We start from the raw sequence: 57671 nt of genomic DNA, 5'->3' as shown, positions 1-57671 counted from the left end.
GTCGCAGCGTGCGCACCTGCCTCATGCTGGCGGTGCAGATCGACGGGATGCGGGTGACGACGGTCGAGGGTCTGGAGGAGTTCGAGGAGACCAGAAGGCTGCGCCAGGCGTTTTCGGAGCGAGGGGGCCTGCAGTGCGGGTTCTGTACCCCGGGATTCCTCGTCACTGCCGTCGAGCTGTTGCGTGATCCCGATACCGAGAAGCCGCTGACCGAGGATTCAGTGCGAGAGGCGTTGTCAGGCAATATCTGCCGTTGCACCGGCTACCAAGGCATTGTGCAGGCGGTGTTGGACGCCGCCGGCGAATCCGGGTGATGGCGTCGCGCACGGGGCCTGCCGACAGCCTTGTGAACGGAGGCCGGGGCCGCACTCCGGAGCTGCTGCGTCCGGTGGGCGGCAGCCGGTGGGGGATGGCTGCTGCCCTGGCCGTCGGGCTGGGGGTGATCCTGTGTGGCACAGTACTGTCGGGCCGGGCCGAGTGGGGGTCGGCGATCGGGCTGGGCTTCGTGCTGACCGCCGTCCCCGAGATACCCACCGCGTGGCGGCCGGCCCTGCACACCATGGCTGTGCGGGCCGCGACGGTGATGGCCGTCGGAGCGCTCGTCGTCGGCATGCACAACGCCGTGGCACTCGCGGCGCTCACCGTCGCGGCGTCGATCGCGGGCGCACTCGTGCCCGGGGTCGGTGCCACCGCGGGCCTGGCGGTGGTCCTGATATCGATCGACCTGGATCGAGGCGCCGCGGGTCCGACCGCGCTGTGCCCCTATCTCGTCGGCATCGTCATCGTGTTCGTCGGCTGGATGGTGTGGTTCGCGGTTTCCCGGCTGCGGCACCGCGGCGAGGATGAGCCGACCTCGGCGAGCGGGCCGGCCGGGGCGGCTCATGCGGTTCGGGTAGGGGTCGCCGTGGGGCTGGCCGTCTTGCTGGCGACACTGCTGCCCGCCGGCATGGTGGGCGGCCATTGGTTGGTCACCAGCGTGCTGCTGACCATTCAGCCGACCCAGTCCCGGACCGGCCAGCGCTTGGCGCAGCGGCTTTCGGGCAACGCAGTCGGTGCGGTGATCGCCGCAGCTCTGCTGGGGGCACATCCACCGGCGCCGGTGATGATCGGACTGACCGTGCTGCTGTTCCTGCTCGCGATGGCGCTGCGGCCCGTCAACTACACGTGGTGGGCGATCACCGGTCCTCCCGTGCTGCTGGTGATCAGTGAATACCCGGAATTGTTCCCCTGGTACGAGGGCGCGGTGCGGCTGGCGATGAATATCGCGGGTGCGGTGATCGTGTTGCTGGTCGTGTTCGTCGCGCCGTTGATGGCACCGATGTGGTTGCGGCAGCGGTGAATACCTACAGGGGTGCATCGGCGGGCGCCGCAACCGTGTCGCCGTCGGTTGCGCTATGCCGATCACGCAACATCGGATAGTGTATACAAAATCCAACCGTGGGAGGACCTGTGACCACACTGCTCGTCGAGGACATCGGCCTGCTGGTGTCCGGCGATGCCTCGTCGCCACTCCAGCGTGACACCACGCTGCTGATCGAGGACGGATACGTCGCAGGCATCGGGGTCGACCACCACGATCCCGACCACGTGCTGTCCGCCGGCGGATTGACCGTCATACCCGGACTCGTCGACGGGCACGTGCATCCGACGTTCGGCGAGTGGACGCCGGCGCAGAACTCGGTCGGCTGGATCGGCAACTATCTCCAGGGCGGGACCACCTCGATGGTGTCCGCGGGCGAACTGCACATCCCCGGCTTGGATTTCGGCGCGCTGACACCGGAACTCGTACTGAGCATCGCGATCACGTCCAAGCACACCACCGGGCGTGTGCGCCCTTCGGGGGTGAAGGTCAACGCGGGCACGGTGCTGCTGGTGCCGGGCATGACCGAGGAGCACTTCGACCGGGCGCATCGCGAAGGCATCGAGCAGCTCAAGTTCATCTTCTACGACTGGAGCCGGCTGGGGGACGGCGAAGCGCAGCGCTACGTCCAATGGGCCCACGAGCGCGGCATGACGGTCAAGATGCACTCCGGCGGGGTGTCGCGGTCCGGGTCGAGCCGGGTGGCCGGACGTGACGTCGTGGTGGCGGTCAAGCCGGACATCGTGGGTCATATCTCGGGTGGCCCGATCCCACCGCCTGACGAGGACATCGCGGCGATCATCGCCGATCTGCCCGCTGCCCACGTCGAGGTGTGCAGTTCCATGAACTACCGCGCGACCAAACTGGTCGTGGACCACCTGGCCGCGCGCGACGAACTCGGCAGGCTCACGCTCGGCACCGACACTCCCGGTGGCACCGGCGTCATCCCTCGGGGAATGCTGCGCAACATCTGCTTCCTGGCCTCGATCTGCGGCGTCGACCCGGCGCGCGCGGTCGCGGCGGCCACCGGCCAGACCGCGCGGGCGCACGGCCTGGACACCGGGGTGCTCGCGGAAGGGCGACCTGCCGACCTGCTGGTCCTCGGGCCGGTCACCGGATCGTCCGCCGACGACGCCCTGGAGTGCTTTGCCTTCGGTGACCTACCGGGCATCGCGACCGTGCTGGTCGACGGTATGCCGCTGGTGAAGACACGCAGTGAACAGACCCCGCCTCCGAGCCGCGCGGTCACCTGGCGCGGCGATCCGGCGCCTGCCGCGCAATCCACGGCGCGCCGCATCGGGTGTTGCTGAACCGACCACCAACCACCAGGAGTCCAGAAATATGGTTGAAGCTGCTGTGGCCCCACGCAGTTCCGGAACCGTCGACGCCGACCCGATGTTCGGTATCGATGCGCTGCTCTCGGCCGAAGAACGCGAAATTCGCGACACCGTGCGATCGGTCGTCCAGCGGAGTATCAGCCCGCACGTCGCGGGCTGGTACGAGAGCGGCGAGCTCCCGGCCCGGGAGTTGGCGCGCGAGCTCGGCGAACTGGGGCTGCTCGGCATGCACCTGCAGGGTTACGGATGCGCCGGCACCAGCGCGGTGGCCTACGGGTTGGCCTGTCTGGAGCTGGAAGCCGGTGACTCCGGGATCCGGTCGCTGGTCAGCGTGCAGGGATCGCTGGCCATGTTCGCCATTCACGCCTTCGGCAGCGAGGAGCAGAAGCAGCGGTGGCTCCCTGCGATGGCCGCCGGTCGCGCCATCGGGTGCTTCGGCCTCACCGAACCCGACCACGGGTCCAACCCGGCCGGGATGCGAACGCGGGCGGTCCGGTCCGGCGACGACTGGGTGTTGACCGGCACCAAGATGTGGATCACCAACGGATCGGTGGCCGACGTGGCCGTCATCTGGGCGCGCACCGACGAGGGCGTCCGCGGCTTCGTCGTACCCACGGACACAACGGGTTTCACCGCCAGCACGATCAAGTCGAAGATGTCTCTTCGGGCGTCGGTGACCAGCGAGTTGGTACTCGACGGTGTTCGGCTGCCCGACAGCGCACGGCTCCCCGGAGCGACCAGCCTCGGCGCGCCGCTGCGCTGTCTGAACGAAGCGCGGTTCGGCATCGTGTTCGGTGCCCTCGGCGCGGCGCGGGACTGCCTACAGACCGCACTGGAGTATGCGCGGTCACGCGAACAGTTCGGCCGGCCGATCGGCGGCTTCCAGCTCACGCAGCAGAAGCTCGCGGACATGACGCTGGAGTACGGAAAAGGTGTGTTGCTCGCACTGCACCTCGGCAGGCGCAAGGACAGCGGCGATCTGGTTCCGGATCAAGTCAGCCTCGGCAAGCTCAACAATGTCCGGGAAGCGTTGGAGATCGCCCGCACCGCGCGCACCATCCTGGGCGCCAGCGGCATCTCAGCCGAATATCCGGTGATGCGGCACGCCAACAACCTGGAATCGGTGTTGACCTACGAAGGCACCAGCGAAATGCATAGTCTGATCATCGGGCAGGCGCTCACCGGAATTCCGGCGTTCCGCTGACGAGTCGGCGTTGCGCTCATCGTCCGCCCACCGCGAGCTCAGGAGGCCAGGTGGCCAGTTCTCACCACGAAGCCATCGACGACTACTTCTGCACCACCGTTTCGGAGTTCACCGGACCCGGCGACCAACCGTGGCCCGACGGATCGGCGTTGACCGAACGGAATGCGTTGGCCCTCTTCGACGCCCAGCTGGGCAGTCGCCACCTCGACCTGGCCGCGCGCTGGCTGCGGGCACGGGGCAAGGGCTTCTACACGATCGGGTCATCCGGACACGAGGGCAACGCGGCGGTCGCCGCGGCGCTGCGCGCAGACGATCCGGCGCTGCTGCATTACCGTTCCGGTGGTTTCTACCTGGCCCGTGCTGCTCAGGTCGCCGGCAGCGACCCTGTGCGCGATGTGCTGCTGGGCCTGGTCGCTGCCACTGACGAACCGATTTCCGGCGGGCGGCACAAGGTGTTCGGCCGCCATGACCTGAACATCATTCCGCAGACGTCGACGATCGCCTCGCACCTACCGCGGGCGGTGGGAGTCGCCTTTTCGATCGCCCGGGCCCGCAAGCTCGATGTCGCCTGTCCGTGGCCCGACGATGCGGTCACGGTGTGCAGCTTCGGTGACGCGTCGGCCAACCACTCGACGGCCGTTGGCGCCATCAACGCCGCACTGCACGCCTCCTACCAGGGGCTGCCCATGCCGCTGCTGTTCGTCTGTGAAGACAACGGCATCGGGATCAGCACCAAGACACCGCGCGGCTGGGTGGCCCGGACCTATGCCCACCGCGACGGACTCCGGTATTTCGCCGCCGACGGCTGCGATCTGTTCGCGGCGTTCGACACCGCACTGGCCGCCGCACAGTGGGTGCGCAACCATCGCAAACCCGCCTTCCTGCATCTCGGCACGGTTCGGCTGATGGGCCATGCCGGCTCCGACTACGAGCCGGCCTATCGCAGGCCCGATGAAATCCTGGCCGACTACGACCGAGATCCGGTGCTCAGTACCGCGAGAATCCTTGTGGCTCACGGTGTGCTGACCGCCGGCGACGCCATCGAGCGATACGAGGCCAAACGGACCGAGGTGATCGCGCTGGCAGGGGAGCTCAGCGCCTGCGCACAGCTCGACAGCGCGCCGGCGGTGATGAAACCGCTGCGCGATACGTTCGACGAGGCCCGGGCGGTCTCGGTGGCCGGCCCGGCAGAACCGGGGGGCGCGCCGCTGACCTTGGCGCTGGCCATCAACCGGGCCCTCAAAGACGTGCTGCGGGCGCACCCGGAGGCGATCGCATTCGGAGAGGACATCGCCCGCAAAGGCGGCGTGTACGGCGTCACCCGGGGCCTGCAGAACACCGCCGGACCCGCCCGCGTGTTCGACACCCTGCTCGACGAACAGACGATTCTCGGCCTGGCCCTGGGGGCCGGGGTGTCGGGCCTGCTGCCGATCCCGGAGATCCAGTACCTGGCCTATCTGCACAACGCCGCCGACCAGATCCGCGGCGAGGGAGCCACGCTCCAGTTCTTCTCCAACCGTCAGTACCGGAATCCGATGGTGGTGCGGATCGCGGGCTACGGCTACCAGAAGGGATTCGGCGGCCACTTTCACAACGACGACTCGATCGCCGCGATCCGTGACATCCCCGGGGTGGTGATCGCCTCGCCGGCCCGGCCCGACGATGCGGCCGCGATGTTGCACACCTGCGTCGCCGCGGCGAAAACCGCAGGCGCCGTGTGCATCTACCTCGAACCGATCGCCCTGTATCACACCAAGGACCTGTATGACGACGGTGATCAGGAATGGTTGGCGCCCTACCCGGCCGAGCCGGTGCGCATCGGTGCGGCCCGCACCTACGGCGCCGGTACGGACCTGACCATCCTGACGTTCGGCAACGGATTGTGGATGAGCCTGCGGGTGGCCCGTCGCCTGGAGCAGGCCGGGATCGCCGCGCGGGTGGTCGACCTGCGCTGGTTGTCGCCGCTGCCGGTCGAGGACATGCTGCGCGAGGCGGACGCGACCGGCCGGGTGCTCATCGTCGACGAGACCCGCCGCACCGGAGGCGTGGGGGAAGGCGTGCTGGCCGAACTCATCGATCACGGCTTCACCGGCAGCGTGCAGCGCGTCGCCAGTGCCGACAGCTTCATCCCGCTGGGCGATGCCGCGCTGCAGGTGTTGCTGTCCGAGGACACCATCGAGGCCGCCGCAGTGAAACTGGTCGGCGCACGATAGCTTGACTGGCATGGCCGATTCCGTAACGCCGGACCCGACCCGCCCGCTTTCCGGGGTGCGGATCGTCGAGATCTCCAGCTTCGTCGCCGTGCCGCTGGCCGGCATGACGCTGGCCCAGCTGGGTGCGGAGGTGGTGCGGGTGGACCCCATCGGCGGCGCTGCCGACTATCACCGCTGGCCGCTCACCGACGGCGGCGACAGCATCTACTGGGCCGGGCTGAACAAGGGCAAGCGCTCACTGGCCGCCGACATGCGCTCGCCTGACGGGCAGCAGCTGGTGCAACGACTGATCGCCGAAGCCGGGGTTCTGATCACCAATGTAGCTGGGCGGCAATGGCATTCGTACGAAGTTCTGTCCGCTCTACGTCCGGACCTGATTCATGCCGAGGTGTCTGGGCGCGCCGACGGCGGTACCGGGGTGGATTACACGGTCAACGCCGGGCTCGGCTTCCCGATGGTCACCGGGCCCGCGCAGTTGGCCACCCCGGTCAACCATGTGCTTCCGGCCTGGGACGTCAGTTGCGGGCTGTACGTGGCGCTGGCAGTCAGTGCCGCACTGCGCCATCGGGATTCCACCGGTGAGGGCGCACGGATCAGCATCCCGTTGGAGAACGTGGCGCTGGCCACCGCGGGCAATCTGGGGTTCCTGACCGAGGTGATGATCAACGGCACCAGCCGCGAACGGCTCGGCAACACCCTGTACGGCACCTACGGGCAGAACTTCACCAGCAGCGACGGTGTCGGCTTCATGCTCGTGGCGCTGACCGGCAGGCATTTCCGGGATCTCACCGAAGTCACCGGAACCACCAAAGCCGTTGCCGCCCTTGCCGAGGCGTTCGGTGCAGACTTCAGCGACGAAGGGCAGCGCTACACCCACCGGGATGCCCTCACCGGATTGTTCACCCTGTGGTTCAGCGAGCACACCGCCGAGGAGATCAGTGCGGCACTGTCGGGTACCTCGGTGCTGTGGGAACGGTACCGCAGCTTCGCCGAGGTCGCGGTCAACGAGCGGGTGGTCGCCAATCCGCTGTTCACGCCGCTGGAACAGCCCCGCATCGGCACCTACCTGGCGCCCGGCCTTCCGGTGTCGATCGGCGGGGTGTACCCGCCTGCGGTCCCCGCGCCGGCACTCGGCGATGACACCAGGTCCGTGCTCACCGAGCACCTCGGGCTCGGTGCCGACGAGATCGCGGCGCTGACCGAATCCGGCACAGTCGCAACGGGTACCGACGCGCGGTGAGCACCCTGCTGAGGCTGCTGGACGTCAGCGAAGACGCGGCCGGTGAGGTGTTCACCGGGAATGCCAGCGGGCCGGAGGGCAAACGGGCCTACGGTGGCCTGCTGGCCGCCCAGAGCCTGGCGGCGGCCTGCCGAACCGTCGGCGACGATCGGGCGCCGACCAACATGCACCTGCAATTCCTGCGCGGTGGAAATGCCGGGGAGACCGCCGAGTACCGCGTGGAGCGCGTGTACGACGGGCGCACGGCCTCGGCCCGACGGGTCGAATCGTATGAGCAGGGCCGCATGTTGACCACGGCCACGGTGTCGTTCGCGACGGCTCTCGCCGGGCCCGAACACGGGTGGGGCACGATGCCGCACGATCCTCAGGTCCTCCCGTGTACCGGGCCTCCCGGTCCCGCGCCATCCCTGCCGCTCGACGAGTTCGACATCCGCATCGCCGACGAGGGCGAGGGCGAGGAGTTCGTCCGCCGGATGTGGTGGCGGGTCACCACTGAACTGCCCGACGACCCGGTGGTGCACACGCTGATCGCGGTGTACATCACCGACTTGTACGGGATCGATCCGGCGTTGGCGGTGCACGGGCACAGTATGCGGTCGCGCAGCCACCGCAGTGGCACCACTGATTCGTCGATCTGGTTTCACCGCCCGGTGCGGGCCGGGGAGTGGAATCTGTTGGAGTCGCGGTCGCCGGCGACCGCGCGGGGTCGCGGGCTGATCACGTCAAGCCTGCTGCGCGCCGACGGCGCGGTGGCCGCCACCCTGGTGCAGGAGGGGTTGGTGGCCGATCGCGATCCGGCGTGAGTTCCTGCCCGCCAACCATCTCTGCGCGAGGTTCACCAGATAGGTGAGGACCACGCCCACGACGAGTGCGGCCAGCACGCCGAGCACCCGGTGGTCACCGAACAACGGATAGACCTGGTAGTGGGTCAGGTAGGTGTACAGCGATGCCTCGGCGAGCAGGCCGCACCCGACCGCCACCGGAGCGGGACAGCGCAGCGCGGGCAACCAGATCAGCAGCGCGAACCCGGCCAGCACCAGGGTTTCCCTACCGGTGTTGCCGAAGTAGCCGTGTAGTCCGATCGCCAGTACGCCGGTGACGATCATGCGCTGCCAGGTGGCCGTGGCCTTGGCCGCTGTCCATCCGGCTGCGAAGAACCAGAACGCCAGGATCGTGAACCAGGCTTCTCGGCCCAAGCCGAAACCGGGTAGGTCGTAACGCAATACCAGCCCCAGCGCCAGGAACGCCGCGGCGAAGGCGAAGGGACGGCGTCGCTCCAACCGGTCGGCGCCGGGCAGCGCACACACGGCGGTCAGCGCCACCAGGATCCAGACCAGCACCTCGACGAACCACAACCGCCCGGCGGTCATGCTGTCCGGCGGCCCCAGGAACTTGTTGGCCAGCAACAGGTTCGACGCGTAGTAGTCGTCGGTGAGCACGAGTGCGACCGCGACCCAGACGATCGAGGGCACCGCAATCCAGGCGATCGTGTTGCGCAGGTGACGCAACCGGGTCGACCGGGGGACCGGGGTGAGACAGAACCGGCCGAAGTTGTAGCCGGCCACCCCGAGCAGGATGTGTGCACCGCCCCACAGCGCGAACAGCTCGGCATGCGAGCCGACGATGAGGACGATGGCCGCAGCACGCAGGGCCACGCTGGTTTCCACGGTGGCCCACCGACGCCGGCGGGCCATGCAGTTGCGCTCCAGGTCTCGCAGCGTCATCCGGTGCCAGTCCTTCGGCAGCCGCCCGAGGGCCCGTTCCAACCGGACCGACATGGCCACATAGGACAACGAGTTGCCGCCGAGGTCGACGAAGCTGGCGTCGCGGTCGACGGACTCGGCGGGGACGTGCAGTACGTCGGCGAACAGACCCCTCAGATCCTCGACGTCGGTCACGCGCGGTTCGGCGACCGCCGCGCGTACCGCGGCGTAGTCCGGCTTGCCGGAAATCAACCGGGGTAGTTCGGGGACGAGCACGGCGCGCACCGCGCCGGCCGGCACACCCGCGAGGGTGGCGATCAACTGTTGCACGTCGTCGGCGGTGGCTTCGCCTGTGCCCGCGGCTGCCACGGCGAGCGTCTCACCGTCGTCGGTGCACAGTGCCGCCACGCCGCGGTCGGCGAGGGTGGTCTGCAGCCGGTCCAGGTCGATGCGCAGCCCGAACAGTTTCACGAATCGCGCACTGCGGCCGACAATCTCGTACAGGCCGTCGGAGGTGCGCCGTGCGATGTCGCCCGTGCGCAGTTCTTCGACGGTGGCGCCGAGGGCCAGGTCCTCGGGACGGTCGGCGTATCCGAGCATCACGTTGGCTCCGCGGTAGACCAGCTCACCCGTGCCGTCGGGCCAGCCGTCACCGGAGCGGATGGACAGGCTGCCGCCGGGGATCGGACGCCCGATGGCCTCGGGGTGTGACAGAGCCAATTCCGGTGGCAGATAAGCCATCCGAGCGGTGGCCTCGGTCGCCCCGTACATCACGAACAGCTGCCAGCCGCGGCGTTGTCCCAGAGCCGCGAAACGGCGCACCCGGTCAGGTGCCATCCGTCCGCCCGCCTGGGTGAGGTACCGCAGATGGGGCAGGTCCATGGTGTCGAAACCGATGCGGTCGAGCAGATCGAAGGTATGGGGTACCCCGGCGAAGGTGGTGGCCCGGTGCCGGGTGAACAGGTCCCAGAACTTGTCGTCGACCACCGAGCGATCGGTGAGGATCAGGCAGGCCCCACGCAGCAGGTGGCTGTTGACCACCGAGAGCCCGTAGCAGTAGGAGATCGGCAACGTGGTTGCCGCCCGGTCGGTTTCACTGATTGCGAGGTACTCGGCGATGGCGGCGGCATTGCTGGCCAGGTTGGTGTGGGACAACCGGACCAGCTTCGGTGATCCGGTGCTGCCCGATGTCGACATCAGCAGGGCCAGGTCGTCGTGCATCCGGTGTGTGCTGCGGGCGCGCACGTGGTGGATGCCCGCGGCATCGACCACGGTGTCGGGGGAGTAGGTCTGCCGGATCGTCCGGTGATCACCACCCGCGGGCACGGGCAACGACACATGGCCGCCTGCGAGTGCGCCGAGATAGTGCACCAGAGTCGGCAGATCATTACGTGCTTCGAGGAGTACCAGGCGGCGTTCGGGGCCCAGTGCTGCCGCGGCCTCGGACACGAGATCGGCGAGGGCGGCGTAGCTGACCTGTCGGGTCTCGGTCACCACCGCGATCCGGTCACCATGGGCCCGCAGCGCCTCGGCGAGGTGGTTCAAGGCAACGCCGTCCCGGCGCCCCGCACATCGATCCGGACCTGGGTGTCGCGGGTCGGCGGGTTCAGGCTGTGCTGGCGCACGACGATGGGCTCACCGGCTGCGGCCGGCTCGATGGTGAGCAGTACGTCGTGGCCGAGGAATTCGGTGGCGATCACGGTTCCCGCGCTGGCCGCTGCCTCGGCAGCACCCTCGCTGTCCGAGATCGCCGTGGCGACAAGCTGTTCGGGTCGCAGCACCACCGTGCACGGACCGTCGGCCGCGCCGGCCTGGACCGGCACGCGGCCCAGAGCGCTGTCGGCCCAGCCTGAGGTGACGGTGCCCGCCACCGTGATGCAGTCCCCGAGGAACTCGGCGGTGAATCGGTCGGCAGGTTGGCGGTACACGTGCTCGGGCGTTCCGACCTGGGTGAACCTGCCCTCACGCATCACCGCGATCTGATCGGAGATCGACAGTGCCTCCTCCTGGTCGTGCGTCACGATCAGGGTGGTCACCCCGGTCTCTGACAGCACCCGGGCCACGGCCTTGCGGGTGGCGGCGCGCAGCCCGGTGTCCAGCGCGCTGAACGGCTCGTCGAGCAGCATCACCACCGGGCGGCGGGCCAGGGCCCGGGCCAGTGCGACGCGCTGCTGCTGGCCGCCGGACAGTTGGTGCGGCCTGCGCTGCGCGAACGAGGAATCCAGCGACACGGTGTCCAGGAGTTCGCTCACCCTGGCCCGGGCTGCGGCCCCGCGCTCGCGTAGACCGTAGGCGACATTCTGGGCCACCGTCAGGTGCGGGAACAGCGCGCCGTCCTGCGCCACGTAGCCGACGTCGCGGCGATGGGGTGCGACAGTGTTTGTCGGACCGGCCATTTGGCGTCCCTCGATGGTCACGGTGCCGGCGTCGGGGGATTCGAAACCGGCGATCACCCGCAGCAGCGTGGTCTTGCCGCACCCAGACGATCCGACCACCGCGGTGATGGAGCCCGGCGTCAGGGTCAGGTCGATGCCGTCGAGCACCGCGGTGCCGTTGAAGGACTTGCGGAGTCCACGTACTTGCAGGACGTCGTCGGTCACAGGGCGGCCACCTTCGTCGACTGGCGCAACAACATCAGGGTCACGGGTATGGACAAGGCAATCAGCATCAGCGCGTAGGGCGCCGCGGCGGCGTAGTCCAATTCGCTGCTCAGTGACCAGAACCGCATCGCCAGCGTGCGGGTACCGGTCGGTGCCAGCAGCAGCGTAGCGGTCAATTCCGTTGCGACGGCCACGAATACCAGCGAGGCGCCGGCGGCGGCCGCGGGCGCGGTCAGTCGCAGGGTGACGCGGACGAACGTCCGAGCCGGTGAGGCTCCCAACGAGCGTGAGGCCTCCTCCACCGACGGCGGCACCTGGGCCAGGCCCGAGCGCAGGCTGACCAGGGCACGGGGCAGGAACAGCAGCACATAGGCGCAGATCACCAGGGCCGCAGTCTGATAGAGCGGGGGAGCGTAGCGGATCGCCACCGTCACCAGGGCCAGTGCGGTGACGATGCCGGGCATGGAGCTGGTGATGAAGTTGGCGCCCTCGATCGAGCGGGCCAGCAGTCCGCTGTAGCGGACCGCGACCCAGGCGAACGGGAAGGCCAGGACCGTGGTCAGAGCCGCGGCGGCAGCGGCCAGCGTCGCGGTCTGGGCCAGCGCGGTACCGATCTCCGTGGCGTCCCACACCTGCGCGCCGCCGATCCACATCCACCGCGTCAGCGTCCACAGCGGGACTCCCAACGCCAGGACGGCCAGCGTCAGCAATCCGACGATGGCCGGCAACGTGGTGCGCCCCAGGCGCATCGGCGCACTGACGCGTTGCGCTCCGGAACCGATCCGCGCGAAGCGGGCGTTGCCCCGGGCCGCGGCCTCGGTGACCAACAGCAACAGGCACAGGAGGACGAGGACGGCGGCCAGCGTGGCGCCGGCGGCGCCGTCGAAGGTGGCCTGGAACTGTTCGAAGATCGCGGTGGTGAAGGTCGAGAAGCGAATCATCGCGAACGCGCCGTACTCGGCCAGCAGGTGCACACCGATCAGCAGGGCGCCGCCCAGGATCGCCAGGCGCAGCTGCGGCAGCACCACCCGGAAGAACACCCCGGACGATCCGGATCCGAGCGCCCGGGCCGATTCCTCCAGCGCCGGATCGATGCGGCGCAGGGTGGCCGCGGCGGGCACGTAGACGAAGGGGAAGTACGACAGCGTCGCGATCAGCACACCCGCCGGCATCCCGTGCAGCGTGGGCAGCACGCTGACCCAGGCATAGCTGTTGACGAACGCGGGCACCGCCAGGGGCGCGACGAACACCGGCCGCCACCACGTCCGCCCCGGCAGATCCGTGCGTTCAACCAGCCAGGCCGCGCCGACCCCGAGCACCACACAGACCGGCACGGTGATGAGGACCAGGCCGACCGTGTTGAGCAGGAGCTCCCCGACCCGGGGCCGCAGCACGAGCTCGATCACCCGGCTCGGACCCGTGGTGATCACCGACCAGGCCACGTAACCCAGCGGGATGAAGGTGGCAGCCAGCAACAGCACCACGGCGGTGCTCAGCGCCGCCCCCGGCCGGGCACGGACGGAACGCTGCTGCGGTGCGGACGGCGCTTCTGTGGCGACCAATTACAGCAAGCCAGCCTTCGTCATCAGGTCGGTGACCTTGGCGGCATCGAGATTGGACGGGTTGACCGCGGGCGCCTGCAGCGTGTCCAGCGGCGGCAGGGCCGGGTTGGCGGCGACGCCACTGGCGACCGGGTATTCGAAGGACGTGCCTTTCTGCAGCACCTCCTGACCGGCCTTGCCGGTGATGAACCGGAGGAACTGCTGGGCCTGGTCCTGCTTCTTGCTGGATGTCAGCACGCCGCCGCCGGACAGGCTGACGAACGCGCCGGGATCGGAGTTCTTGAAGTAGTGCAGCGCGGTGTTGCCGCTGATCTCCTTGGTCTTGGCCTGATCGCGGAACCAGTAGTAGTGGTAGATGATGCCACCGTCCACCTGACCGTCGTTCACCGCCCGCAGTGTGGCGATATTGTCTTGGAGCACAACGGCATTGGTCTTCAGTCCGGCCAACCACTGTGCGGTGGCCGGTTCGCCCTTCAACTCGAGGATGGCAGCCACGATCGCCTGAAAGTCGGCCTTGGCCGGAGGTGCGCCCCAACGGCCCTTCCACTGGGGCTGCTGCAGATCCATGATCGAGTGGGGCAGCTGGTCGGCTGGCAGCTTGGCCTTGTTGTAGACGAACACCGTCGAGCGTGCGGCCACACCGGTCCATTTGCCCGACGACGGCCGGAACTGGGCCGGGACCTGATCGAGGGTCTGCTGCTCGACGTCGGCGAACAGCCCGGCGCGTTCGACGGCTGCCATCGCGGGGGAGTTCTCGGTGAGGAACACGTCGGCCGGGGAGGCGTTGCCCTCGGCCACCAGCTGGTTGCCCAGCTCGGTGTCACCGCCCTGCCGGTAGGTGACCTTGATCCCGGTCTCCTTGGTGAACGCGTCGATCCACTCCTTGGTGAGCGACTCGTGCTGAGCGTTGTAGATGAGCAGCTCGTCAGACCCTGAACTGGAGCACCCGACCATGCCGGCGGCGACCGCGACGGCGGACAGGACAACGGCAATCCGGCGACTCCAACGTGTGCGCATCGAGTGATCCCTTTCGGCGTTAGCTGAGCATCACCTAAGGACACTACCGGGGTGGGTCGGGGTATCGGGACTGCCTTGGGAGCGCTTCTGGCCGCCGGCGGCTCCTAATTCCCAACGAGGAACAGTTCGTCGAGATGCTGATCGATTGCGGCGAGAGCCGCCCCGGGTGTGATGACCTCCAGGTCGAGAAGCGGTGTCAGGCCGGTCAACGCCAGGATGCGGTCGGTCTCGGTGTTCGCGTCGCGATCGCGATCGATCTTTCCATCAGTGATCGCCTGCGCGATGAGTGCTTTGACTTGGTCCCGTCCCTGACGTAGGCCCTCGCGCGTACGGTCGCGAATCGTGTTGTCGTGCAGTGCTTCCAGAACGTACGCGGCATTCATCCGGCTCGTCGCGCGCGCATCGTCGTGCAGCGGCAGCATCTCGATGAGCGTCAACCGCAGGACGTCCCGAGGGTGCGGCGCAGCGCCGAGCTCCTGCAGACCGCGTGCCACCCGCGCAGCAGTCTGTTCGGCAGCGAAGTCCATCGCGAACGTAAGCAACTCCTGACGGCTCGCGAAGTAGTGCTGGAGTTGCCCGTGCGACATCCCGGCCTCCGTCGCCACCTCACGCAGGCTCAGACGCAGAACCCCGCGTTGATCCACCACACGCCACAGAGCGCGAGCGATCTCTTCGCGACGCTCGCGGTGATCGACCTGTTTCGGCACTGCTACCCTCCCGCTGTTCCAATACAGTTGTAATAATACAGGTGGCCGGTTATCGTCGAGGCGCGGCGCATAGAACGAATGGAGCAAGCATGCACGGACATCCGCAAGTCCGAACAGCGCAGGGGATCATCGAGGGGCGCCTGCGGCGGGGCACCGCCGTCTTCCGCGGCCTCTCGTACGCGCAGCCCCCGGTCGGGGCGCTGCGTTTCGCCGCTCCCGTGCCTGTTGCCTCGTGGGACGGCGTTCGGCACGCGGTCGAATTCGGGCCACCCCCACCGCAGTCGGGCCCGGGCCCCAAGGCGGACCCGTCTCCAGAAACGGACTGGCTGACCCTCAACGTCTGCACGCCGGACCCCGGCACCACCGGGTTGCCGGTGCTGGTGTGGCTGTGCTGCGGCGGCTACATGGCCGGCACGGCGGCCGACCCGATGACCGATCCCACCGCCCTGGCCGGTGCCGGCATCGTCGTGGTCAGCGTCCAATGCCGGATGGGCGCGGAAGGATTCGCCCTGATCGACGGTGCTCCGCCGAACCGCGGCCTGCTCGACCAGATCGCGGCGCTGGAATGGGTTCAGCACAACATCGCCGACTTCGGCGGAGACCCGACCCGCGTCACCGTCGCCGGGACGTCCGGCGGAGCCGGGTCGGTCGCTGCCCTTCTCGCCATCCCCCGCGCCCGCCTGCTGTTTCACCGGGCCATCACCCACTCGGTTCCCGGATTGCACTGCACGCCGGCGCTGGCCGAAGAAGTGACCGCTACGCTCGCGGACCGCCTGGGTGTCCCACCCACCGCGCACGGACTCGCCACCGTCGCTCCGCAGCGGCTGGCTGACGAGGTCACCGCGCTGTGCCTCGACATGCCCTCCTATCGCGAACGCTGGGGCCGCCTGGCTCACCTGGGCATCGCCGTCTGCCCGGTGATCGACGGAGAACTCCTCGACGACACCCCTTGGGCCGCCCTGGCTGAAGGTCGCGCCACCGGGATCGATCTGCTCGTCGGCCATACTCGCGACGAATTCCGGCTTTTCAGCATCACGATGGGCGTTCGGGGCACCTTCACCGACGACGACGCGCGCACGGCGATGGACGTCTTCGCGCCGCGCCCGGACGGCCCGGACGCGTACCGCCGCGCCTTTCCCGACGCCGATCCGGAGGAACTCGTGGAGGTGGTGTACTCGGATGCCACCTTCCGCATGCCGTCGCTGCTGCTGGCAGAAGCAAACGCCGAAGCCGGAGGCAACAGCTATCTCTTCGAACTCGCCTATGCCGCAGGGGAGTTCGGAGCATGCCACAGCACCGACGTGCCCCTGGTCTTCGCCACCCTCGACAGTCCGACCGGCAGATACTTCTTCGGCGACCACCCGACGCCCGATGCCCGTACGGTGTCGGACGAACTCCAGCAGGCCTGGGTCCGCTTCATCACCGCAGGCCAACCCGGATGGACCCGCTACGACACAGACCGGCGAACGACCCGAATCCTCGCGGCACCCTCCTCGACCACGGCCTATCCCGAGGAAAAGTCGCGGCGGATCTGGCTCGGACATCCGCCGGCCCCGTTCACAGTGGTCTGTGGATGAACTCCACGCTGGGGATAACTCGGCCTGACTGAGCCGAAGCTGTCGGACCGGGCCCGCACGGTATGGGCATGAAGTCTCTGACACGGGCCGAGATCGGCGCACTGGGTGAACAGCTGGCCGTCGAGCACCTGACCACACAGGGCTTGCGCACGGCGACGCGCAACTGGCGATGCCGCTACGGCGAGCTCGACGTGATCGCCGTGGACATCGCCACGAACACGGTGGTCTTCGTCGAGGTGAAGACCCGCACCGGCGACGGCTTCGGCGGACTGGCCGAGGCGGTCACGCCACAGAAGGTGCGCCGGATCCGGCGGTTGGCGGCGCTGTGGCTGTCCGAACAGGAGTCGCGGTACGCCGCACTGCGCATCGACGTGATCGGGGTCCGCCTCGGCCGCCGCCGAGAACCCGAGCTCACACATCTCAAGGGGGTGGGCTGAAATGGGTTTGGGCAGAGCATATTCGGTGGCCATGCGCGGCGTGGACGGCGTCATCGTGGAGATCGAGGCGGACATCACCTCGGGGCTGCCGAGTGTGAACCTGGTGGGGCTGCCCGACACCGCGCTGCAGGAGTCGCGGGATCGGGTGCGGGCGGCCATCACGAACTGCGGCAACGAGTGGCCGATGTCGCGCCTGACGCTGGCGTTGTCGCCGGCCACGTTGCGCAAGGTCGGTTCGGTGTATGACCTGGCGCTGGCGGCGGCAGTGCTCTCGGCGCACACCAAGACGGCGTGGGCGCGGCTGGAAAAGTCGGTCCTGCTGGGCGAACTCGCGCTCGATGGCAGGGTCCGGCCGGTCCACGGCGTGCTGCCTGCCGTGCTGGCCGCCAAGCAGGAGGGCTGGACCGTAGCGGTGGTGCCGGCCGACAACCTGGCCGAGGCCAGCCTCGTCGACGGTATCGAGGTGTGCGGCGTCCGCACCCTGCGGCACCTGCAAGCCTGGCTCGACGGCAAGGGGGACCTGGAGGCACGTGTGGTGGCGCCGGGCCGCGCTGCCGAGGCGACGGCGGATCTCGCCGATGTCGTCGGGCAGGGCCAGGCCCGCTACGCCGTCGAGGTGGCCGCGGCAGGTGCGCATCACCTGATGCTGACCGGCCCGCCCGGGATCGGGAAAACGATGTTGGCGCAGCGCCTTCCGGGGCTGCTGCCGCCCTTGTCGTCGGCCGAATCGCTTGAGGTGACGGCCATCCACTCGATGGCGGGACTACTTGCGGGGGACACACCGCTGATCACGCGTCCACCGTTCGTGGCGCCACACCACACCTCGAGCGTGGCGGCGCTGGTCGGAGGCGGAAGCGGGTTCGCGCGTCCCGGAGCCGTCAGTCGGGCGCATCGGGGAGTGCTGTTTCTCGACGAGTTCGCCGAGATGGGATCGAGTGCCCTGGAAGCGTTGCGAACTCCGTTGGAAGACGGCCAGATCCGGTTGGCCCGCCGCGACGGGGTGGCCTGCTATCCGGCGCGGTTCCAACTCGTTCTGGCGGCGAACCTGTGCCCGTGCGCTCCGCCCAATTCGGCCGACTGCGTCTGTTCGGCCCAAGCCAAGCTGCGGTACCGGGGCAAGTTGTCGGGGCCACTGGTGGATCGTGTCGACTTGCAGGTGGAGTTGTATCCGGTGAGCGCGGGGGCCTTCATGCCACAGTCGGGAGAATCCAGTGCCGTGGTTCGCGAGCGTGTCGCCGCGGCGCGCCTCGCGGCCCAGGAACGCTGGAAACCGTACGGGATCGGCACCAATGCGGAGGTCGGCGGACCCCTGCTGCGTCGCGAATTCCGATTGCCCAGGGCCGCGATGGAACCGTTGCGGTCGGTTCTCGACCGCGGAGTGATCAGCATGCGCGGGGCTGACAGATGTTTGAGGGTGGCCTGGACATTGGCGGACCTGGCCGGGCGGACCATGCCCGCTCACGAGGACGTCACTGCCGCATTGAGCTTCCGCCAGGTCGGCGGTGTGTCATGACCGACGACGTGCGCCGCGCCTGGGCCTATCTGTCGCGGGTGGCGGAGCCGCCGTGCCTGGAATTGACGGCGCTGGTCGCGCGAGAAGGCCCGGTCCGGGCCGCCGGCCAGGTCAAGGCCGGTCGGGTGGATTCCGAGCTGTTGAGCCGGGTCGAGGCGCGGCGGGAATCCGATTGTGCGGCAGACGACCTCGATGTTCTCGACCGGATGGGTGGGCGGCTGATCACACCCGATGACGAGGAGTGGCCGCTGCTGCGATTCCGGGCCCTTCGCGGTAAGGAACTGAAGCGCCCGCACGCGCATCCGCCGCTGGTGTTGTGGGCGGTCGGCCCGGTGTGCCTCGACGCGGCGACCGAGCGTGCCGCGGCGATCGTCGGTACCCGTGCGGCCACCGCCTACGGGGAGCACATGGCTGCCGAGTTGGCCGCCGGACTGGTCGAACGCGATGTCACGGTGGTGTCCGGCGGGGCCTACGGCATCGACGGAGCGGCCCACCGCGCAGCGCTGGGGTGCGAGGGCGTGACCATCGCGATCGTGGCCGGGGGCATCGACAACCCGTACCCGGCCGGGCACAGCGCGCTTTTCCACCGGATCCGGCAGGAGGGCCTGTTGATCAGTGAGTACCCGCCGGGGACGGCACCGGGCCGGCTGCGGTTCCTCACCCGCAACCGGCTGGTGGCCGCCCTCTCTGGGGCGACCGTGGTGGTGGAGGCAGGGTTGCGCAGCGGTGCGGCCAACACCGCGGGATGGGCCAAGGCGCAGGGGCGTTCGGTATGCGCGGTGCCGGGCCCGGTCACGTCGGCGTCATCGGCGGGCTGCCATGCACTGCTGCGGGACGGAGCTCACCTGATCGCCCGGGCCGAGGAGGTAGTCGAACTCGTCGGTCACATAGGCGAACTCGCACCGCAGGAGACACACCCGACCGGACCGTTGGATCAGCTCGCACCGACGGAGAAACAGGTCTATGACGCGCTGCCGGCCCGTGGCACGCTCACGGTGGACGAGATCGGGATGCTCGCCGCGCTGGCCCCGCACCAGGTGCTCGGACCGTTGACGATGCTGGAGTTCGCCGGGTTGGTCGAGAGTATCGACGGCTGCTGGCGGATCGCTCGCCGGCGCCGGGCCCGGTCCGAGTAAATGACGCCTGCGTAGACCTCGGTGTATTGGCGCCGATTCCCTGCAGGACCAGCTGATCCGGTGTTAATTTGCACCCATCGAGTGAGCTCACAACCCGGGCGTACGCCGCGTCGCGCGTCGGGATGGGGAGGGTTCGACATGAGCACAGCCGCTGACCGCGCCGCCCAACTGGCATTGGTTGCTCGACTGAAGTCGGCATACCCAGAACTGCCCGACGCCCCGACACCGGACCTGCTCGACCATGACCGCTTCACCGCATACATGAAACCCGTGCACGATGTCGGCGGCGAGCCGGACGCGCCGATGAAATACGAGAACAAGGACTACGAGTACTGGGAGCACATGACCTACGTCATCTGCGAAGTCCTTGCCTGGCGCGGCATTTGGTTGTCCGAGGAACGGCGACGGATGGGCAACGTCGACGTCGGACGCGCGGTGTACCTGGGTTTCCCGTACTACGGCCGCTGGCTCCTGTCGGTCGCGCGCGTCCTCATCGAGAAACACCACATCGGCTTGACCGAACTGTCCGAGCGGATGGCCGAAGTCCAGGACCGCTATGCCGGTGGGATGGCCGGTAAGCGGCTCGAGGCCCGACCGAAGTTCGAGGGCGACGGGGCGAACGTCAAGCGCAACAGCCACATCGTGCATGCCCAGGGCAAAGGCGATCCGCAGGTGTATGCGGGCCGGGCCGGGACGCCGAAGTTCAAGGTGGGTGACGCGGTGGTGGTGCGCGAGCTGCCGGTGTTGTTCTACACCCGCACCCCCGAGTACGTCCGTGGCGCGCGCGGTGAGATCGCCGCCGTCGCATACGAAAGTCCCGCGGCCGAGGACGAAACCTGGGACCGGACCGACGCCATACCGGAATGGTTCTACGTCGTCAGCTTCACCATGGCCGATCTGTGGGACGGCTATACGGGAACAGCCACCGACACGTTGAGAACCGAGATCCCCGAGCACTGGCTGCTGGCAGCCGGCTGACTTCCACGCACCGATCGGCCTCCTCACGAAGGGCGCACCATGGCAGAGCACGATCACGACCACGATCACGAGCGCACCGTCAAACCGATGGTCGACGAGGTCACCGACTTCGAGGTACTCGAGATCGCGTTGCGCGAATTATGCATCGAGAAGGGGATATTCACCGCTGAGGAACATCGGCTGTTCACCGAGTTCGCCGAACAGATCGGACCGACCCCGGCCGCACGTCTGGTCGCCCGGGCGTGGCTCGACCCCGACTTCAAGCGGCTGGCCGTCGCCGAACCGATGACGGCCAGCAAGGAGGTAGGCGTCGACTGGCTGGAGCCCACGGGATTCGGCACACCCAGCGACTTCACCGCATTTCAGATCCTGGAAGACACGCCGACCGTGCACCACGTGATCGTCTGTGCGCTGTGCTCGTGCTACCCGCGCCCGATTCTCGGCAACTCACCCGAGTGGTACCGGACGCCCAACTACCGTCGCCGCCTGGTGCGCTGGCCCCGGCAGGTCTTGTCCGAGTTCGGGTTGTGCCTGCCGGACACCGTCGAAGTGCGGGTGCAGGATTCCAATCAGAAGCATCGGTTCATGGTCATGCCGATGCGCCCAGAGGGCACCGACGGCTGGACCGAGGATCAGCTCACCGAGATCATCACCCGTGACTGCCTCATCGGCGTGGCTCTGCCGAAAGCGGGGGTGACCACCAATGTCATCACCGACACCCGCCCCGCGGTCCACCCCACCGGTGAATGAGGAGGGCCCAGTGGGCGCACCCGACGACCCGGTATCACTTGCGGAAGCCCGGATTCCGACCCTGGCGCGCATCGTGGAACGCAATCAGGTCTGGCCGCTGATGGCCGCCAAGTACGGCGTCGAAAACCTGGTCCCGCCATGGAAGAGCAGCCTTGACGGCTTCTGTGACGCCCTCGACCAGGCCGCCTGCGACGCAGGCGTGCCCGATTTCAAACAGCGGCGCGACGAGGAAGACCTGTTGTCGGCAACCGTCTATGCCGACCTGCCGTACCCCGAGAACCAGCTCGTCGCCCTCGCGCATTCGCTTCTGGCCCGTGGCGTGATCACCGAAAGCGAGCTGCAAGAACGGCTCGCCGTGGTCCGGAGGAGACTCGAGGCCTGAAACACGTAGCACCCAGGCCGGCCGGTGGCCTCCGTATAGTCGATGAGGTCGGCTAACAAACGAGCGGCAGATGATCTTGGAGGCACCATGGCAGGACGACCCGTGCACACCTTTCAGGTGGTGCATCGCGAACAGCTGACCGACCACATCGTCCGCCTGGTACTGGGGGGATCGGGCGAGGGTACGGGCTTCGACACGTTCTCGCCCAACGACTTCAGCGACGCCTACGCCAAACTGGTCATCGTTCCGGCGAACGTGGATGTGTCGGTGCTCCCGAAACCCTTGACGCTGGACAGCTTTCAGGAGTTGCCCGCCGAACAGCGACCGACTGTGCGTACCTACACTGTGCGAAAGGTCGACAGGGAGCGAGGCGAGATCACCATCGACTTCGTCGTGCACGGTGAGCAAGGGGTGGCCGCCCCCTGGGCCGCGGCGGCGGTACCGGGCCAGCCCGCCTACCTGATGGGGCCCAGTGGCGCCTACACCCCCGACCCCGCCGCCGACTGGCACCTGCTCGCCGGCGACGAATCGGCGCTACCGGCCATCGGTGCCGCCCTTGAGGCGTTGCCGCCCGACGCGATCGGCAAAGTCTTCATCGAGGTGGCCGGCCCGCACGACGAGGTCGCCCTCAGCGCCCCCGCCGGTGTCGAGGTCAACTGGATCCACCGCGGTGGCCGCGCTGACCTGGTAGGCGACGATCACTCCGGAGACAACGCACCGCTGATCGCCGCCGTGAAGGAGGCCGACTGGCTGCCGGGTCAGGTGCAGGTGTTCATCCACGGTGAGGCACAGGCTGTCATGCACAACCTGCGTCCCTACATCCGCAAGGAACGCGGCGTCCCCGCCAAGTGGGCCGCCTCGATCTCGGGATACTGGCGCCGCGGGCGCACCGAGGAGACCTTCCGGCAGTGGAAGGCCGAGCTGGCCAAAGCCGAGGCCGACACCGCCAACTGAACCTGGGTGCGGGTACCGGCCGGCCCCGGGATGGCAAGGTAGCCGTCATGGCATACGGCGATTACCAACTCGAGATCTACCTGCAGGGGCTGTCCGGCGTGCTGCCGACCATGCCGATGGACTACGCGGGGCTGGAGGCCAAAGCTCAAGCCGCGATGCCTGCCTCGATCTGGTCCTACGTGGCCGGGGGAGCGGGCGACGAACGTACCCAGCAGGTGAACCGCACCGCGTTCGACCGGTGGGGTCTGATGCCGCGCATGTTCAACGCCCACCGGGAACGGGACCTGTCCGTCGACCTGTTCGGGCTCAAGCTGGCCTCGCCGTTGTTCATGGCGCCGATCGGGGTGCTGGGCATCTGCGGACAGGACGGTCACGGCGATCTGGCCGGTGCCCGTGCTGCCGCGCGCACCGGGGTGCCGATGGTGTTGTCCACCCTGACCGAGGACCCGCTCGAGGACGTCGCCGCCGAATTCGGTGACACCCCAGGCTTTTTCCAGCTGTACACACCGACCGACAAGGACCTTGCCGCCAGTCTGGTCCAGCGCGCAGAGAAAGCCGGGTTCAAGGGCATCGTCGTCACGCTCGACACCTGGGTACCGGGTTGGCGGCCGCGGGATCTGGCCACCTCCAACTTCCCGCAGCTGCGGGGCAAATGCCTGGCCAACTACACCAGTGACCCGGTGTTCCGGGCCGGGCTGCCGCAGCCGCCCGAAGAGAACCCGCAGGCCACCGTGCTGCGCTGGGTCAGCCTGTTCGGCAATCCGCTCACCTGGGACGACCTGCCCTGGCTGCGGTCGCTGACGAAACTGCCGCTGATCCTCAAGGGCATCTGTCATCCCGACGACGTGCGGCGGGCCAAGGACGGCGGCGTCGACGGGATCTACTGCTCCAATCACGGTGGGCGCCAAGCCAACGGCGGCCTGCCCGCGATCGACTGCCTGCCCGGAGTGGTCGAGGCCGCCGACGGACTGCCGGTGTTGTTCGACTCGGGGATCCGCAACGGCGCCGACATCGTCAAGGCGCTCGCCTTGGGGGCCACCGCCGTCGGTGTGGGCCGCCCGTACGCGTACGGGCTGGCGCTGGGAGGGGCCGACGGCATCGTGCACGTGCTGCGTTCGCTGCTCGCCGAGGCCGATCTGATCATGGGCGTCGACGGGTACCCGACGCTGGCCGATCTCACGCCCGAGGCGCTGCACCGGGTCGACTGACCTTTGTCACGCTGGAGTGGCACTGGGGGCTGACAGCCACTCCAGCGTGACAAGAAACCACAAATTCCCAGGTGGGCGGCTCTGGCGCTGAGAATATTCATCGGTGTAGCATTTTCCTTCATGAGTGTAGAAACCGTTCGCGAGCGGGCCGCGCACCTGGGCCCCGAGCGACGGCGCCCGCAGGTACTCGATGCGGCCCTGGCGATCGCGGTGTCCGAGGGGGTCGCGGCCGTCACGATCGGTGCGGTGGCGCAGCGGCTCAAGGTCACCCGCCCGGTGGTGTACTCGTGTTTTGCCGACCGGGTCGAACTGCTGCGGGCACTGCTCGAGCGGGAGCTGGGACTGCTGATCCAAGGGGCGATCGACGCACTGCCCTACGGTCGCGCGAATGCCGACGAGACCGTGTTCGTGGAGGGCTTCCAGGCGTTGCTCGAGACGGTCGCAGGCAGGCCCGATTCCTGGCGGCTCGTCATGAGTGCCGATCCGGACCCGGCCGTGGCCAAACACTTCCGCAACGGCCGTGCCGTGATGATCGGCAAGGTTTCCAAGCGGCTGGCGCCCACGCTGCAACGCTGGGGCACCGTCGACGCCGACAAGAAGCTGCCGGTGCTGGTCGAGCAGTTCGTGTCCACCTGTGAGGGCGCGGTGCGGACCTTACTGCACGACGACGGAAAAGACTGGACCCCAACCACATTGGGTGAGTTCATCGGATCGGCCACCTATCGGGCGTTTCGTACCGCCTGACCCAGTACAGAGGAGTTGTCCCATGTCTGATCTCCAGCCGATGGCTGATTACGGGTTCTTCGGGCCGGATTCGGTGACGTGGAAGGTCTGGGGCCACGCCACCACACCGATCATCGGGCTGCAACGCGCCGTCGTGGTCGAGGAACTCGACCCTGCCCTGATCGCCGCGGTCGACACCACCGGCGCCAACTACGACCGGCCGCGCACCCGTTACGACCGGACCGTCCGCTACTTCGCCATGGTCGCCTTCGCCGACACCGAATCGGTGCTCAAGGCCGCCGACGTCCTGGTCAAAGTGCACTCGAAAGCCATCGGTACCGAGCCGCTGAGCGGCAACAAGTACGACGCCAACGATCCTCACTCGCAGCTGTGGATCCTGCTCACCGGCTGGCACTCCGTGCTCAAGGCGTATGAACTCTACGGCGGCGGCAAGCTGACGGCAGAGGAAGAGGCCCGCTACTGGCAGGACTGTGCACGAGCCGCCGAGTTCCAGACCTGCGATCCGGCCGACGTACCGCGGACCCGCGAAGGCATCAACGCCTACTTCGAGCAGATGCGGCCGCACCTCGCGGTCAGCGAAGCCGCCCGCGCCATGATGGACCATCTGCTCAACGCCAAGGTGGTGCTGCCGCCCGCGCCGCGCCTCGCAAGGCCGGCCGTCGAGATCCTCAACTGGTTCCTGCGGGCCGGAACCATCGCCACCATGCCCCGGTGGATGCGCCGGCTCAGCGGATTCGACCAGCCACGCCTGGTGGATTGGGCGGTGCGGCCCGTACTGAAGCTGGGCTTCGGTGTGGTCAACCGCGTGCCACGGCTGAAGCTGTTGGTGGCCAAGATCATTGCGCCGTCCGTGGTGCCGATCGCCGGCCCCTACATCATGGGCATCCCGCCGCGGTCCAACGAAGTGCTCAGCCCCGAGGAAGGGCGCAGGCGCTACGGCTATCCCAAACCCGCCGACGCGCACCAGGAGCTGCGGGCCCGCCAGCATGAGCGGGTGTTCGGCCAGGGCCAACTGCCCAGTGACGAAGGACTCATCGAATCTCAGACTTACCTAGGGAGTTTGGCGTGACCACACGATCCGATGTCCTGTTCGACCCGAACCGGACCGAATTCGATCAGTTCGACGCCCGAACGCGGGAGATCTTCCGGGCCACCATCGACTTCTTCGAGTCTCACGGCAAGCGGTGGCTCAAGCAGCAGGACCGGGATCGGGTCTGGTACAGCGATTTTCTCGACCTGGTCAAGCGGGAGGCCATCTTCGCGACATTCCTGACGCCCGCGTCGGAGGCTGACGGCGATCCCCACAAGCGCTGGGACACCGCACGCAATGCCATGTACAGCCAGATCCTCGGCTTCTACGGCATGCAGTACTGGTATGTCTGGCAGGTCACCATCCTCGGACTCGGACCGATCTGGCAATCGGAGAACGAGGTCGCACGCAAAAAGGCTGCCGCCCTGCTTGATTCGGGGGAGATCTTCGCGTTCGGACTCTCCGAGCAGTCCCACGGCGCCGACGTCTATTCGACCGACATGGTGCTGGAGCCCGGCCCCGATGGTTCATACACCGCGACCGGTGGCAAGTACTACATCGGCAACGGGAACCTCGCCGGCATGGTCTCGGTATTCGGCCGTCGCTCCGACAAACCGATCATCGACAGTTCTGATCTCGATCGGCGCCGCCCGCCGGAGGACTTCGAGGGCTACCTGTTCTTCGCCGCTGACAGCCAACATCCGAGCTACCACCTGCGCAAGAACGTGGTCGACGGCCAGATGTACGTCGCGGCGTTCGATCTGGAGGACTATCCGGTCACCGCCGAAGACATCCTGCACGAGGGCAAGGCCGCGTTCAACGCCGCGATCAACACCGTGAACATCGGCAAGTTCAACTTGGGATTCGGCGCCATCGGAGCCTGTGAGCATGCCATGTACGAGGCCGTCACCCATGCCGAGAACCGGGTGCTGTTCGGCCAGCGGGTCACCGAATTCCCTCAGATCCGCCGGATGCTCGCCGACGGCTATGCGCGGCTGGTCGGGATGAAGCTGTACAGCGAGCGGGCCATCGACTACATGCGCAGCGCGAGCCCGGACGATCGTCGCTACCTGTTGTTCAATGCGATCGAGAAGATGAACGTCACCCGCGAGGGCGAGAAGATCGTCACCCTGCTCGCCGACACGATCGCCGCGCGCGCCTTCGAGTCCGACATGTACTTCACCATGGCGCTGCTGGGACTCACCGGCCTGCCGCGGCTGGAAGGCACGGTGCACGTCAACATGGCGCTGTCGCTGAAGTTCATGCAGAACTACATGTTCGGCGCGTCGAGCATCGGACTTGCGGCGCTGTCCGCATTGCCCGTCGGTAAGGCGCCGGGCCCGGTGCTGGGCGCACTCGCCGGCGGCCTGCGGGCCGCGGGTGGCGCCATGGCGGGATCTCCACTAGCACAGCGTATTCCGCAACTCAAACCGCTGTTGGCCCGCGTGCCGGAGATCCCCACCCGCCGGGACGCCGCCAACGACGACTTCCTGTTCCGTCAGGGGCCGAGCAGTGGGCTGGCGAAAATTCGGTTCGGGGACTGGCAGTCGGTGCTGAGTGGATACTCGTCGGCGCCGAACGTCGCGGTGTTCCTCGACCAGGCCCTGGCCTTGCAGACGCTGCTCGCGGTGGCGACACCGAACGCCGAGCAGCAACGCAACGTGGACTTCCTGTTCGCGATCGGTGAGATGTTCACCCTGATCCCGTACGCCCAGCTGATCCTGGAGCAGGCCGAGATCGAGGGTGCGGACGCCGATCTGATCGACCAGCTGTTCGAGGTGCTCGTCACCGACATGTCCACGCACGCGACCAAGCTGCACTGCCATCCGGATGCCACCGCCGTGCAGCAACAGCGCGCCCTCGACATTGTCAGGCAGCCCATGGCCGACGCCGCGCGCCGCGATCGTGTGGTGACCGCCGTGCGTGGACTGGCCGGCCGCTACGAGATGAACCCGTGATGGTCACGCGCGGGTAGCGGTCCGGCGCGTCGGGTGCAGGCCGGCCGGACTTCTGCCACCGTGGCAGGGTGCCCGCAGTCCCGGAAGTACTCGCCGAGTTCGACGAATACCTGGCGCTGCAACGCGGCCGGTCCGAACACACGCGGCGGGCGTACCGGGGTGACCTGTCGGCATTCTTCGACTTCACCGGTGGTGGCATGGAGACGGTGACCCTGCCGAGGCTGCGGTCGTGGCTGGCCGGTCAGGCCGCGGCCGGAGCGGCGCGGACCACGTTGGCGCGGCGCACCTCGACGGTGAAGACCTTCTGCACCTGGGCGGCCCGCCGGGGACTGCTACCAGAGGACGCTGCCGCTCGGCTCCAGGTCCCCAAGGCACACCGCACGTTGCCTGCGGTGCTCCGTCGCGATCAGGCGATCGACGCCATGGAGGCGATGAATTCTGCTGCCCGCGAGGGTGATCCGCTGGCGTTGCGGGACCGGCTGATCGTGGAGATGCTGTACGCCACGGGTATTCGCGTCAGCGAATTGTGTGGGTTGGACATCGACGACATCGACACCTCACGCCGGGTGCTTCAGGTGCTGGGCAAGGGAAACAAGCAGCGTACGGTCCCATTCGGCGAACCGGCCCATGTCGCGTTGACGGCCTGGCTCACTGAAGGGCGTCCCGCGCTCGCCTCTGCCGACTCCGGTCCGGCGCTGCTGCTCGGTGCCCGGGGTAAACGGCTCGACCCGCGCCAGGCCCGCACAGTGGTACATCAGACCGTCTCCGCCGTCGACGGTGCCCCCGACATCGGACCCCACGGGCTGCGCCACAGCGCGGCCACCCACCTGCTCGAAGGCGGTGCCGACCTGCGCATCGTGCAGGAACTGCTGGGTCACACCTCGCTTGCCACCACACAGCTCTACACCCACGTCACCGTCGAACGGCTGCGTGCGGTGCACGACCAAGCGCACCCGCGCGCCTGACACCGCGAAACCAACGAAGACAGGAGAACTCGCGATCCGATCCACTGTGGACCTGCCCTCCGGACCCGTCTCGTATCTCAGTTGGGTGCCCCGACAACCCGTTTCGGCTGTGGTGGTGTTGCTGCACGGCGGCGGCGTGGACAACGCCTCGTTGTCCTGGGGCGGCATCGGTCCCCGTTTGGCCGAAGCGGGTTATCGCGTCCTCGCCCCGGACCACCCGGGCTACGGCCGGAGCCCGCAGGCGCGACAACCGGTCACGCAGGACCGGTTGGTCGCCTACGTGGGGGAGTTCGTCGGTGCGATGCAGTTGGACCGCTACGTGATCGGCGGATTGTCGCTCGGCGGCGGTATGACGATCGGCCATGTTCTGGGCCGGCCCGAAGGGGTGACCGGCGCGATGCTGCTGGGCAGCTACGGCATCATGCCCCGGTTGTCGGGCGGACGGCTGTCGGGATTCCGCCAGCTGGCCACCTGGGGGATGCTGCGGACCGGCCTGCTCGGTGCGGTGACCCGTTGGGCAGGCGGCAACCGTGCCGCGATGACCCGCAGCATGCGCGCGCTGATCAGGGATCCGCGACAGCTGACCGACGCGTTGATGGACGAGATCATGACCGCGGCGGCACAACCCGGTGGATTCGACGCGTTCGAACAATGGCAGCGCGACCAGGTGCGGTGGAACCTGCTGCGTACCGACTACACGTCCCGACTCGACGAGCTGAGCTGCCCCACCCTCGTCATCCACGGCGACCGCGACCCCGGCGTTCCCGTCGCGCGGGCCCGCGCCGCTGCCGAGCTGATCCCGGACGGCCACCTCAAAGTTGTTGCAGGTGCCGGACATTGGGTTCAGCGCGACCAGCCGGATGTCGTGCTCGACGCGATGACCACTTTTCTGCAGGACATCAACGCAACAGCTTGAGCACCTCGGTCAGGTGCGGCAACGCTGATTCACGGCCCGGCCATGCGTCGAACACACTCCAATAGCTGACGCCGAATCGGCGCTGACGGTCGATCAATGCCTCCGCCATTTGCTCGTAGGTGCCCAGCAGAACGAACGGGGATTCCAGCAACAGTTCTGGATCGGCCTTCAGCGGGCCTGCCAGTTCCGCGGCGGCCTCCGCCGGATTCCCGGTGTGCACCACGAACTGGATGAGCGCGTTCAGTTCGATGTCCTCGAAACGGTCACCGGCTGCCTCGCGCACCACGGCGATCCGGTCCAGCAACCCGGCGGCATCGAAATGGGTCAGCCGCACCTCGGTGGCGTCGTGGTTGTGGCTGAACCCGGCCAGCCCGGCGATATCGGCGACCCTGCCGGCCAGCTGCAGGACCCGGGTGCCGTTGCCGCCGATGAGCAGCGGCACGTCGACCCCGGGAGCGGCGACCAGCTCGCCCGCGGCGGCCCGCACACAGAAGTGGGCGCCGTCGACGTCGACCGGCTCGCCGGCCAGCAGTGGGCGGATCACCTGGACGGACTCGATCAGACGGTCCACCCGCGTGGCACCGGGATCGAATTTCAGCCCGGCGGCGTCGTACTCGGATTTCATGTGGCCCGCACCGAGCCCCAGCTCAAACCTGCCACCGGACAGTGCTGCCACGCTCACGGTTTCCCTGGCCGTGTCGACCGGATGGCGCAGATCGTTGTTGAGCACCAGCGTGCCGGTGCGCAGAGTCGAGGTGACCGCGCAGGCAGTGGCGGCGCCGCTGAACGGAGCCAGTGTCGGCGCCAGATGATCGGGAATGGTCAGCACATCGAACCCGGCTTGTTCGACAGAGATCGCGAACTCGGCGAACTCCGCACCGCGGGGCAGCGCGGTGTGCAGCCCGCAGCGCAAAGGACGGTTGCGGTGGGATTGCGACGCGATGCTCATATGTTCCGACATTAGGCCGCACTGGCTGCCGCGCGAGCGTGCGCAAACCGCTGCTGTTCGGCGGCGCGGCGGGCGGCAGACACGCACGCTCGCGGTGCAGGGGTCACCCACCCAGCGGCTTGAGCCGGAGCGGGGTCTCGGCGAGCAGCCCGAGCGGGTTGACGTACTCCGCCTGGGAGGCCGGCCCCCACATCGCGCCCCAGTGCAGGCAGGCTGCGACCGGACAACCGGGATGCCCGGCCAGCAGGGAGCCCAGCAGCTGCCCTGTGCTCACCGCCTGGCCGGGCCGCACCGCGGCCTGCAGCGGTTCGTAGCTGGTGCGCAGCCCACCGGGGTGGGCGAGTGAGACCACCGGGCGTCCGGCCAGTACCCCGGCGAACACCACAGTGCCCGGGCCCGCGGCATAGACGGGTTGTTGCGGAGCGGCAGCGAGGTCGACGCCTCGATGGCCACGGTTCCAGTTGGGGGACGGGGCATCGAAACCCCTGGTCACCGCTGGCCGCGGGGAGACCGGCCACTGCAGGCGCGACCCTTCGGCGTGGGCGGTGGCGGGCCATGTCCACACCAATCCGAGTGTCAGTACTGTCGCGGCGAACCTCACGACTCCAGTCCAGCGCCGGCACCGGGCCGGGCGAAAGCCCCAAATCGGGGGCTGTGGATGAATGCGTCCGGCTTTGCGGCGTGGTAAAAGCAGCCCCCAGCAGCGTGTAAACTTCTACCCGCAGCTCGCTTGCGGGCTGACTTCGCGTGTCTGCGCATTCGACTGCCTCAACGGGGTCGTACCCGGATGCCGACGGTCCTGACCTGGTAATTCCAGATCGGGTTCGGCAACCAGCGGGCACCAGGGCCTGGCATCACCCGACGCCGGGCGACAACCGACATACAAAGGAACCATCACTCATGGCTGTTGTAACCATGAAGCAGCTGCTGGACAGCGGCGCCCACTTCGGGCATCAGACCCGGCGCTGGAACCCCAAGATGAAGCGGTTCATCTTCACCGACCGCAATGGCATCTACATCATCGATCTGCAGCAGACGCTGACCTACATCGACAAGGCCTACGAGTTCGTCAAGGAGACGGTCGCCCACGGTGGCACCATCCTGTTCGTTGGCACCAAGAAGCAGGCGCAGGAATCGATCGCCGAAGAGGCCACCCGCGTCGGCATGCCCTACGTGAACCAGCGCTGGCTGGGCGGCATGCTCACCAACTTCTCCACCGTGCACAAGCGCCTGCAGCGCCTCAAGGAGCTCGAGGCCATGGAGCAGACCGGTGGCTTCGAGGGTCGCACCAAGAAGGAAATCCTCATGCTCACGCGTGAGAAGAACAAGCTTGAGCGCAGCCTCGGCGGTATCCGCGACATGCAGAAGGTGCCTTCGGCCATCTGGGTCGTCGACACCAACAAGGAGCACCTGGCGGTCAACGAGGCCATCAAGCTGGGTATCCCGGTCATCGCGATCCTGGACACCAACTGCGATCCCGACCAGGTCAACTACCCGATCCCGGGCAACGACGATGCCATCCGTTCGGCTGCCCTGCTGACCAAGGTCGTCGCCTCCGCGGTGGCCGAGGGCCTGCAGGCCCGCGCCGGCCAGGGTGCCGGCGAGAAGCAGGACGCCGAGGGTGCTGAGCCGCTCGCCGAGTGGGAGCAGGAACTGCTGGCCGGTGCCACCGCAGGCACCGCCGAGGGCGACGCCGCTGCTGCGCCCGAAACATCCACTGACGCTTCGTAATTCCAGGAGAAGTCTTTAAATGGCTAACTACACCGCTGCTGACGTCAAGCGCCTTCGGGAACTGACCGGCTCCGGCATGATGGACTGCAAGAACGCGCTGGCCGAGTCGGACGGCGATTTCGACAAGGCCGTCGAGTTGCTCCGCATCAAGGGCGCCAAGGACGTCGGCAAGCGCGCTGAGCGTGCCACTGCCGAGGGCCTGGTCGCGGCCAAGGACGGCGCTCTCATCGAGCTGAACTCCGAGACCGACTTCGTCGCCAAGAACGCCGAATTCCAGGAGCTCGCCAACCAGGTCGTGGCCGCCGCGGCAGCCGCGAAGGTGAGCGACGCGGATGCCCTCAAGGCCGCCAAGGTCGGAGACGCCACGGTCGAGCAGGCCATCGCGGACCTGTCCGCCAAGATCGGTGAGAAGCTGGAGCTGCGTCGCGCGGCCTACTTCGACGGCACGGTCGAGACCTACCTGCACAAGCGTGCCGCGGACCTGCCGCCGGCCGTCGGCGTGCTGGTCGAGTACACCGCCGGGGACGCGGAGAAGGGCAAGGAGGCCGCTCACGCGGTCGCTCTGCAGATCGCTGCGCTCAAGGCCAAGTACCTCACCCGTGAGGACGTCCCGGCCGACATCGTCGCCAACGAGCGGCGTATCGCCGAGGAGACCGCGAAGGAAGAGGGCAAGCCCGAGCAGGCGCTGCCCAAGATCATCGAAGGTCGCGTCACCGGCTTCTACAAGGATGTCGTGCTGCTGGACCAGCCGTCGGTGTCCGACAACAAGAAGACCGTCAAGGCACTGCTGGACGAGGCCGGCGTCACCGTGACCCGCTTCGTGCGGTTCGAGGTCGGCCAGGCCTAACCCACCAGAAGACTCGGGCGGCACATCACACCCGATTGACGGCTCGGCCGTCGCCGCCCGCTGCAAAGCCCCGCGCTCATTCCGGCGATCCCGGAAAGCGCGGGGTTTTGTTCATTCGTGACCCGGTCGGTGCCGGGTAGTTGCTCACGCGGGGGCGAGCGGCTTTGCCGATGTGGGAGTGTGGCAGGTACGAATGGGTTGGGGAGTGGTGTTGGAGGTGACATGCGCGTAGGTGTGGTGTTTCCACAGACGGAACTCGGCGGAGATCCGGGGGCTGTGCGCGCATACGGCCAGCGTGTCGAGGAGCTGGGCTTCACCCACATCCTGGCCTACGACCATGTCGTCGGCGCTGATCCGGCCGTCCACCGCGACTGGGCGGGGCCCTACGACCTGTACACCACCTTCCACGAGCCCATGGTGATGTTCGGTTACCTGGCCGCCGTCACGTCGCTGGAGTTGGTGACCGGGGTGGTCATCCTGCCGCAGCGTCAAGCGGTACTGGTGGCCAAGCAGGCAGCCGAGGTCGACCTGCTCACCGGTGGGCGGCTGCGCCTTGGCGTCGGCCTGGGCTGGAACGCGGTCGAGTACGAGGCGCTCGGCGAGGATTTCGGTAACCGAGGCAAGCGGTCCGAGGAGCAGGTCGAGCTGATGCGTCGGCTGTGGACCGAATCGTCGGTCACGTTCGAGGGCCGCTACCACCGGGTGACCGGCGCCGGCCTGGCGCCGTTGCCGGTGCAGCGGCCCATCCCGGTGTGGTTCGGAGCGGCCTCCGCCCGGGCCCTGGAGCGGGCCGGGCGGCTGGGCGACGGTTGGTTCCCCATGGTCGGCCCCGGCGCTGAGCTCGAAGACGCCAGGGCCCGCGTCGAGCGGGCCGCCGTTTCCGCCGAACGAGATCCGGCGACCATCGGGATGGAGGGCCGCGTGAGCTGGGCCGGTGATCCGGACCAGACGGCGGCGGACATCGCGGCATGGGCCGATGCCGGAGCCACCCACGTCACGGTGAACACCATGGGCGCGGGCCTGCGGACAGTCGATGAGCATCTGGCCGCGCTGCAGAGCGTGGCTCGGACACAGTGATGTCGGCTGCTAGCGTCGCAGCGTGACCAGCAGTCCGCGCCCCGCACGCAAAGCCCCGACTCGCCTGAGCGCCTTCGGCGACGATGCCCTCGGCGAGCATGACGCCGTCGGTCTGGTGGAGGAACTGCGGGCCGGGCGGGTATCGGCAGCCGACCTGATCGAGGCGGCCATCGCGCGGGTCGAGGCGGTCAATCCGACCCTCAACGGTCTGGCTTTCGAAGCCTTCGACCGGGCTCACGCCCGCGGCGCCGCACCCAGCAGCTACGGCGGGTTCTTCGACGGTGTTCCGACCTTCGTCAAGGACAACGCCGCGGTCGCGGGGATGCCGACCATGCGCGGCACCGACGCGTGGGAACCCCGGCCGGAACCGGCCAACGGCGACTTCGCCCGGGCCTACCTGGCCACGGGTCTGGTGCCGCTGGGCAAGACCCGGCTCTCGGAGTTCGGCTTCAGCGCGTCGTGCGAGCATCCGCGACTCGGGCCGGTCCGCAACCCGTGGAACCCCGCCTACACCGCGGGCGCCTCCTCGTCAGGTTCCGGGGCCTTCGTCGCGTCGGGGGTGGTCCCCATTGCCCACGCCAACGACGGTGGCGGCTCGATCCGGATCCCTGCCGCCTGCAACGGGTTGGTCGGGCTCAAGCCCACGCGAGGCCGCCTGCCGCAGGACAAGGACATGCGGATGATGCCGCTGCGGATCGTGTCCGACGGGGTGCTCACCCGGTCGGTGCGTGACACCGCCGCACTGCTGCGGGAGATGGAACGCGTCTACCGCAACCCCAAGCTGCCGCCGATCGGCGATGTCAGCCGCCCCGGCAAACAGCGCCTGCGTATCGCGGTGTGCACGCAGTCCGTCGTGCACGACGCCGGTGTCGAGATGACCGAGCTGACCCACAAGACCGCGGCACTGCTCGAGGAGCTCGGCCACCAGATCACGGTGATCGGCAATCCGGTCCAGGCCCGGTTCAAGGACGATTTCCTGCTCTACTGGGCGTTCCTGGCGTACGCGCTCGTGCGCGGCGGGAAGCGATCCTTCGGCCCGAGTTTCGACCGCGCCAAGCTCGACAACCTGACCCTCGGTCTGGAGCATCATGCCTCTCGCAACCTGTATCGGGTCCCGGCGGCGATCGCCCGGCTGGCGCGGTCCCGGCGGATCACCGAGCACCTGTCGAACAGTTATGACGCGGTGCTCATGCCGACCCTGGCCGAGCCCACCCTGGAGATCGGCCGGCTCGACCCGACGGCGGACTACGACCAGATCATCGACCGGCTGCTGGGCTGGGTGGCCTTCACCCCGTTGCAGAACGCCACCGGGGACCCGGCGATCTCGCTGCCCCTGGCCCAGACGGCGAGCGGCCTGCCCGCAGGGATGATGCTGTCGACGACCCGCGGTCGCGAAGCGCTGCTGTTGGAACTGGCCTACGAGCTCGAGGAGGCCAGGCCCTGGCCGCGGATTCAGGATCCCGCGCCGGCGCCACGCAAACGGGCGCGAAAAGCGGTGAAGTAGGTTGATTTTGAAGCCGTCTACGGAGGACGGCGACGAAATCCGTTGTGAGGGCGACATCATGACGTAACGCCCATCGGTGGGTGTTAACTCGCGTGACACCGCGAGCTGCTTCGGGTGAAACACACGGCTCGCAGCATTCTCCACTGTGGAGACCGTAGCTTCGATACCGTCGTCTCAAGCATCCACGGCCCGTCGATCGCCGGAGATCGCGACAGCGGTGCGGACCGGAGGCACATTCTGGTGCCTGATTCGATTCGCGCTGGCCAACATTCGTCGCCGGCCTGAACGGTTTGTGTTGTCGGTGCTCGGGATCGCGCTGGCCATTGCCTGCGTCACCGTGGTGCGCACCATCTCGGCGAGCTTTGCGATCACCGGGGCTGATTCGGTCGTCGACGTACTGGGTGACGCCCAGTTGTGGGTGGTGCCGGCCGCCGGGGTGCACTATGACAACGAGGCCCGCGCCCTGGTTGCCGATGGGCCGCCGCCGGCGTTCGACCTGCCAGACGGCTGGCACGGCCGGATGACGATCTCCGGCGTGACGGTGATCGACGGCGCCGCGGTATCGCTACGCGGCAGCGACGAAGTGTCTTCTGGTGAGGCGGTTTTGGGCTCCGGTCTGGCCGGCCGGTTGGGGGTCGCGTCCGGAGAGGTGATCGACGTGGGAGCTCTGCCGCTCACCGCGAGGGTCTCGGGGCCAGGGGAGTCGATGACCGTGGCGCCCGCGTTGGCACGGCTCCTCGTAGGCGACAACGGCTGGTGGACGGTGACGGCGCCGCCGGGCGGCGAGCACCGCCGCGACCTGGGCCAGACTTTCGGCGCGGCCGTAGGGTTACCGGCCACGGCCGACCCGTCGGTGCAGCCGGAGTCCGGCGGTCACGGGCTGATCTACGACACGGTCGGCGGTTCGGGTCCGCTGAGCTTCGAGCAGAAGTTCTCGGCGCTGTTCTCGGGGCAGGTCACCGGCTCGACGCTGGGCCTGATCTCCACAATCGGGTTGGCTCTGGGATTCGTCATCGCGGTCTCGTCCTTCCTGGCCGCCGTCGCCGAACGCAAACGCGAATTCGGGATCATGAGCAGCATCGGCCTCGCCGACGAGGTGCTGTACTTCTTCCTGGTCGAATCGGCGATCGTCTTCGTGGCGGCCTACACGGTCGGTGTGGTGGGTGCGGGAATCGCTGTGGCACTGGTGATTCCGGAGATCGCCACGCTGACCGCATGGGCCCAGGCGGCCGGAATGGTGGCTGCGTTCCTGCCGGCGATGGCGATCGTCGGCGCCCTGGTGCCCGTGCATCGGCTGCTGCAGCAACGTCCGGTCGACCTCCTGGGGGCAAGGTGAACAGCAAGGGGCTGGCCTACGGCTGGCTGTCCGCCCGGCGGCGGATCCGCGAGATGGTGCTGCCAGTGGTGACCACTGCCACCGGAGCCTTCCTGGTGGTGCTGGTATTCGGCATGTCGTCGGGGATCCGTGCGCAGTCGGCGGCACTGGGGCATGCCGAGGAGATCAACCGGGCGGTGATCCTGATCGCCGTCACCGTGCTGCTGGTCGGGGTGGTCGAAGTCGCGGTGGCCACCACCCGCACCGTGGCGCACCGTACCCGTGAACTCGGGGTGCTGGGAGCCAACGGCATACCCCGCGCGCCCGTGATCGCCGCTCTCCTCGTCGAACCGGTGGTGGCCGCTGTGCTCGGCTCGCTGCTCGGTGCGGTCTGCGCAGGTGTCACCGGGGTCGTGGTCGCTCTGGTGGGCCTGGCGCCCACCGGGGTGTCCTACTCCGGGTTGGCGGTCGGCGCGGCGATCGCCGTCGCGGTCAGCGTCGCGGCCGCGGTCGCAACGAGTTTCGTACCCACCTTCAACGCCGCATCACGTCCACCCATTCGATCCCTGACCTCGGGAGGCTGAGCCGAACATGACCGCACTTCACGACACCGCCGCTGCCGCACCGGAGCACGCCGACCCGGTCAGGAAGCCGGTCATCGAGGTCAGCGACGTATGGAAACTGCACAAGCTCGGCGACGAGGTGGTCAAGGCCCTCGTCGCCGCCGAACTCCAGGTGATGCCGGGGGAGTTCGTCTGCCTGATGGGACCGAGCGGTAGCGGAAAGTCCACGCTGCTCAACATCATCGGCGGGCTGGACCGTCCGACCAAGGGCACCGTCACGATCAGCGGACGGGACACCGCACAGTTGACGGAGAGCCAGTTCGCCGCCCTGCGGCACGACACCATCGGCTTCATCTTCCAGAGCTACAACCTGATCCCGTTCCTGTCCGCGGTCGAGAACGTCGAGCTACCGCTGATGTTCGAGCCGTACGACCGGAAGTCGTTGCGCAAGCGCGCAACCGAACTGCTCGAGCTGGTGGGCCTCGGGCACCGGGTGCACCACCAGCCCACGAAGATGTCGGGTGGGGAACAGCAGCGCACCGCGATCGCGCGGTCGCTGATCAGCAGCCCGACCTTGGTACTGGCCGACGAGCCGACGGCCAACCTCGACCACCGCACGGGGGAGACGGTGGTGCGCATGCTGCGTGACCTGTGCTCGACATTGGGCGTCACGGTCGTCGCAAGCACCCACGATCCCACGGTGGCCGATGAAGCGAGCCGTGTCGTCCGGATGCGAGACGGACAAATCCTCAGCTGAATCAACGGTATTGGGAGACGACTCAAATGACACAAGAACTGACCGCGCACGCGAGGAGCAATCCGACCGAGGCCGCGGCGCCGTCAGAGCGTGACAAGCTGATGACCACCGAGCTGGTCCCCGAACAGATCCTGCCCAAGGTGATGAGCACCTTCGGCCTGACCGCGGCCTACGTCTTCATCATCTGTTGGATCACCGGCTCTTCGGTGATGGCGACTGGAGGGTGGACCGCCATCCCCATGTGGGTGCTGGGCATCCTCACGTTCCTGGTCCCGGCCGGCATGGCCGTGGTGGAACTCGGCAACCTGTGGCCCGGGCAGGGCGGTGTCTACATCTGGGCCACCCGGACGATGGGGGAGACCTGGGGCTTCATCGGCGGCTACCTGTCGTGGGTGCCGGTGATCCTCAATGCCGCGTCATCGCCCGCGGTGGTCCTCTCATTCCTGTTGTTGGCCTTCCATACCGAGCTCGGGGTGATGACGAGCGTCATCCTGCAATTGGTGATCCTGTGGACGGTCGTCGGATTGGCACTGGCGAAGCTGGCCGCCAATCAACGGATAATGAACGTCGTCTTCGTCGTGTTCGGCATCCTCGCCCTGACGATCTTCATCTCGGGGGTGCTCTTCGCTGTGAAGCACGGTTCGGCGACGCCGTTCAGTTGGTCCGAGGCGACGATTCCCAACTTCGCGGTATCGGGCTTCCTGTACGGCACCGTGCTGCTCTACCTGCTCGGTGTGGAGACGCCGTACAACATGGGTGCGGAGTTCCTGTCGGTGCGCAAGAGCGGCCCGCGAATGATCCTCTGGGGTTCGACGGCGCTGGTCGCCATCTATCTGCTGACGACGCTGGGCACGATGATGGCGTTGCCCACTGCGGAGATCGACGCCGTGACGGGTGTCATCGGCATGCTGGACGTCGCGGGATTCCCCGGGCTGATGGAGATCTGCGCGGTCGTACTCGCCTTGATCATCATCGTCGCGTTGATGACGTATCAGGTGGCCTACTCACGGTTGATCTTCGTCTCCGGGCTGGAGCGGCACCTGCCGCGCATCTTCACCCATCTCAATCCGCGCACCCGTAATCCGGTGTCCGCCATCCTGATCCAGGGGGTCATCTCGTCGCTGCTCATCGTCGGCCTGTACTCGCAGAGCAGCCTGGTCAACACGACGATCTTCCTCCAGGGCGGCCTGTCGACCGTGTGGCTGCTGTCCGGCTTCTTCTTTCTGATCCCGGTCGTCATCGCTCGCAAGAAGTACGCGGATCGCTATGCGAACGAGGCCTTCTGGCGCATCCCCGGCGGCATGGTCGGCGTCTGGATCACCGTGATCGTCGGCACCCTCGGCACCATCGGCGGGGTCTACTACTCGTTCGCGAAATCATGGCTCACCAGTGCCGGGGTCGGGGATGCCGAGTGGATGAAGTGGGTCGGCAGCATCAGCATCGGCATGTTCGCACTCGGGCTGGTGGTCTACATCTTCGGCCGCCGCTCGGCGCACAAGGTCTCGCAGGAGGATGCGCTGGCCCACCTCGCCGTGTTCGACCTCACCGCCGACGACTCGACTGCAACCAAGGAGGATCTTCCCCGATGACCATGGACAGCACCCTGGTGCCGACCGAGTCCACCGATGTCGCCGGCCGCTATCCGCTCGACCCACTGACCGGGGCCGAGATCGAGGCGGCCGCTGCCGTGATCAGCGAATCGGCCTACGCCACACCGACGTTGAAGTTCGTGATGATTCAGCTGGCCGAGCCGGCCAAGACTGCCGCGTTGTCGTTCGCGGGGGAGGCCGAGGTGCCGCGTCAGGCGTTCGTGACGATGTACGACGGTGCCGCCAAGCTGATCTACGAGGCTGTCGTCGACCTCGACGCGAGGGTGATCGACTCGTGGACCCCGATTCCCGGCCGGTTCCCGTCCTATCTCGTCGAACACATGACGGGGGTGGAGGAGAAGGTGCGCGACGACCCGCGATGGCAGGAGGCCATGCGCAAGCGGGGGGTCACCGACTTCAGCCTGGCGATGATCGACCCGTGGCCGGCCGGCTACTACGGCGCGCAGGACCATTACGAGAACTCGCCGCTGATCTGCCGACCGCTGACCTTCATGCGCGCGGCACCGTCGGAGAACGGCTACGCGCGGCCCGTCGAAGGTCTCATCGTGACGTTCGACCTGGACAGCATGGAGATCATCGACATCGAGGACCACGGCGCGGTCCCCTTGCCGTCCAAGGCCGGCAACTACTCCGGGCAATTCATGTTCACGCCCGACAACCGACCCGCGTTCACGCAGTTTCGCGACGACGTCAAGGCGATCGACATCACCCAGCCGCACGGGCCCAGCTTCAAAGTCGACGGATGGAACGTCACCTGGCAGAAATGGTCGCTGCGGGTCGGGTTCAACCCCCGCGAGGGCCTGGTGCTGCACGAGGTGACCTACGCCGACCGTGGCGAGGTCCGGCCCATCATGTATCGCGCCGCACTGTCGGAAATGGTCGTGCCCTACGGTGATTCGTCGCCGACGCACTGGAACAAGAACGTCTTCGACATGGGCGAGGTGGGGATGGGCTTCTCGGCCAACCCGTTGACCCTTGGCTGTGACTGTCTCGGCGAGATCTTCTACTTCGACGGCACGGTCAACGATTCCAGCGGCAACGCCGTCACCATCCCCAACGCCATCTGTATGCATGAGGAGGACTACGGGATCTCCTGGAAGCACACCGATTTCCGCACCGGCGAGGTCGAGGTCCGCCGGTCCCGGCGGCTGGTGATCTCGATGATCTGCACGGTCGGCAACTACGAGTACGGCTTCTTCTGGTACTTCTACAACGATGCGTCCATCGAGATGGAGGTCAAACTCACCGGCGTGCTGACCACCGGTGCGATTCCCGACGGCGAGACGCCGCGCTGGGGCAAGATGGTGGCGCCCGGGATGTACGGACCCAACCACCAGCACTTCTTCAACTTTCGCATGGACATGAGCGTCGACGGCCCGGCAAACAGTGTGTACGAGGTGGATTCGGTGCCCGAGCCGGATCCGGAGCTCAACCCGCACCACAACGCCTGGATCACCCGGGACACCCTGGTCGCGTCGGAGGCCGGCGGCGCCCGGGACTGGGAGCATTCGACGGGCCGGTACTGGAAGGTGGTCAACCCCGCCAAGCTCAACGAGTTCGGCGCACCGGTGGGCTACAAGCTGATGCCCAAGGACATCGTCCCGGTGATGGTGCAGGAAGGGTCGGTGATCTACGACCGGGCCCGGTTCGTCCAGCACAACCTGTGGGTCACCCGCTACGACCCCAAGGAGCTCTACGCCGCGGGTGACTACATGTATCAGTGCGCCGAGGCGCAGGGGCTGCCGCAGTACGTGGCTGACGACGCGTCGCTGGAGAACACCGACATCGTGCTCTGGTACACCGTGGGTGCCCACCATGTGGTCTGCCCGGAGGACTGGCCGGTGATGCCGTGCCACTACACCGGCTTCAAGCTCAAACCGGTGGGATTCTTCGACGGCAATCCGGCTCTGGATGTTCCGCCCTCACCGCCGGCGGCGTGCCACCACCACTGAGTCACGCCCCCTGACTGGCCCGGGCGCCCCCGAATCGCGGGTGCCCGGGCCTGCTTCGTGCGGACGTTTCGTCAACTGCCGGGGCGGCGAGCGTCGGCTTGCTCTTATGATGACCGTCAGGTGTCAGAGTTTGCGGGGGTGTGAATGACGTCTGGGCCAGACGAGCAGTGGAGCCAGGACGATCGTGGATCGATTCGTTGGCAGGATCCGGCTACCGCCACACCGCGGCCGCCGACCGTGGCCGAGGCGCGCCAGCGGGACAAGATGCAGAAGGAGCGCGAGGCCGCCGAGGAGTGGGCCAGGCAGCAGGAGGAGACGCGCGAACGGCGGGCCGCCACCAACAAGAAGATCTTGATGGGCTCGGTGGCCGTGGTCGGTGTGGTCGGAGTCGTCGCGCTGGGCTACCACCTCCTGCACAAGGAGGAAATCGCGGCGTCGTGCGTGAAGGAGGGCACCAACGAAGTGGTGCCCGATTCGTATTGTTCCAGCGGCCACAGCAGTTCCGGGGGCACCTTCATCTACCTGGGCTCGCCGTACCGGTACTACTACGGCGGCAACAACGGCGGGGTGGGCACCATCGCCCGGGGTGGGACCATCGAACAGCCCAAGGGCACCACCGCCAAGACCAAGTCGGGGACGTCGATCTCGCGCGGCGGTTTCGGCTCGTCGTCGAGCTACGGCAAGAGCTCGGGGAGCTGAATGCGCCGCCAACGCAGTTCCCCGCGACCAGGCTGGGAACAGATCGTCGCCGACCAGGGGATGTGTTACGGGACTCCGGCGCGGGACGCGACCGGGGCCGACCGCCCGTACTGGGACGAATCGGTGCACTACGTGTTCGACATGGACGAGGTGCTGTCGATCGAGGCCTCTGTCGAGGTGTTGCACTCGATGTGCCTGGAGGCCGTAGAGCACGTGGTGCTGACGGGCCGGTACCGCGATTTCGGGCTTCCCGAGTGGAGCTGGGAACACATCGAGAAGTCCTGGCGGCGCAGCGATCCACACCTCTACGGCAGATTCGACCTGCGCTACGACGGTCGCAGGCCGCCGGTCCTGCTGGAATACAACGCCGATACACCGACCACCCTGCTGGAAGCGGCGATCCTGCAGTGGCACTGGAAGACCGATGTCTACCCGGCCGACGATCAGTGGAACTCGTTGCACGAGAAGCTGGTTGCCCGCTGGACGGAGATCCGCGACCGCCTGCCGGGAGCCGAGACCTACTTCACCTGGTCGGGGGCCGAGCACACCGGTGAGGATCACGTCACCGTGGCCTACCTGCAGGAGTGTGCGGCCGAGGCCGGCCTGCACACGGTGGGCCTGGCCATCGAGGACATCGGGTTCGACCGCGACCTCGACCGGTTCGTCGACTTGGAGGAAGCTCCGATGTCGTCGATCTTCAAGCTCTACCCGTGGGAGTGGATGCTCGACGACGATTTCGGCCGCCGGGCCGTCGAACAGTTGCCGGCCACCATGTGGGTGGAACCGCTGTGGAAGACGTTGCTGAGCAACAAGGCCATCCTGGCGGTGCTGTGGGAGATGTACCCCGGGCATCCGAATCTGTTGCCCGCCTATGTCGATGACCCACACGAGCTGACCGACTACGTGCGCAAACCCAAACTCGGGCGAGAGGGCGCCAACATCACCATCGTGGGCGCCGGGTACGAGACCGAGACAGGCGGCGTGTACGGCGAAGAGGGCTACGTTTACCAATTGCTCGACCCGCTACCGCAATTCGACGATATGCGCCCCGCACTTGGAGCGTGGATCGTCGGTGACGAATCCGCCGGACTCGGGATCCGCGAGACCTCGGGTCTCGTCACCGACAACGGCGCCGCCTTTGTGCCACACCGCATCCCGCAGTGACCCGGAAGGAACAACCTCTCTATGACTACCACCATGGTTGCGCTCGGCTCCGATTACTGGTCACTCCTCGGCCACGGGGTGTCGGCGATCGTGCTGTACTCGATCGTCGGCGTGGCGCTGATGGTCCTGGGTTTCTACGTCATCGACTGGACCACGCCCGGTCCGTTGCGGACCCTGGTGCAGGCCGGGCGCCCCAACGCCGCTGCAGTGGCGGCCTCCGGTGTGGTGTCGATGGCCTTCATCGTCGTCATGGCCATCTACAGCTCGTCAGGTGACCTGATCCAGGGCCTGATCACCACGCTGGTGTTCGGCCTGTTGGGTATTGCGGCCCAGGCCTTCTCGGTCCGGTTGGTCGGTGCGATCAAGGGTATCGACATCGGCGGCGTTCTCGCCTCCGAAAAATTCACCCCGCAGGTCCTGGTCGTGACGGCTTCGTATGTGGCCTTCGGCCTGATCATCGCGGCGGCAATCCTGTAGCTTCCGCTACAGGGGCCCGGCACACCGCGGCGGCCGCGCGGGTCAATGCGGCGGGGCCGTCACGCAGGGCCTGGTCCAGCGGGGTGCCCGGCTCGGTGATGGCCACCAGCTTCTCCACACCGTTGGCCAGCAGGACGTCGGCATCGGCTGCCACGCGGCCGGCGAAGATCACCACCCGTGCACCGCTGCCCACGGCCAGCTGGGCGACCCCGAACGGCGTCTTGCCCAGCATGGTCTGGGCATCGACGCTGCCTTCTCCGGTGAACACCCAGTCCGCTCCGCTCAGTGATCGTCGCAGTCCCACCGTCTGGGCGATCAGGTCGACGCCGGGGACGCATTCGGCGGCAAGGAATTCCATCAGGCCGAAGCCGAGCCCGCCGGCGGCGCCGGCCCCCGGGCGGTCGGGCCGGGCGTGCCCGAGTGCGGTGTCGGTCACCGCCACCAGTCGCGTCAGCGCGGCTTCGAGCACCTCCACATCCTTGGGGTCTGCACCCTTCTGCGGGCCGAAAACCGCACTGGCACCACCTGTTCCGAGCAGCGGCGCCGTGACGTCGGACGCGATCCGGATGTGGGTGTCAGCCAGTCGGGTATCCATACCCGAGACGTCGATGTGCCGGAGCCCGGCCAATGCCGCACCGCCGGGTGGCAGTACGTCACCCGCGGTGTCGGTGAAGGAGGCGCCCAGGGCGGTGAGCATGCCGGTTCCGCCGTCGTTCGTCGCCGATCCGCCGATCCCGATCAGCAGCTCGGTCGCGCCGTGATCCAGTGCCGAAATGATGAGTTGTCCGACCCCGAATGTGCTGGCACGCAGGACATCCCGGTCAGGCTTGGCAACCAGTTCCAGTCCGGAGGCGCTGGCCATCTCGATCACGGCCAGCCGGCGCGCGGCGACATAGCCGTACGTGGCGTGAGCGGGCCGCCCGAGTGGATCGCTGACCTCGACCGTGATGCGCTCGCCGCCGAGTGCGTCGACGACGGCGTCCACCGTCCCCTCACCACCGTCGGCCATCGGCACCCCGATGCACTCGGCGTCGGGCAGTACCGACCGGACACCCTCGCGCATCGCCGCCACCGCTTGCGACGCTGTCATCGACTCTTTGAACGAGTCCGGGGCCAGAACGATCTTCATCCGTCTGGAACTTACCGACTGTGCGGCCGCACGGCGCGGCATGAGCGGCAGGGGAGCGCGCCGCTCAGATCACCGCGTGGGCCAGGAGTCGCTTGAGTTCGCGTCGCTGCTCGGTGTCGAGCCGGTCGAGTACCTCGTCTTCGGCGGCGAGCACGGCGGCTTCGGCGCGCTTGAGCAATCCGGCTCCCTCGGCGGTGAGCTCGGCCGGCAGCGCCCGTCCGGAATTGACGGTGGCAGGCCTGCGCACCGCGCCCCGGTCCTGCAGTCCGCGCAGCACGTTGTTCATCGCCTGCGGTGAGACGTTGGTGTGCCGGGCGAGCTCGGCGTTGGACTGACCGGGGGCCATGGACAGCACTCGCAGGCAGACGAACTCCGGCAGCGTGAGCCCGAGTGGTTGCAGCTGCGCGGTGACCTTGGGCTGCAACACCGCGACCACGCGATACATCAGGTAACCGAGAGGCTGCTCTTCCAGGATGCCCCCCATATCGGAGTTCATATCAAGCATATTGACACATATCAACCAGGTTGATATACCGGACGTATGACCACACCAAGCGAAATGTCTGACGCAATGTTCGAATCGGCCTACCGCGGTGAGGCTCCCGAATTCGCCGGAGTGCGCCCGCCGTGGAGTATCGGCGAACCGCAGCCCGAGATCGCGGCGCTGATCGCCGAAGGCAAAGTCCATGGCGACGTGCTCGACGCCGGCTGTGGGGAGGCGGCCACCGCGCTGGACCTGGCGGCACGGGGATTCACCACCGTCGGGCTGGACCAGTCGGCCACCGCCATCGACCTGGCCCGGGCCGAGGCCGCCAAGCGTGGGCTGACCAACGCCACCTTCGAGGTCGCCGACATCAGCGCGTTCACCGGTTACGACGGCCGCTTCGGGACGATCATCGACTCGACTCTGTTCCACTCGATGCCCGTCGAACTGCGGGATGGGTACCAGCAGTCGATCGTGCGCGCCGCCGCGCCCGGTGCCTCGTACTTCGTGCTGGTGTTCGACAAGGGAACGATGGGTGACACCGGGCCCGCGAATCCGGTCAGCGAGGACGAATTGCGCGAGGTCGTCGGCAAGTACTGGGTGATCGACGATGTGCGGCCGGCGCGAATCCACGCCCATGTGCCAGCGCAATTCGCCAACTTCGCGGATTTCGCCGGAGCGGACATTCGCGACGAGGGCAACGACCGCAAATCGATCGCCGCCTGGCTCCTTCAGGCGCACCTGGGGTAGCCGGTAGCCGAACTGCGCCCGCCGGCGACACTCGGTCCGCAACGGCTCCCCCCACTAGGTGTGCTGCCCGCCATAAGGCAGGATAGAGAGGCCGTCCAGGGGTAACCCGGGGTGGCTCTCTACATGCGAGGAGTGCCGAGGAGACCCATGGCGGATCCGAATATCACCGGCGAGGGCGCAGCACCCATCCGTCCCTTCTACACGAGGGTTCTGCTGAAGCTTGGCGGAGAGATGTTCGGCGGTGGCGAGGTCGGCCTCGACCCCGATGTCGTTCATCAGGTGGCCCGCCAGATCGCCGCGGTGGTACGTAGCGGCGTCCAGGTCGCGGTCGTGATCGGCGGCGGCAACTTCTTCCGTGGCGCCCAACTGCAGCAGCGCGGCATGGAGCGCACGCGCAGCGACTACATGGGCATGCTCGGAACCGTGATGAACAGCCTTGCGCTGCAGGACTTCCTGCAGAAAGAGGGCATCGACACCCGCGTGCAGACCGCCATCACCATGGGCCAGGTCGCCGAGCCGTACATCCCGCTGCGGGCCGTGCGGCACCTCGAAAAGGGTCGCGTCGTCATCTTCGGTGCCGGCATGGGCCTGCCGTACTTCTCCACCGACACCACCGCCGCGCAGCGCGCCCTGGAGATCGGGGCCGACGTGGTACTGATGGCCAAGGCCGTCGACGGCGTCTACACCGCCGACCCGCGCGAGGATCCGAACGCCGAGCTGCTCACCGAGGTCAGCCATCGCGAGGTCATCGATCGCGGCCTGCGGGTCGCCGATGCCACCGCCTTCAGTTTGTGCATGGACAACCGGATGCCGATGCTGGTGTTCAACCTGCTTACCGAAGGCAATATCGCCCGCGCGGTGGCGGGTGAGAAGATCGGAACACTGGTCACCACCTAAACGGGAGAAGCCGACGTGATCGACGAAACTCTCTTCGACGCTGAAGAGAAGATGGAAAAGGCCGTGAGTGTGGCGCGGGACGACCTGGCCACCATTCGGACCGGCCGGGCCAATCCGGGCATGTTCTCCCGCATCAACATCGACTACTACGGGGCGATGACGCCGATCACGCAGATGGCGAGCATCAATGTCCCCGAGGCGCGCATGGTCGTCATCAAGCCCTACGAGGCCGCGCAGCTCAAGCCGATCGAGGACGCGATCCGCAACTCCGACCTCGGGGTCAACCCGACCAACGACGGCAGCATCATTCGGATCTCGATTCCGCAGCTCACCGAGGAGCGCCGGCGCGACCTGGTCAAGCAGGCCAAGTCCAAGGGCGAGGACGCAAAGGTGTCGGTGCGCAACATCCGCCGTAAGGCGATGGAAGAGCTGAGCCGGATCAAGAAAGACGGCGAAGCCGGCGAGGACGAGGTCGGACGGGCCGAGAAGGACCTCGACAAGTCCACCCACACCTACACCAGCCAGATCGACGACCTGGTCAAACACAAGGAAGGCGAACTGCTGGAGGTCTGATGGCCGATCAGCAAGTACCTTTCGTGACAGACACACCGGTCGGAGAACCGCAGAAAAAACAGTCCCGGGCCGGCCGTGACCTGCCGGCCGCCATCGCCGTCGGCGTCGTCCTCGGCGCCATGGCGATCGGGACACTCCTGTTCGCGCCGATTTGGTGGCTGCCGTTGCTCGCGGTGGCCATCGCCATCGCCACCCATGAGGTGGTCCGGCGGCTGCGCGAGCACGGTTACGCGTTGCCCGCCATCCCGCTACTCCTCGGCGGCCAGGCGATGATCTGGCTGACCTGGCCGTACGGCGCGCTCGGCCTGGTGGGCGCCTACGGCGGGACGATCGTCGTCTGCATGGTGTGGCGTCTGATCGGGCAAGGTCTGGACCGGCAACCGGTCAACTATCTGCGCGATATCGCCGTCACGGTCCTACTCGCCACGTGGGTGCCGTTCTTCGCGGCCTTCACCGCACTCCTGATCTTCGCCGACCACGGCGGCGCCAGGGTGTTCACCATCATCGTGACGGTCGTCTTCGCCGACATCGGCGGCTATGTCGCGGGCGTCCTGTTCGGCAAGCACCTGCTGGCGCCGGCGATCAGCCCCAAGAAATCCTGGGAGGGCCTCGGCGGCTCGCTCGTATTCGGCATCACCGCGGCCGTCCTCTCTGTGGCGTTCCTGCTGGACAAGCCCGCATGGGTGGGCGCGCCGCTGGGCCTGTTGCTGGTCGTCACCGGCGTGCTCGGCGACCTGGTCGAATCGCAGATCAAGCGTGACCTCGGCATCAAGGACATGGGGACGCTGCTACCCGGCCACGGCGGGATCATGGACCGTATCGATGCGATGCTGCCCTCGGCCGTCGTCGGCTGGATCGTCCTGACGCTTCTCGCCTAGCCCGCGTGCACCTGACGCGTTCAGCCAGCACGCGACAGCTCCGAGGACCAGTCCCGCGGCGATTCCGAGGTTCACCCGCTCGCCGAGCATGAACCAGGACAACACCCCGGCGACCGCGGGGATGACGCAGAACAGCATCGCGACCGCCGAGGCGCCGTGCAGATTGATGGCTCGCACGTACAGCGACACCCCGAGCATGGCATTGAGCAGCACCACGCCTGCCACCGCCAGCACGGCCTTGGTGACGTCATGCACCTCGACCGGTGTGGTGAGCGCAAGCGCCAGGGCCGGTATGAACGCGACGGCGTTCTGCACCGATGTTGAAGCCCGGAAGTCGACATCGGAGCAGAACCTCTGCTGATAGACCCCGCCGGCGGCCAGGCCGAGCAATGCCACCAACAACAATCCGACCGCGGGGTCGATCCCGCCCGAGGCCATCAGTCGCGTCGCGCAGGCCGCCAAGACAGCGGCGACGCCCAACACCAAGGCGAGCACCCGGCGCGGTGTCAAGCGGTCGCGCAGGAACACCGCGGCCAGCAATGCCGTCGCGACCGGGTTCATCGCGATGACCACCGCGCAGAGCACTGCCGGCGCGCCGTGCTGAATCGCGATGTAGAGCGCGCAGAACTGCACGGCCTGCATCAGCAGACCCGCGAAGGCGACGTGGAGCAGCTTGCGGCCGGTGGGAAAGCGGACCCGGGCCAGCGCCGCCCAGGTGCCGAGGAACAGGCCGGCCAGCCCGAATCGGAAGGCCAGCACCGCCATCGGAGACAGCGCATGTACCGCGAGGTTGCCGATCGGATAGCCCAGGGCGTAGAAGAACGTCACGGTCGTCGCCGTGCGCATCGGCATCGGCTGAATTGCTCCTCGCGTGCGCAGTGCAGTCGTCGCCATGGTCCCCATCGTGGGTGAGCGGCGTACCGCCGGTCCAACGATTATCGGCAATCGGGATCGATCGCAGATGCTAATCGTTGTGGCGGAATAACTCGTGAAATGGACGGGATCCCGTGGTTTTTGATCGTATGTGCTGATCGGAGTACCTTGGCCGCATGGGTCAGGTGCTGGATATCGCTCCGCTGCGCAGCCTGGTGGCTGTGGCGGACTGTGGCGGGTTTCACCGCGCCGCGGCGGTGTTGCACATGACGCAGTCCGCGGTCAGTCAGCACGTGCGTCGGATCGAGGCCGTCGTCGGCGGTCCCGTCGTCGAACGATCCGGCCGCGGGGTCGCCTTCACCGAACTGGGGCATCGCGCCCTCGGCCACGCGCGCAGCATCCTTGCCGCGCACGACGCGGCGTTGGCCGATCTCGGTGCGGCCGAGGAACAGGTGCTGCTGATCGGCGCCACCGAGCACGGCGCCGACGTCATGTTGCCCGCCCTCACGTCGGCACTGGGCGAGCGGTTGCCGGACTGGCGGTTGCGGTTCCGTCTCGACCGGAACGTGATGCTCGCCGATGCCATCGAACACGGTCTGGTCGATCTGGCCGTGATGCTCGACGGCTCCGGACTGGATCCCGCTCATGCCTCCGGAACGCTTGCGCTGAAGTGGGTTTCGGGCCGCGGCTTCGCTGCGCAGGCTAATGAGCCGTTGCCCGTGGTGATGTTCTCCGAGCCGTGCACATTGCGCGAACCCACGTTCGCCACGCTCGAACGGTGTGGCATCGACTACCGCATCGCCGCGGAATCCGCCGACCTGTCGGGCTTGTTCGCAGCGGTGCGCTCCGGTCTGGGCGTGGCGCTGCTGCCGATGATCGGCCGCCTACCCGATGGACTGTGTCTGGCCGAGGGCCTGCCCCCGGCCAGCCGCGCATCGGTCTTCGTGCGCGGCCGCGCCGGGGTGGACGCGGATGTCCTGGACACCGTTGAACGGACCGTTCATGACGTTCTCGCCGAACAAGCCTGATACTGGAAAGAACATGAAGCAGGAATTGGTCTTCGAAGCCCCACGACGCGGTATGCCGCCGCGACACCTCGCCGACCTCGACGAGGACGGCCGCGCGCAGGCCGTCGCCGATCTGGGGTTGCCCAAATTCCGGGCCAAGCAACTGGCCAACCAGTACTACGGCCGCCTGATCGCCGACCCGAAACAGATGACCGACCTGCCGGCCGCCGTGCGTGACCAGGTGGCCGAGGCGCTGTTCCCGACGCTGATCGATCCGGTGAAGCAGATCCAGTGCGACGCGGGGGAGACCCGTAAGACGCTGTGGCGCGCGGGCGACGGCACGACATTCGAGTCGGTGCTGATGCGCTATCCGCAGCGCAACACCGTGTGCATCTCGTCGCAGGCCGGATGTGGCATGGCCTGTCCGTTCTGCGCCACCGGGCAGGGCGGCCTGATGCGCAACCTGTCCACCGCCGAGATCCTCGAACAGGTCAGGGCGGCGTCGTCGGCCATGCGGCTCGAACATGACGGCCGGCTGTCCAACATCGTCTTCATGGGCATGGGTGAGCCGTTGGCCAACTACAACCGGGTGGTCGCCGCCGTCAAACGCATCATCGCGCCGCCGCCGAACGGTTTCGGGATCAGCGCCCGCTCGGTGACGGTGTCGACGGTGGGCCTGGCCCCGGCCATTCGCAAACTGGCCGACGAACGCCTCGGCGTCACCTTGGCCCTGTCCCTGCACACCCCCGACGACGAACTACGCGACACCTTGGTGCCGGTGAACAACCGGTGGAAGGTCGACGAGGTCCTTGACGCCGCGCGGTACTACGCCGACGTCACCGGCAGGCGCGTGTCCATCGAATACGCGTTGATCCGCGACATCAACGACCAGCCTTGGCGCGCAGACCTTTTGGGAAAGAAACTGCACAGCAAGCTGGGGCAGCTCGTGCACGTCAACCTCATCCCGCTCAACCCCACGCCGGGCAGCAAGTGGGACGCCAGTCCCAAACCGGTCGAACGTGAGTTCGTCAAACGTGTTCAGGCCAAGGGCGTGTCGTGCACCGTGCGCGATACCCGGGGGCGGGAAATCGCCGCGGCCTGTGGCCAGCTCGCCGCCGAAGGCTGAGCCGCGCTTTCTGCGCCGAGACCGCGCTTTCTGCGCCGAGACTGCGCACAGATCGAGTTCTCGCGGAAAATAGCGATCTGTACGCAGTCTCGATGGCCTGTATGCAGTCTCGGTGTTGGGGCCTAACCCGGCGGGTTGGTGAACCAGAGGTTCTCCTCGCGCAGGCTGCGGCTGCGCCAGCCGTCGGGTGTGCGCACCAGTTCGTGGTGGTAGTACCCGCCGCATGCGCTCATCTCCGCCATCCCCGGCAATTGCATCGGGTTGTAGAACATCGCCCGCACCGTCGCGGTGTCTCCATCGGTTTCCAAGATCTCGATGTTGGTGATGTAGTGCATGCTCCACGGGATCACCCCGAAATTGGCGGCGAACCAGTCGACCACCTCGTCACGTGTCCCGACGATGGCGCCCGCCGACGAGTAGTCGATCTGGGCGTCCTCGGTGAACACCGACCGGTACAGCTCCCAGTCCTTGGAGTCGACGGCCCGGGCATAGCGGTACAGCAGGGCCGAGATGTCGGAATGCTCGCTCACTACTCGGGCATTCCGATGGTCTTCGATTCGAAGTACTCCTTGAAGCCTTCTTCGCCGTTGCGCCGGCCCAGGCCACTCTGCTTGGAGCCGCCGAAGGGGCTGTTGATGCCGAAGTGGCTGCGGCTGTTGATGGTCACGTTGCCGGTCCGGATGCGTCGGGCGATGGCGAAGGCCCGGTCCACGTCCCCGGACGAAACCTCCCCGGACAGACCGTAAATGGAGTTGTTGGCGATGGCGACCGCTTGGTCGTCGGAGTCGTACGGAGTGACCGTCAGCACGGGGCCGAAGATCTCCTCCTGCGCGACCTGCGAATCGGGGTCGACGTCGGCGAGCAGGGTGGGCTGGGTGAAGTAACCCGTGGGCAGGTTCTCCGGAACACCGCCGCCGGTGATCAGCCGGGCGCCCGAATCGATGCCGGATTTGATGAGCCCGAGCACCTTTTCGCGCTGGGTGGCGCTGATCTGCGGGCCCTGCATGATGCCCGGAGTCCACGGATCCCCGACCGGGAAGTTCTCCATCGCGCCCTTGAGGAGCTCGATGCCCTCGTCGTAACGGCTGCGGGGGAGCAGGATGCGGCTGGGCAGGATGCAGGACTGCCCGCTCATGACACATGCCATCATCGCCGCGATGGGCAGCGCCGAGTTGAAGTCGGCATCGTCGAGCACGATGTGGGCGGACTTGCCGCCCAATTCGAGCATGGTCTTCTTGACCGTGGACGCGCCTGCGGCCAAGATGGCGCGACCCGTCGCGGTCGACCCGGTGAAGGTGATCATGTCGACGCGCGGATCGGCCGACAGCGCGGCACCGACCTCATTGGCGTTCGACACCACGACGTTGAACACGCCGGCCGGGATGTCGGTGTGTTCGGCGACGATGCGGCCCAGCTCGGTGCCCGACCACGGGGTCAGCTGCGCGGGCTTGAGCACCACGGTGTTGCCGGCCATCAGCGCCGGCACCGTCTCGGCGATGTTGAGGTAGAACGGCACGTTCCACGGGGTGATCGCGCCGACGACACCGACCGGCTCATAGGCGATCTTGCGTCGCGCCGGGCCCAGCTGGGTCTGGTGTACGCCGTTGTCGACGACGTAGTCGAAATTCTTCCCGTGCTCGGCCCAGTGCTTGACCTCGCCGATCGGGTCCTCGATCTGTGAGCCCGTGACGGTCACCGGGCAGCCGACCTCGGTGACCAGGATGCGGCGCAGCCGCTCCTTCTCGGCCTCCAGAGCGTCGTGCAGCTGCATCAGGCAGTGGTAGCGGAAGTCGACGTCGCGGCTCCAGTCGGTTTCGTCGAAGGCGCGTCGGGCCGCGCCGACGGCACGCTCGACATCGGCCACCGTGCCGTCGGTCGCCTGGCCGGCCACCTGCTCGCTGGCGGGGTGAACCACGTCGAATTTCGCACCGCTGCCGGTGTATTGGAGTTCGCCGTCGATCAGCATCCGCTCGTCACCGGCGAGCACGCCGGTGTCGCTCTGCACCTGAGTCATACGAGACAGCTTTACAAAAATTGCGTGTCGTGTCACCCCTTTGAAGAAAGGATTGACCGATCGATAAGTCTCTGCGATCGTAGAGACTTGGTGACGAGGTGACGGGAGGTGTGGACGGCGAAATTCAGCGGCGGGTCAGTTGGCGTCGGGTTGTTTGATACCGACGGCGTGGCGCAGCTGTGCCAGGAACTGATCCCCGTCATCGCTGCGCACGATGTAGTGCGATACCGCGACCCGGATCGCGGTGGCAGCCTTGACTGGGGCGTTGGCACCCGACAGGAGCTTGAGCAGCCGGGCCCGCATCAGCGGGATCACGTTGGCCAGCTGGGCGATCACGACCTCGGGCTCGATGTCGACCAGCCGGACCCCGGAATATGACTGCTGATATTGCACGATGAAACGCAGTGCGGCGTCGAGCTTCTCGGTGCCCCGTAGGCCGACGGTGGCGCGGCTGATGCCTTGGTCGAACATCTCGCGCTCGTAGGTGCCGAACGCGTCGAGCAACTCCTGTTTGTCGGCGAACCAGCGGTACAGCGTGGGCCGGGATACCCCGGCCTGCAGTGCCACCTCGGAGAGGCTCAGCTTGGTCTGGCCGCTGCGGGCCAGCACCTCGGCTGTCGCGACCAGGATTCGGTGCCGCGTCGAGGTGTCTTCGACTGATGCTTCCCGCTGCGCGGGTATGGGTTCATTCACGTCCAGGCCTTGGTTGATCGTGGTTCACCAAATGGTAGGACCATCACAGCAACTTCTTGAGTATTGCCACAGCCTCCAGGTCGGCCAAAGCCGCCACACCCCGTCTCGCGCCTTCGAGTGCGATGCCTTCGTCCTGCATACCGCCCAGCCCGGCGGTGATGACGGGTGCGGCATACGCATAGATCGCGCCGAGGCGATAGCGCTCCCACAACTCGTCGTGGTCGAGGGCCGGCCCACCGGCGGCGGCCAGTGCACGCCGGTATTCGTCGAGCAGATCACGCTCGGCGGACTGCCGGTCGGCCGTGGTCATACAGGTGACCAGGGTATATGCCAGCTCGCGGCCCGGATGGCCGCGCCGCACGGCCTGCCAGTCGAGCAGGCCCGCCTCGCCGTTGCGAAAGAACAGATTCCCCGGATGCGCATCACCGTGCATCACGGTGTGCGGCGGGCGGTCCAGCAGCTGCGCCGCTGCGCGGTAGTTCTCGTCGATGAATCGGCCGTCGGCCACCGGGATGTCGGTGTTCTCGGCGAGCCGTTTGGTCGACAGCTTGAGCAGGGAACCGGTCATCAACGACGTGTGGTCGCCCGACGCCGAGTACAGCCAGCCGAGCGGCCCGCTGCCGCTGCGGCCCGGCAGCTCGCCCCAGAATGCCGCGTGTACCCGGGCCAGCAGCTCGACCGTCATGGCCGCCCGGTCCTTGTCCAGCGGGTGCAGGGTGTCGGGGAATTCGCAGGGGCTCAGTGCGAGGTCCTCCAACACCAGCACGTAGCGCCCGGTGAGAGCGTCGAAAGCCGCGCCGAAGGCGCGGGGAACCCCGGAAAGGCCTGCGGCCAGTTGTTGGTAGAAACGGACCTCGGTGTGGCCCAGCCGGCCCAACTCGCCCATCATCCGGGTGGCGGCCGTCTCGGCGGGCATCTTGACGAAGACCGATTCCGGTACGTCGGCGCCCGAGAGCGCCAGCCGCGCGCGGGACGACGTGCCCGCGTCGCCGCCGACCACCGACGCCGACTCGACCTCGCGCCCGATCAGCCCGGACAGATAGGCCGCGTCGAGGTCGCCGATGCGACGGGGTATTGCGCGCAGACGCCCGATGACCGCATCCGTTGCGATACGTTGCACGCCGTGGCCGATGTGTGCGGCCAGACCGGCGAAAGGGACGAGGCGGCGGGCCGGTGTGAGCATTCGGCAAGTTTACAATTTGTTCCAAAATTGTAAAGCTGTTTCGGAAAGGAGCGGCATGGCGGGTCCGTTGGAGGGGTTTCGGGTCATCGAGTTGGGTGTTTGGGTTGCCGCGCCGGCGGCCGGAGCGCTCCTGGCCGACTGGGGAGCCGATGTGGTCAAGATCGAGCCGCCGTCGGGGGATCCGGCGAGAACATTCGGCCGGATGCTCGGCCTGGATCCAGACCTGGGCGTGGCAGCCAACCCACCGTTCGAGATGGACAACCGGTCCAAACGCAGCATCGTGCTCGACCTCGGTACCGCCGAGGGCCGGGCAGTCGCGATCGAATTGCTCTCCACCGCAGATGTTTTCCTGACGAATGTGCGGCCTGCTGCGTTGCGGCGACTGGAACTGGACTTCGAGACCGTGGCCGCACGCAATCCGCGCCTGGTGTACGGGTTGATCACCGGGTACGGATTGACCGGACCGGAGGCGGACCGCGCGGCCTACGACGTCGCCGCGTTCTGGGCCCGAGCCGGGCTGGCCGATCTGCTCACCCGACCCGGAGATACCCCGCCGTTCCAGCGCGGCGGGATGGGGGACCACTCGGCGGGGATGACGCTGGCGGCGGCGGTGTGCGCCGCGTTGCTGGCCAGAAACCGCACGGGGACAGGACAGTTGGTCAGCACCTCGCTTTACCGCCAGGGCGCCTATACCGTCAGTTTCGATCTCAATACCGCGCTGATGAGCGGTGAGCAGATCGCGATCGGTCAGCGTGAGGCGATGGCCAACCCGTGCATGAACAACTACACGACCGGTGACGGGAAGCGGTTCTGGATCGTCGGACTGCAGGGGGACCGGCACTGGCCCGCACTGTGCCGGGTGGTGGACCGCGACGACTGGCTGACCGACCCGCGTTTCGCCACTGCGCGTGATCGGTACATCAATGCCCGTGAGCTGATCTCCGAGCTCGATGCCATCTTCGCCGGTCACCCGATGCAGCACTGGGTTCCGTTGTTCGACGAGGAACCCGACTTCTTCTGGTCGCCGATCAACAGCCTCGACGATGTGATCGCCGACGAGCAGTTCCACGCCGCGGGCGGCATTGTCGAAGTGCCCGATGGGATTTCGACGGTGCCGATGGTGGCCAGTCCGGCGGATTTCTCTGCCACCCCGTGGCAGCCGCGCATGGTCGCCCCGGCGCTCGGCGCGCACACCGATGAGATCCTGGCCGAGCTGCGCGGTCAGGATCGCTGAGCGTTGATGCTCGAGAGCAGTTCATCGAGCTGCTCTCGGGTGACCTTGCCCGCCGAGAAGGCAGTCATCCGTCCGATCGGTACCGATTCCAGCATCCGCAACAGAATGGTGCCCAGTGCGGAATCTGCTGTGCCGAACGGGGAAGCGCTACTCAGCACCGTCAGGATCGTCTGCGATGCCACCGGGTCGGCCATGAGCTCGCCGAGAGTCGAATCGCGGGTGAACGGTTGCGTCGGCTCGTCGCCGGCAACCACTACCGCCGTCGACAATCGCAGGTCGCGGCTCGACGCGCCGACCGACACCTCGTACTCGCCAGGCTCGACGACCCAGCGCCCGGAATCCGTGCTCCAATACGCGAGATCGGTTTGGTCGATCGGGATTTCGACGGTCTGTCCATGGCCGGGTTCGAGCGTCACCGAAGTGAATCCGGCCAGCCAACGGACGGGTCGGCCGACGGTAGACCCGGGCAGTCCGGTGTAGACCTGCACCACCTCACGACCTGACCGGGCGCCGGTGTTGGTCACCTTCACCCGCACGGACAGCCCCGCGTCGACGGCGGTGACCGCCAGGTCGGAGTATTCGAACCGGGTGTAGGACAGGCCGTGTCCGAACGGGAACGCCACCGGCAGGTCCCGCGTGTCGTACCAGCGGTAGCCGACGAACATCCGCTCGCCGTACCCGGTGTGTCCCGATT

The 57671-nt window shown here is 67.3% G+C and carries 55 protein-coding genes (2 of these 55 cut by a window edge); 40 read left to right on the top strand and 15 right to left on the bottom strand.

Features of this window, described 5'->3' with window-relative positions:
- From G6N57_RS25235 to G6N57_RS25205, 7 genes are all read left to right on the top strand, one after another.
- On the top strand, positions 1-314 hold the 3' portion of the coding sequence (locus tag G6N57_RS25235; RefSeq protein WP_407665996.1) for a (2Fe-2S)-binding protein. The gene continues 199 nt to the left of window position 1, outside the view; the window shows 314 of its 513 coding nt (coding positions 200-513); its start codon lies off the left edge, out of view; the stop codon is at positions 312-314.
- On the top strand, positions 314-1339 hold the full coding sequence (locus G6N57_RS25230; protein WP_077738904.1) for an FUSC family protein: 1026 nt from the start codon (positions 314-316) through the stop codon (positions 1337-1339). The genes G6N57_RS25235 and G6N57_RS25230 overlap by 1 nt, the downstream gene beginning before the upstream one ends.
- A gap of 110 nt (positions 1340-1449) precedes the next feature.
- On the top strand, positions 1450-2670 hold the full coding sequence (locus tag G6N57_RS25225; protein WP_077738905.1) for an amidohydrolase family protein: 1221 nt from the start codon (positions 1450-1452) through the stop codon (positions 2668-2670).
- A gap of 31 nt (positions 2671-2701) precedes the next feature.
- A complete protein-coding gene (locus tag G6N57_RS25220) occupies positions 2702-3901 on the top strand; it encodes an acyl-CoA dehydrogenase family protein (RefSeq protein WP_077738906.1) in 1200 nt (399 codons plus the stop codon).
- A 50-nt stretch (positions 3902-3951) separates the two neighbouring features.
- Entirely contained in the window at positions 3952-6114 is a 2163-nt protein-coding gene (locus G6N57_RS25215; RefSeq protein WP_077738907.1) for a thiamine pyrophosphate-dependent enzyme, read from the top strand.
- A 10-nt stretch (positions 6115-6124) separates the two neighbouring features.
- Positions 6125-7354, top strand: a complete 1230-nt coding sequence (locus tag G6N57_RS25210) for a CoA transferase (protein WP_077738908.1) — start codon at positions 6125-6127, stop codon at positions 7352-7354.
- A complete protein-coding gene (locus G6N57_RS25205; protein WP_077738909.1) occupies positions 7351-8157 on the top strand; it encodes an acyl-CoA thioesterase in 807 nt (268 codons plus the stop codon). The genes G6N57_RS25210 and G6N57_RS25205 overlap by 4 nt, the downstream gene beginning before the upstream one ends.
- Here G6N57_RS25205 and G6N57_RS25200 read toward each other — a convergent pair.
- From G6N57_RS25200 to G6N57_RS25180, 5 genes are all read right to left on the bottom strand, one after another.
- A complete protein-coding gene (locus G6N57_RS25200; RefSeq protein ID WP_077738910.1) occupies positions 8077-10602 on the bottom strand; it encodes an AMP-binding protein in 2526 nt (841 codons plus the stop codon). The two genes, G6N57_RS25205 and G6N57_RS25200, sit on opposite strands and share 81 nt — an antisense overlap.
- Positions 10599-11657 carry an ABC transporter ATP-binding protein gene (locus tag G6N57_RS25195; protein WP_077738911.1) on the bottom strand — a complete coding sequence of 353 codons (1059 nt, stop codon included), beginning with the start codon at positions 11655-11657 and terminating at the stop codon, positions 10599-10601. Before G6N57_RS25195 ends, G6N57_RS25200 begins: the two co-directional genes overlap by 4 nt.
- Complete coding sequence (locus G6N57_RS25190) at positions 11654-13219, bottom strand: ABC transporter permease (protein WP_077738912.1); 1566 nt, start codon at positions 13217-13219, stop codon at positions 11654-11656. Before G6N57_RS25190 ends, G6N57_RS25195 begins: the two co-directional genes overlap by 4 nt.
- Positions 13220-14236, bottom strand: a complete 1017-nt coding sequence (locus tag G6N57_RS25185) for an iron ABC transporter substrate-binding protein (protein WP_077738913.1) — start codon at positions 14234-14236, stop codon at positions 13220-13222.
- A 104-nt stretch (positions 14237-14340) separates the two neighbouring features.
- The gene (locus tag G6N57_RS25180; RefSeq protein ID WP_077738914.1) at positions 14341-14943 is read right to left on the bottom strand and encodes a TetR/AcrR family transcriptional regulator; all 603 of its coding nucleotides are present in this window, start codon (positions 14941-14943) and stop codon (positions 14341-14343) included.
- Between the two features lie 89 nt (positions 14944-15032).
- On the opposite strand from G6N57_RS25180, the gene G6N57_RS25175 reads away from it, so the two are divergent.
- The 14 genes from G6N57_RS25175 (at position 15033) to G6N57_RS25110 (ending at position 29491) form a co-directional block, all read left to right on the top strand.
- Positions 15033-16520: a carboxylesterase/lipase family protein gene (locus G6N57_RS25175; RefSeq protein WP_077738915.1), complete on the top strand. Its 1488-nt coding sequence runs from the start codon at positions 15033-15035 to the stop codon at positions 16518-16520.
- Positions 16521-16588: 68 nt separating this feature from the next.
- Positions 16589-16957, top strand: a complete 369-nt coding sequence (locus tag G6N57_RS25170) for a YraN family protein (protein ID WP_077741666.1) — start codon at positions 16589-16591, stop codon at positions 16955-16957.
- A 1-nt stretch (position 16958) separates the two neighbouring features.
- Positions 16959-18470: a YifB family Mg chelatase-like AAA ATPase gene (locus tag G6N57_RS25165; protein ID WP_077738916.1), complete on the top strand. Its 1512-nt coding sequence runs from the start codon at positions 16959-16961 to the stop codon at positions 18468-18470.
- Positions 18467-19606, top strand: coding sequence for a DNA-processing protein DprA (dprA, locus tag G6N57_RS25160; RefSeq protein WP_077738917.1), 1140 nt, complete (start codon positions 18467-18469; stop codon positions 19604-19606). Before G6N57_RS25165 ends, dprA begins: the two co-directional genes overlap by 4 nt.
- 138 nt (positions 19607-19744) lie before the next feature.
- Positions 19745-20584: an SH3-like domain-containing protein gene (locus tag G6N57_RS25155; protein ID WP_077738918.1), complete on the top strand. Its 840-nt coding sequence runs from the start codon at positions 19745-19747 to the stop codon at positions 20582-20584.
- Between the two features lie 39 nt (positions 20585-20623).
- Positions 20624-21334, top strand: coding sequence for a thiocyanate hydrolase subunit gamma (gene scnC / locus G6N57_RS25150; RefSeq protein WP_077738919.1), 711 nt, complete (start codon positions 20624-20626; stop codon positions 21332-21334).
- Positions 21335-21434: 100 nt separating this feature from the next.
- Positions 21435-21716: a thiocyanate hydrolase gene (locus tag G6N57_RS25145; protein WP_234815671.1), complete on the top strand. Its 282-nt coding sequence runs from the start codon at positions 21435-21437 to the stop codon at positions 21714-21716.
- Between the two features lie 87 nt (positions 21717-21803).
- The gene (locus tag G6N57_RS25140) at positions 21804-22670 is read left to right on the top strand and encodes a siderophore-interacting protein (RefSeq protein ID WP_077738920.1); all 867 of its coding nucleotides are present in this window, start codon (positions 21804-21806) and stop codon (positions 22668-22670) included.
- A gap of 47 nt (positions 22671-22717) precedes the next feature.
- On the top strand, positions 22718-23878 hold the full coding sequence (locus G6N57_RS25135; RefSeq protein ID WP_077738921.1) for an alpha-hydroxy-acid oxidizing protein: 1161 nt from the start codon (positions 22718-22720) through the stop codon (positions 23876-23878).
- Positions 23879-23998: 120 nt separating this feature from the next.
- The gene (locus G6N57_RS25130; protein WP_077738922.1) at positions 23999-24622 is read left to right on the top strand and encodes a TetR/AcrR family transcriptional regulator; all 624 of its coding nucleotides are present in this window, start codon (positions 23999-24001) and stop codon (positions 24620-24622) included.
- Between the two features lie 22 nt (positions 24623-24644).
- The gene (locus G6N57_RS25125) at positions 24645-25691 is read left to right on the top strand and encodes an oxygenase MpaB family protein (RefSeq protein ID WP_077738923.1); all 1047 of its coding nucleotides are present in this window, start codon (positions 24645-24647) and stop codon (positions 25689-25691) included.
- On the top strand, positions 25688-27610 hold the full coding sequence (locus G6N57_RS25120) for an acyl-CoA dehydrogenase family protein (protein WP_077738924.1): 1923 nt from the start codon (positions 25688-25690) through the stop codon (positions 27608-27610). The genes G6N57_RS25125 and G6N57_RS25120 overlap by 4 nt, the downstream gene beginning before the upstream one ends.
- 68 nt (positions 27611-27678) lie before the next feature.
- A complete protein-coding gene (locus tag G6N57_RS25115) occupies positions 27679-28575 on the top strand; it encodes a tyrosine recombinase XerC (RefSeq protein WP_077738925.1) in 897 nt (298 codons plus the stop codon).
- An 85-nt stretch (positions 28576-28660) separates the two neighbouring features.
- Positions 28661-29491 carry an alpha/beta fold hydrolase gene (locus G6N57_RS25110; protein ID WP_234815666.1) on the top strand — a complete coding sequence of 277 codons (831 nt, stop codon included), beginning with the start codon at positions 28661-28663 and terminating at the stop codon, positions 29489-29491.
- Here the strand turns inward: G6N57_RS25110 and G6N57_RS25105 are convergent.
- The gene (locus G6N57_RS25105) at positions 29475-30440 is read right to left on the bottom strand and encodes an LLM class F420-dependent oxidoreductase (protein ID WP_174814514.1); all 966 of its coding nucleotides are present in this window, start codon (positions 30438-30440) and stop codon (positions 29475-29477) included. The genes G6N57_RS25110 and G6N57_RS25105 overlap by 17 nt on opposite strands.
- A 103-nt stretch (positions 30441-30543) precedes the next feature.
- Entirely contained in the window at positions 30544-31005 is a 462-nt protein-coding gene (locus G6N57_RS25100; protein WP_407665952.1) for a M23 family metallopeptidase, read from the bottom strand.
- Between the two features lie 335 nt (positions 31006-31340).
- Here G6N57_RS25100 and rpsB point away from each other — a divergent pair, with 335 nt between their 5' ends.
- The 12 genes from rpsB to G6N57_RS25040 all read left to right on the top strand — a co-directional run bounded on the left by rpsB (position 31341) and on the right by G6N57_RS25040 (position 44136).
- Positions 31341-32171 (top strand): 30S ribosomal protein S2, encoded by an 831-nt coding sequence (gene rpsB, locus G6N57_RS25095; protein WP_036388198.1) that lies wholly within the window; start codon positions 31341-31343, stop codon positions 32169-32171.
- A gap of 19 nt (positions 32172-32190) precedes the next feature.
- Positions 32191-33018 (top strand): translation elongation factor Ts, encoded by an 828-nt coding sequence (gene tsf / locus G6N57_RS25090; RefSeq protein WP_075920798.1) that lies wholly within the window; start codon positions 32191-32193, stop codon positions 33016-33018.
- A gap of 222 nt (positions 33019-33240) precedes the next feature.
- Positions 33241-34095, top strand: a complete 855-nt coding sequence (locus G6N57_RS25085) for an LLM class F420-dependent oxidoreductase (protein ID WP_077738927.1) — start codon at positions 33241-33243, stop codon at positions 34093-34095.
- 22 nt (positions 34096-34117) lie between these two features.
- A complete protein-coding gene (locus G6N57_RS25080; RefSeq protein WP_077738928.1) occupies positions 34118-35599 on the top strand; it encodes an amidase in 1482 nt (493 codons plus the stop codon).
- Positions 35600-35744: 145 nt separating this feature from the next.
- Entirely contained in the window at positions 35745-36935 is a 1191-nt protein-coding gene (locus G6N57_RS25075; RefSeq protein WP_077738929.1) for an FtsX-like permease family protein, read from the top strand.
- On the top strand, positions 36932-37498 hold the full coding sequence (locus tag G6N57_RS25070; RefSeq protein ID WP_097925967.1) for an FtsX-like permease family protein: 567 nt from the start codon (positions 36932-36934) through the stop codon (positions 37496-37498). The genes G6N57_RS25075 and G6N57_RS25070 overlap by 4 nt, the downstream gene beginning before the upstream one ends.
- Before the next feature lie 7 nt (positions 37499-37505).
- Positions 37506-38234 (top strand): ABC transporter ATP-binding protein, encoded by a 729-nt coding sequence (locus tag G6N57_RS25065; RefSeq protein ID WP_077738930.1) that lies wholly within the window; start codon positions 37506-37508, stop codon positions 38232-38234.
- A gap of 26 nt (positions 38235-38260) precedes the next feature.
- On the top strand, positions 38261-39823 hold the full coding sequence (locus G6N57_RS25060; protein ID WP_077738931.1) for an APC family permease: 1563 nt from the start codon (positions 38261-38263) through the stop codon (positions 39821-39823).
- Positions 39820-41796, top strand: coding sequence for a primary-amine oxidase (locus tag G6N57_RS25055; protein WP_077738932.1), 1977 nt, complete (start codon positions 39820-39822; stop codon positions 41794-41796). Before G6N57_RS25060 ends, G6N57_RS25055 begins: the two co-directional genes overlap by 4 nt.
- 144 nt (positions 41797-41940) lie before the next feature.
- Positions 41941-42495 (top strand): hypothetical protein, encoded by a 555-nt coding sequence (locus tag G6N57_RS25050; RefSeq protein ID WP_065463445.1) that lies wholly within the window; start codon positions 41941-41943, stop codon positions 42493-42495.
- Positions 42496-43659: a glutathionylspermidine synthase family protein gene (locus G6N57_RS25045; RefSeq protein WP_065463446.1), complete on the top strand. Its 1164-nt coding sequence runs from the start codon at positions 42496-42498 to the stop codon at positions 43657-43659. It begins immediately after the preceding gene.
- A 21-nt stretch (positions 43660-43680) separates the two neighbouring features.
- Positions 43681-44136 (top strand): DUF350 domain-containing protein, encoded by a 456-nt coding sequence (locus tag G6N57_RS25040; RefSeq protein WP_097925968.1) that lies wholly within the window; start codon positions 43681-43683, stop codon positions 44134-44136.
- On the opposite strand, the gene G6N57_RS25035 is transcribed toward G6N57_RS25040, so the two are convergent.
- Both G6N57_RS25035 and G6N57_RS25030 read right to left on the bottom strand, forming a co-directional pair.
- Complete coding sequence (locus tag G6N57_RS25035) at positions 44114-45265, bottom strand: glycerate kinase (protein WP_097925969.1); 1152 nt, start codon at positions 45263-45265, stop codon at positions 44114-44116. The genes G6N57_RS25040 and G6N57_RS25035 overlap by 23 nt on opposite strands.
- 64 nt (positions 45266-45329) lie before the next feature.
- Complete coding sequence (locus G6N57_RS25030; RefSeq protein ID WP_077738934.1) at positions 45330-45761, bottom strand: MarR family winged helix-turn-helix transcriptional regulator; 432 nt, start codon at positions 45759-45761, stop codon at positions 45330-45332.
- Between the two features lie 45 nt (positions 45762-45806).
- On the opposite strand from G6N57_RS25030, the gene G6N57_RS25025 reads away from it, so the two are divergent.
- The 4 genes from G6N57_RS25025 to G6N57_RS25010 all read left to right on the top strand — a co-directional run bounded on the left by G6N57_RS25025 (position 45807) and on the right by G6N57_RS25010 (position 48847).
- Positions 45807-46499, top strand: a complete 693-nt coding sequence (locus G6N57_RS25025; protein WP_077738935.1) for a class I SAM-dependent methyltransferase — start codon at positions 45807-45809, stop codon at positions 46497-46499.
- A 147-nt stretch (positions 46500-46646) separates the two neighbouring features.
- Positions 46647-47396 (top strand): UMP kinase, encoded by a 750-nt coding sequence (gene pyrH / locus G6N57_RS25020; RefSeq protein ID WP_036445344.1) that lies wholly within the window; start codon positions 46647-46649, stop codon positions 47394-47396.
- Positions 47397-47411: 15 nt separating this feature from the next.
- A complete protein-coding gene (gene frr, locus G6N57_RS25015; protein ID WP_036445342.1) occupies positions 47412-47969 on the top strand; it encodes a ribosome recycling factor in 558 nt (185 codons plus the stop codon).
- Positions 47969-48847, top strand: coding sequence for a phosphatidate cytidylyltransferase (locus G6N57_RS25010; protein WP_077738936.1), 879 nt, complete (start codon positions 47969-47971; stop codon positions 48845-48847). The genes frr and G6N57_RS25010 overlap by 1 nt, the downstream gene beginning before the upstream one ends.
- Here G6N57_RS25010 and G6N57_RS25005 read toward each other — a convergent pair.
- On the bottom strand, positions 48758-49699 hold the full coding sequence (locus G6N57_RS25005; RefSeq protein ID WP_077738937.1) for a DMT family transporter: 942 nt from the start codon (positions 49697-49699) through the stop codon (positions 48758-48760). The genes G6N57_RS25010 and G6N57_RS25005 overlap by 90 nt on opposite strands.
- A 197-nt stretch (positions 49700-49896) precedes the next feature.
- On the opposite strand from G6N57_RS25005, the gene G6N57_RS25000 reads away from it, so the two are divergent.
- On the top strand, positions 49897-50748 hold the full coding sequence (locus G6N57_RS25000) for a LysR family transcriptional regulator (protein WP_077738938.1): 852 nt from the start codon (positions 49897-49899) through the stop codon (positions 50746-50748).
- A gap of 13 nt (positions 50749-50761) precedes the next feature.
- Positions 50762-51853 (top strand): dual-specificity RNA methyltransferase RlmN, encoded by a 1092-nt coding sequence (rlmN, locus tag G6N57_RS24995; protein ID WP_077738939.1) that lies wholly within the window; start codon positions 50762-50764, stop codon positions 51851-51853.
- Positions 51854-51975: 122 nt separating this feature from the next.
- Here the strand turns inward: rlmN and G6N57_RS24990 are convergent, their stop codons facing one another.
- The 4 genes from G6N57_RS24990 to G6N57_RS24975 all read right to left on the bottom strand — a co-directional run bounded on the left by G6N57_RS24990 (position 51976) and on the right by G6N57_RS24975 (position 55743).
- Complete coding sequence (locus tag G6N57_RS24990) at positions 51976-52383, bottom strand: nuclear transport factor 2 family protein (RefSeq protein ID WP_077738940.1); 408 nt, start codon at positions 52381-52383, stop codon at positions 51976-51978.
- Positions 52383-53867 (bottom strand): aldehyde dehydrogenase family protein, encoded by a 1485-nt coding sequence (locus G6N57_RS24985; protein WP_077738941.1) that lies wholly within the window; start codon positions 53865-53867, stop codon positions 52383-52385. Before G6N57_RS24985 ends, G6N57_RS24990 begins: the two co-directional genes overlap by 1 nt.
- Before the next feature lie 135 nt (positions 53868-54002).
- Complete coding sequence (locus G6N57_RS24980) at positions 54003-54560, bottom strand: TetR/AcrR family transcriptional regulator (protein ID WP_077738942.1); 558 nt, start codon at positions 54558-54560, stop codon at positions 54003-54005.
- A 43-nt stretch (positions 54561-54603) separates the two neighbouring features.
- Entirely contained in the window at positions 54604-55743 is a 1140-nt protein-coding gene (locus tag G6N57_RS24975) for a phosphotransferase (RefSeq protein WP_077738943.1), read from the bottom strand.
- Between the two features lie 55 nt (positions 55744-55798).
- Here G6N57_RS24975 and G6N57_RS24970 point away from each other — a divergent pair, with 55 nt between their 5' ends.
- The gene (locus G6N57_RS24970; protein WP_077738944.1) at positions 55799-56977 is read left to right on the top strand and encodes a CaiB/BaiF CoA transferase family protein; all 1179 of its coding nucleotides are present in this window, start codon (positions 55799-55801) and stop codon (positions 56975-56977) included.
- On the opposite strand, the gene G6N57_RS24965 is transcribed toward G6N57_RS24970, so the two are convergent.
- Positions 56965-57671, bottom strand: partial view of a glycoside hydrolase family 3 C-terminal domain-containing protein gene (locus G6N57_RS24965; protein WP_234815667.1) — the 3' end only. It continues 1507 nt past the right edge of the window; only the last 707 of its 2214 coding nucleotides appear in the window; its start codon lies off the right edge, out of view; it ends in the stop codon at positions 56965-56967. The two genes, G6N57_RS24970 and G6N57_RS24965, sit on opposite strands and share 13 nt — an antisense overlap.

Origin of the sequence: Mycolicibacterium boenickei (assembly GCF_010731295.1) — a bacterium.
GTDB lineage: Bacteria > Actinomycetota > Actinomycetes > Mycobacteriales > Mycobacteriaceae > Mycobacterium > Mycobacterium boenickei.
This window is presented reverse-complemented; position numbering and strand designations above follow the sequence as displayed.

What these genes read in the sequence shown, in the direction of transcription:
- G6N57_RS25230 (WP_077738904.1), top strand. Translation starts at nt 314, where the DNA reads ATGGCGTCGCGCACGGGGCCTGCCGACAGCCTTGTGAACGGAGGCCGG.
- G6N57_RS25220 (WP_077738906.1), top strand. Translation starts at nt 2,702, where the DNA reads ATGGTTGAAGCTGCTGTGGCCCCACGCAGTTCCGGAACCGTCGACGCC.
- G6N57_RS25210 (WP_077738908.1), top strand. Translation starts at nt 6,125, where the DNA reads ATGGCCGATTCCGTAACGCCGGACCCGACCCGCCCGCTTTCCGGGGTG.
- G6N57_RS25185 (WP_077738913.1), bottom strand. Translation starts at nt 14,236, where the DNA reads ATGCGCACACGTTGGAGTCGCCGGATTGCCGTTGTCCTGTCCGCCGTC.
- G6N57_RS25175 (WP_077738915.1), top strand. Translation starts at nt 15,033, where the DNA reads ATGCACGGACATCCGCAAGTCCGAACAGCGCAGGGGATCATCGAGGGG.
- G6N57_RS25170 (WP_077741666.1), top strand. Translation starts at nt 16,589, where the DNA reads ATGAAGTCTCTGACACGGGCCGAGATCGGCGCACTGGGTGAACAGCTG.
- G6N57_RS25165 (WP_077738916.1), top strand. Translation starts at nt 16,959, where the DNA reads ATGGGTTTGGGCAGAGCATATTCGGTGGCCATGCGCGGCGTGGACGGC.
- dprA (WP_077738917.1), top strand. Translation starts at nt 18,467, where the DNA reads ATGACCGACGACGTGCGCCGCGCCTGGGCCTATCTGTCGCGGGTGGCG.
- G6N57_RS25155 (WP_077738918.1), top strand. Translation starts at nt 19,745, where the DNA reads ATGAGCACAGCCGCTGACCGCGCCGCCCAACTGGCATTGGTTGCTCGA.
- scnC (WP_077738919.1), top strand. Translation starts at nt 20,624, where the DNA reads ATGGCAGAGCACGATCACGACCACGATCACGAGCGCACCGTCAAACCG.
- G6N57_RS25145 (WP_234815671.1), top strand. Translation starts at nt 21,435, where the DNA reads ATGGCCGCCAAGTACGGCGTCGAAAACCTGGTCCCGCCATGGAAGAGC.
- G6N57_RS25140 (WP_077738920.1), top strand. Translation starts at nt 21,804, where the DNA reads ATGGCAGGACGACCCGTGCACACCTTTCAGGTGGTGCATCGCGAACAG.
- G6N57_RS25135 (WP_077738921.1), top strand. Translation starts at nt 22,718, where the DNA reads ATGGCATACGGCGATTACCAACTCGAGATCTACCTGCAGGGGCTGTCC.
- G6N57_RS25130 (WP_077738922.1), top strand. Translation starts at nt 23,999, where the DNA reads ATGAGTGTAGAAACCGTTCGCGAGCGGGCCGCGCACCTGGGCCCCGAG.
- G6N57_RS25125 (WP_077738923.1), top strand. Translation starts at nt 24,645, where the DNA reads ATGTCTGATCTCCAGCCGATGGCTGATTACGGGTTCTTCGGGCCGGAT.
- G6N57_RS25105 (WP_174814514.1), bottom strand. Translation starts at nt 30,440, where the DNA reads ATGAGCATCGCGTCGCAATCCCACCGCAACCGTCCTTTGCGCTGCGGG.
- rpsB (WP_036388198.1), top strand. Translation starts at nt 31,341, where the DNA reads ATGGCTGTTGTAACCATGAAGCAGCTGCTGGACAGCGGCGCCCACTTC.
- tsf (WP_075920798.1), top strand. Translation starts at nt 32,191, where the DNA reads ATGGCTAACTACACCGCTGCTGACGTCAAGCGCCTTCGGGAACTGACC.
- G6N57_RS25085 (WP_077738927.1), top strand. Translation starts at nt 33,241, where the DNA reads ATGCGCGTAGGTGTGGTGTTTCCACAGACGGAACTCGGCGGAGATCCG.
- G6N57_RS25065 (WP_077738930.1), top strand. Translation starts at nt 37,506, where the DNA reads ATGACCGCACTTCACGACACCGCCGCTGCCGCACCGGAGCACGCCGAC.
- G6N57_RS25060 (WP_077738931.1), top strand. Translation starts at nt 38,261, where the DNA reads ATGACACAAGAACTGACCGCGCACGCGAGGAGCAATCCGACCGAGGCC.
- G6N57_RS25055 (WP_077738932.1), top strand. Translation starts at nt 39,820, where the DNA reads ATGACCATGGACAGCACCCTGGTGCCGACCGAGTCCACCGATGTCGCC.
- G6N57_RS25050 (WP_065463445.1), top strand. Translation starts at nt 41,941, where the DNA reads ATGACGTCTGGGCCAGACGAGCAGTGGAGCCAGGACGATCGTGGATCG.
- G6N57_RS25045 (WP_065463446.1), top strand. Translation starts at nt 42,496, where the DNA reads ATGCGCCGCCAACGCAGTTCCCCGCGACCAGGCTGGGAACAGATCGTC.
- G6N57_RS25040 (WP_097925968.1), top strand. Translation starts at nt 43,681, where the DNA reads ATGACTACCACCATGGTTGCGCTCGGCTCCGATTACTGGTCACTCCTC.
- G6N57_RS25035 (WP_097925969.1), bottom strand. Translation starts at nt 45,265, where the DNA reads ATGAAGATCGTTCTGGCCCCGGACTCGTTCAAAGAGTCGATGACAGCG.
- G6N57_RS25030 (WP_077738934.1), bottom strand. Translation starts at nt 45,761, where the DNA reads ATGAACTCCGATATGGGGGGCATCCTGGAAGAGCAGCCTCTCGGTTAC.
- G6N57_RS25025 (WP_077738935.1), top strand. Translation starts at nt 45,807, where the DNA reads ATGACCACACCAAGCGAAATGTCTGACGCAATGTTCGAATCGGCCTAC.
- pyrH (WP_036445344.1), top strand. Translation starts at nt 46,647, where the DNA reads ATGGCGGATCCGAATATCACCGGCGAGGGCGCAGCACCCATCCGTCCC.
- G6N57_RS25010 (WP_077738936.1), top strand. Translation starts at nt 47,969, where the DNA reads ATGGCCGATCAGCAAGTACCTTTCGTGACAGACACACCGGTCGGAGAA.
- G6N57_RS25005 (WP_077738937.1), bottom strand. Translation starts at nt 49,699, where the DNA reads ATGCCGATGCGCACGGCGACGACCGTGACGTTCTTCTACGCCCTGGGC.
- G6N57_RS25000 (WP_077738938.1), top strand. Translation starts at nt 49,897, where the DNA reads ATGGGTCAGGTGCTGGATATCGCTCCGCTGCGCAGCCTGGTGGCTGTG.
- rlmN (WP_077738939.1), top strand. Translation starts at nt 50,762, where the DNA reads ATGAAGCAGGAATTGGTCTTCGAAGCCCCACGACGCGGTATGCCGCCG.
- G6N57_RS24985 (WP_077738941.1), bottom strand. Translation starts at nt 53,867, where the DNA reads ATGACTCAGGTGCAGAGCGACACCGGCGTGCTCGCCGGTGACGAGCGG.
- G6N57_RS24975 (WP_077738943.1), bottom strand. Translation starts at nt 55,743, where the DNA reads ATGCTCACACCGGCCCGCCGCCTCGTCCCTTTCGCCGGTCTGGCCGCA.
- G6N57_RS24970 (WP_077738944.1), top strand. Translation starts at nt 55,799, where the DNA reads ATGGCGGGTCCGTTGGAGGGGTTTCGGGTCATCGAGTTGGGTGTTTGG.